Origin of the sequence: Limnohabitans sp. DM1, from assembly GCF_001269385.1 — a bacterium.
In the GTDB taxonomy this organism is placed as follows: Bacteria; Pseudomonadota; Gammaproteobacteria; order Burkholderiales; family Burkholderiaceae_C; genus Limnohabitans_A.
In genome coordinates this window covers 1-56,479 of sequence record NZ_CXOO01000062.1, presented here as the reverse complement: position 1 = coordinate 56,479, position 56,479 = coordinate 1, and the positions used below count along the sequence as shown (strand labels likewise).

The window sequence follows — 56,479 nt, the reverse complement described above, 5'->3', positions numbered from 1 at the left end:
CCTTGTTTGTACATGGCGTTCTCGATGGTGTGGATCACGCTTTGCTCGGGTGGCGCGTCCGGCACATCTTTGAGCACTTCGGCAATGGTCTGGCCGGTGATGGTGATGCAGTCGCCATGCAACAAGCCCGCGTTGAGCAAAATTTTCATGACCTGAGGAATACCGCCTGCCTTGTGCAAGTCAACGGCCAAGGCCTTGCCGCTGGGCTTGAGGTCGCACAGCACAGGGGTGCGCTGGCGGATGCGTTCGAAGTCGTCGATGGTCCACTCCACGCCTGCGCAATGCGCGATGGCCAAGAAGTGGAGGACCGCATTGGTGGAGCCCCCGGTGGCCATGATCACGGCCACGGCGTTTTCAATAGCCTTGCGGGTCACGATGTCACGCGGCTTGATGTCTTTGCGGATGGCTTCCACCAGAACGCGGGCCGACTCCTTGGCCGACTCGACTTTTTCGTCGTGCACGTTGGCCATGGTGGAGGAGTAGGGCAAAGAGATGCCCAGCGCCTCGAAAGCCGAGGACATGGTGTTGGCGGTGTACATGCCGCCGCAAGAACCCGTTCCGGGAATGGCGCGTTTTTCGATTTCTTTCAGGTCAAAGTCGCTCAACTTGCCCGCAGCGTTTTCGCCCACGGCTTCAAAAACGCTCACGATGTTCAGGTCTTTGCCTTGGTAGCGGCCCGGCAAAATGGTGCCGCCGTACACATAAATGGCGGGCACGTTGGCGCGCAGCATGCCCATCAGGCCGCCGGGCATGTTCTTGTCGCAGCCGCCGACCACCAGCACGCCGTCCATCCACTGGCCTTGCACGCAGGTTTCCACGCAATCGGCGATCACCTCGCGCGACACGAGCGAGTACTTCATGCCCTCGGTGCCCATGGCCATGCCGTCCGAAATGGTGGGGGTGCCAAACACCTGGGCGTTGCCACCGGCTTCTTCAATGCCTTGGATGGCCGCGTCGGCCAGTTTTTGCAGGCCGCTGTTGCACGGGGTGATGGTGCTGTGGCCGTTGGCCACACCCACCATGGGTTTGACGAAATCGCCCTCTTCGTAACCCATGGCGTAGTACATCGAGCGGTTCGGGGCACGGGATTTGCCCTGGGTGATGTTGGCGCTGCGGCTGTTGATGGGGGTGATCGGGATGATTTTGTCGCTCATGGTGGTGTCTCTGTAGAAGCCAAAAGAAGGTCGCAGCATTCTAACGGGCGCTTGACGGGCCTTTGTGTCCAAGAGGAGCCCTAGCCAGTGCACAATCCGGGCATGCTGATCCATCCTCAAATTGACCCCGTCGCCTTGCAACTGGGCCCCTTGGCCATTCATTGGTACGGCTTGACCTATCTGGCCGCGTTTGCCCTTTTTTACTGGCTGGGCACCCAACGTCTCCAACACATGCCCTTTGCCCGGCTGCCCGAGTGGACGCGGCGGGACATCGAAGACATCCTGTTCCTCGGTGTGCTGGGGGTGGTGCTGGGTGGGCGCATCGGCTACTGCCTGTTTTACAAACCCGGCTACTACGCAGCGCACCCGCTGGAGGTCTTTGCCATCTGGCAAGGGGGCATGAGCTTTCACGGGGGCATGCTGGGCGTGATCGCATCCATGGTCTGGTTCGCCTGGACACGCAAGCGGCCATTTTTGCAAGTCATGGACTTTGTGGCGCCTTGCGTGCCCACCGGGCTGGCCGCAGGCCGGGTCGGCAACTTCATCAATGGTGAACTCTGGGGGCGTGTGGCCGACCCTTCCTTGCCTTGGGCCATGCTGTTTCGTGGGGCGGGCGATCTGCCGCGCCACCCTTCGCAAATTTATCAATTTCTGCTTGAAGGCATTTTGCTGTTCGTGCTGCTGTGGCTTTACGCCCGCAAGCCCCGGGCGCAAGGTCAGGTGTCCGCAGCCTTTTTGTTCGGCTATGGCGTGTTCCGCTTTGTGGCCGAGTACTTCCGCGAGCCCGATGCGCATCTGGGGCTTTTGAGCCTGGGCATGAGCATGGGGCAGTGGCTGTGCGTGCCCATGATCGTCTTGGGCGCGGCCATGTGGGTCTGGTTCGGCCGGGCAACGAACAAGCCTCACTGACGCGCAGGAGTCAGGCTTTCGGCCGGGCTTGCACGACGATGTGTGCTTTGCCAAGCACACGATTGGAATGCCATGAACCTTCAGCGTCGCTCATTGGGACTTGTCTCAGCCGCCTTGCTCCTCCTGAGTGCTTGCGCAGGGCTTGCGCCCAGCACACAGGCAAAGCGAACACCGATCGTGTTTGTGCACGGCAATGGCGACTCTGCAGCCCTGTGGCAGACCACTGTCTGGCGTTTCGATTCCAACGGCTGGCCGACAGACCATTTGCACGCGATTGATGTGCCATACCCTCTGGCGCGGGATGCTGACAACAAAGCGCAAGCCGGGCGATCGTCCACCCAGGAACACATGGCCTTTTTGCGGGATGAAGTTCAGGCCGTCTTGCGCCGAACCGGGGCAAGCCAAGTGGTTTTGGTGGGCAACTCGCGTGGCGGCAATGCGATTCGCAACTTCATTTGCAACGGTGGCGGTGCCGCCGTGGTCAGTCACGCCGTGCTGGGCGGCACGCCCAACCACGGCGTGCAGGCCATTCCTGGCCTGAATGAGGCCAACGAATTTTCAGGCACAGGTCCGTTCCTCAAGCAACTCAATGCCCCCAAAAATGCCCAAGGCGATGAGGTCTGTGGCCCCACACGCTGGATGACCATCCGTTCGGACAACAACGACAAATTTGCCCAGCCCGATGGTTTGTGGCTGGGCATGAAAGGCAAGCCCACCATGGTGGGTTTTGATGGCCCCGAGCTCAAAGGGGCCACCAACGTGGTCATTCCCAAAATTGACCACCGGGAAACGTCTTACTCCCAAGCCGCCTTTGAAGCCACTTACCGATTCATCACAGGTCAAGCGCCAAGCTCGCGTTTGGTTCGGCAGACCGAGGTGGTGCTGAACGGCAAATTGGTGGGCCTGGGCCTGGACCCGATGGACGCGGGCAGCGGCAACTTCGTCAACAACCTGCCTTTGCGCGGCGCTCGTATGGAGATTTTTGCCACCGACGCGGCCACCGGCCAGCGCCAGGGGCCAGCGGTCCACGCCCAAACCACGGGAGATGATGGGCAGTGGGGGCCTTTTCGGGGGCGTGGCGACACGGCGTATGAGTTCGTGATCCAGGCGGCCGGTTACGCCACCACGCACATTTACCGCAGCCCATTGCCCAGATCGAGCCAATGGCTGAACATGCGGCCAGAGCGTGCGAATGACGCCGACCGGGCAGCGCAGGCGGTGCTCAGCTTCACGCGGCCCCGTGGGTATTTCGATCCGGGGCGCGACACCATGAGCCTGGATGGGCAAAGCAGCTTGCCCGGCGTGCCGCCTGGAGCAGGGGTCGCATCAAGTCGCTTGCGCTTGAACGACAGCACGCAGCGCAGCGTGGGCGCCAGCTTCCACGGCGAAAAAATCGTGGGTTTGACCTGGCCCATGGCCCAGGGCCACACCACCGTGCTCGAATTGAGCGATTGAGCGCAGCGCACTTCTGTAGAGGGCTTGCCGTGCCGATTGAAACCGAGTCTTTGCTTGAGCTCAGCGGTCCAGTGGCAGGACCGTGCTTTCCTTGATTTCTTCCATGACCACATAGCTGTTGGACTGTGCGGGCACCGGGATCTTGTCCAAGATGGCACCCAGCAGCTCCCGGTAGTCATTCATGGCGCGCAAACGGGCCTTGACCAGGTAATCGAAGCTGCCCGAGACCAGGTGGCATTCGAGCACGTCGGGCATCAGGCCCACCTCGCGCCGCACGGTCTCGAAGACCTGCGGCGATTTTTGTGACAGCGTGATCTCAATGAACACCAGCAGCGGCTTGCCCAGCTGAACCGCGTCCACACGGGCGTGGTAACCGGTGATCAGGCCTTGCCGTTCGAGCCGCTTGATGCGCTCCGAACAGGGCGAGGTGGACAGGCCCACCTGTTCACCCACCTCGGTGACTGACATGCGGCCGTTGCGTTGCAGTAAATCCAGAATTTTGAGGTCGATGCGGTCAGGTTCGGACATTGTGCTGTGAAGGCCTGCAATGAGGCCTTTCAATCAGAAGAAATTGTGGACATTAGACATGAATTCAGGAAAATATTCTGTCATGAATCCATAACATCACCTGATCTCAAGTCAATAGCGAGGCTGACATGAAAGTTATGGTGTTGGGTGGTGGCGTGATCGGGGTGAGTACGGCGTGGGCTTTGTTGCGCCAGGGGGCCGAAGTCACGCTGGTGGACCGCCAAAACGGGGTGGCGATGGAGACCAGCTTTGCCAATGCGGGGCAGGTGTCGCCGGGCTATTCCACGCCCTGGGCCGCACCGGGCATCCCGCTCAAAGCGCTGAAATGGCTGTTTCAGACCCATGCACCGTTGGCCATCCGAGCCGATGGTAGCTTGTTCCAATGGCGCTGGATGGCGGCCATGCTGGCCAATTGCTCAGCCGACCGCTATGCCGTCAACAAGGAGCGCATGATGCGCCTGTCCGAGTACAGCCGGGACTGCTTGCGGGCCTGGCGTGCCGAAACCGGCATTGACTACGACGCCCGCAGCCAGGGCACCTTGCAGCTGTTTCGCAGCCAGGCCCAGCTGGACGCTGCGGCCCGCGATGTGGCCGTGCTGCAAGAATGTGGCGTGCCGTTCGAGCTGCTGGATGCCGCCGGGGTGGTGGGCGCGGAACCAGCACTGGCAGTTGCCAGCGCGCCGATCTCGGGTGGCCTGCGCTTGCCCAACGATGAAACAGGCGATTGCCATGTGTTCACCCGCCGGTTGGCAGAACTCGCCTGCGCCCAGGGCATGACACTGCGCAGCGGCTGTACGGTGCAAGCGCTGCAGGGGGACGGCCAACGCGTCACGGGGGTGAGCGTGGTCAGTTCGGCGGGCGGTGAGGGCGAGTTGCTGCAAGCGGACGCGGTGGTGCTGGCCGCAGGCAGCTATTCGCGGGACTTGCTGCTGCCGTTGGGCCTGGACATTCCGGTGTACCCGGTCAAGGGCTATTCGCTCACCATGCCGCTGCGTGATGCCTCCTTGGCACCGCAGTCCACTGTGCTGGACGAGACCTACAAGATCGCGCTGACGCGTCTTGGCGATCGCCTGCGTGTGGGGGGGATGGCCGAGCTGGCCGGGTTTGATCTGCGCCTGAACCCGCGTCGCCGCGCCACGCTCGAAAAAGTGACGCGTGAACTCTTTCCGGGTGGTGACCTGACTCAGGCTCAGTTCTGGACCGGCTTGCGCCCCATGACGCCTGACGGCACGCCACTGGTGGGGGCAACGCCGCTCAACGGTCTGTACCTCAACACGGGTCACGGCACACTGGGCTGGACCATGGCCTGCGGCAGTGCACAGCTGCTGGCCGATGTGATCTCAGGTCGCCAGCCGGCCATCCGCACCGAAGGGCTCGACATAGGTCGCTACGGTGCACGGGGGGTCACAAGCCGCCCGGGTCGGCTGGCGGCAGCCTGAGATGACAGAGGCTCAAGCGGGCCGCTTTTGCAGCCAGTCGCCACGCACCGCTTCGTAGGCCGCAGCCACTTGCAGCAAAGCCAGATCGCCTTGCGGTTTGCCGATCAGCTGCACGCCCATGGGCCAGCCGTGTGTCGGGTGAAAGCCTGCGGGCAGACTGATGGCGGGCAGGCCTGCCAGGGTGGCATAGATCGTGCACTCCATCCAGCGGTGGTAGGTGTCCATGGCGCGTGCGCCGATGTGTTGTGGCCAGCGCTCTTGCAGTGCAAACGGCCAGGTCTGCGCCACGGGCAGGGCCAGCACGTCGTATTGGCCGAACAGGCCGAGCAGGTGCTGATAGAACGCGCTGCGCGTCTGGCTGGCCTGCATGAAGTCCATGTAGGAAAGCTTGACCGAGTTCTCGTGCTCCCACAGGGCCTCGGGTTTGAGTTGGTCTTGGGCTCCCGGAATTTGCAGCAAGGCCGCCACCTTGGGGCCGACCAGCGCACGGCGCCAGACCAGCCAGCAGTCCCACAGGGCTTGGGCGTCAAAGGCCAGACCGATGGCGTCCACATGGGCGCCCTGGCCCGCCATGTGCTGCAGCGCGTCTTGGCACACGTCCAGAATGCCGTCCTCCATGGCCAGGTGGCCGTTCAGGTCGCCCAGCCAGCCTATCCTCAGGCCTGGCAGGCCAGGCAAACCGCGCAGCGCATCGGTTGTGTACGTCAAGCCTGACGCATCGACGCTGCCATTGATCGACAAAGGCTGGCGGGCGTCATGCCCTGACTGCGTGGACAGCAGGCGGGCGAGGTCGCGAACGCTGCGGGCCATGGGGCCTTCGGTGCCCAGCTGGTCCACCCACACATCGACCCCGGGGCCAAAGGGCACGCGGCCTTGCGAGGGGCGCATACCGAAGATGTGGTTCCAGCCCGCTGGGTTGCGCAGGCTGCCCATGAAATCCGAGCCGTCGGCCACGGGCAGAAGACGCTGAGCCAGCGCAACGGCCGCGCCGCCGCTGCTGCCGCCCGCGCTCACCGCCGTGTCCCAGGCGTTGGGTGTCGCCCCAAACAAGGTGTTGAAGGTGTGCGAGCCCAGGCCCAGCTCGGGCATGTTGGTTTTGCCAATCACGATGGCCCCGGCCGCCTTCATGCGCTCGGTCATGATGCTGTCTTTGGTGGGCAGGGCTGCTTGCAACACGGTGCTGCCAAAGGTGGTCGGAAAGCCCATGGCGTGCCCGGTGTCCTTGATGGCCTGCGGGATGCCGTGTAGCCAGCCGCGCGACTGACCTTTGGCCAGCTCGGCATCGCACTGGCGCGCCTGTGCCAGCAGCGAATCGGTCGATGCCAGATTGACGATGGCGTTGAAGCGCGGGTTCAGCCGCTCGATGCGTTTGAGGTAAGCCTGCATCACTTCGGTGCAGGACACTTGCCGCTGGTGGATGCGCTCGGACAGTTCGCTGGCGTTGAAGTCGGTGATTTCAGTGAGGTCGGACATGTGCAGGGGGATTTCTGAGGTTCAAGCCAGGTGTGGTGGCGGCACAAAGCCGCACCATTCGGTTTCAAGCCAGCGGGCCATGTTCAGGCACAGCGGATCGGCAAAACTGTTGCCGATGATTTGTGCGCCGACGGGTAAGCCGCCAGGGCTTTGACCGATCGGGATGGCGGTGGCGGGCAAGCCCACCACGCCGGGGTAACCCGCCCAGAACAGGCTGTCGGTGTGTGGCTGGTCCTGGCCGTTGACCTGCAGCAGGCGCTCCCAGCGCTCGCCTTGCTGGTTGTGCAAAAAGGCGGGCGATGTGGCCACCGGGGTGATGAGCAGGTCCACCGACTCGAAGTAGCTTTGCCACTGCGCCCGCAGCACGGCGCGTTGCTGGTCAAACTCGACCCAGTCGCGGTGCGTGAGCGTGCTGCCGCGCCAGACGCGTTCGCGCATGGTGTCGAGCGCCGGGTCGGCTTGCTGGCCCAGGGCCTGAAAGCGGGCAAAGGTCGCGTCGTCGAGCCACGCGCCCGTGGCCGCACGAAGCAGGTACGAATACACGCGGTGCGACTGTGCGCTGTCCACCGGGCGGTGGTCGTCCAAGACGGTCACGCCCCGGGCGCGCAAAAAATCGGCGAGCGCGTGCAGCCGGTCCTGGATGCTCTGGTCTACCCGCGCCTCGAGGTCGTCGTAGACGATGGCCACTCGGCACTGCCGCAGCGGCTTGTCGTTGCGACGCCACTGCGCGGGCGTCCAGCCCAGCGTGCCAAACTGCTGCAGCGGCGTGGTCAGTACCTGCATGGCCAGCTGCAGGTCTTGCGCGCTGCGCGCCAGTGGCCCGGCCACGGCAATGTCCAGGCTGTCAATGGAGCGCACGCCCGGCAGTTGATGGCCTTGCATGGGCACCACGCCCCAGGTGGGCTTGTGCCCATACACGCCGCAGTAATGCGCAGGGTTGCGGATGGAGGCACCAATGTCGCTGCCCACCTCCAGCGGGGTCATGCCTGCGGCCAGCGCCGCGCTGGCCCCGCCCGACGATCCGCCAGGCGAGCGGCTCAGGTCCCAGGGGTTATGGGTCGTGCCATAGACCGGGTTGAACGACTGCCAGTCGCCCAAAGCCACCGGCACATTGGTCTTGCCAAACACCACAGCCCCGGCGTCCAGCAGGCGCTGCACGGCCACGGCCGGTTGTTGTGCGATGTTGTCCTTGTACTGAGGAAAGCCCCAGCAGGTGGGCGTGCCCGGCAAATCAAACGACTCTTTCACCGTCATGGGCAGTCCGTGCAGCAGCCCCCAGTCCTCGCCACGGGCACGCGCCGCGTCGGCTTGGGCAGCGCGTTCGCGGGCGGCTTCAAAGCTGCGCACCACCACCGCGTTGATCGGGCCATCGTGCTGCGCCACGCGGGCGATGTGCTGCTCCAGCAGTTGGGTGCTGGTGACTTCGCCTGCGTGCAGGCGGGCCATCATTTCGGTGGCGGTGTTGTAAGTGAAGTCGGTCATGCGGGGCAAGAGGGGCTGGAATGAAAAAACCCGGGCATGTCACGAGGGGTGAGCATGTCCCGGGTGGCGCGAGCGTCAGCGCTTGTGCGCTGCGCCCTCAGGGCTTCACTGTGGCTCGACGTTGGCGGCCTTGAACAGTGCGCGGTAGCGGCTGACTTCCTGGGTGTAGAACTTGTCCAGATCGGCCACGCTCATGCCTGCAGGCACTTGGCTGCCGGTGGTGGTCATGCCTTTGACGAAGGCCTCGGACTTGATGGCCTCGTTCATGGCCTGGTTGAGCTTCTGAACCACGGCGTCGGGTGTGTTTTTGGACACCTGCAGACCGATCCAGATGTCAAAAATGAAGTCGGACATGCCGCGTTGAGCGCTGATCGGGGCGGCTTCAGGCAGTTGTGGGTGGGGCGCGGTGGAGGTGATGCCGATGATCTTGAAGCGGTTGTCCTTGACCATGCCGATGATGGGACCTGCGACCGGCACGAAGGCCATGTCCACGTTGTTACCGCCCAGATCGGTGTAGATCTGCACGGCCGCTTTGTAGGGCACGTGCAGCAGGTCCAGGCCCGTCAGCGTCTTGAAGCGCTCGCCCATGATGTGGTACAGCGAGCCCTGACCGATGCTCGCGTAACTGACCTTTTTGCCTTTGGCCCAGGCCAGGAATTCGGTCAGGTTGTTGACGGGCAGGTCCTTGCGTACGGCCAAGCCGATCGAAGTGCGGCCCAACAAGCTGGCCAGGCGCACTTCTTCGGGTTTGAACTTGACGGCCGACAGGGCCAGCGGTGCCATCACCAGCTCCATCGGGGTGCCGAGCAACTGATAGTAGCCATCGGCCGGAGCCGCCAACACCTTCTGGATGCCCAAAGCGCCGCTCACGCCGCCCAGGTTTTCGACCATCATTTTCTGGCCCAGGCTTTTTTCGTACTCGACCTGCACCAGGCGGGCCACCGCATCCGAAGGGCCACCTGCAGGGTAGGGTACCATCACGGTGACCATCTTGTTGGGAAAGCCCTGCGCTGAGGCGCTGAGCACCACCAGGCTGCTCAGCAGGCCCGCGAGCAGGCTGGAAATCGTACGGCGTGAAATCATGGGTTCGTCCTTGTTCGTCCAGTTGAAGGTGGAGCGGTTGCCGCCCCGGGTCAGGACCACAGTCTGAACAAGATACGGGTTTGACGTTATCGAAAAATTGCAATCTCTGGGCTGGGTTTTCCCGAGAAATGCGGTTCAGCGCGGGGTGGTCAAGCCCTGTACCGCCTGTCGGGCCGCTTGCAGGCCCTGCTGCCAGACCTGTTCTTGCCACGCAGGCGAGGGCGGGTTGAAGGCCAACAACATGTCGGCTCGGATGGCGCGGTGCTGCTCGGGCGGGGCCTCGGGGTGCAGGGCCAGCCAGTGGTCAGCCCGCATGGCCTGGATCATTTGCGCCAGTGGCAAGGTGCCAAACTCCAGGCAAATGCCGGTGTATTGAGCCTGTGGGCACTCTTCGTAAATCGCCATTTGGATGGGCCCGGACAGGGGCACGCTTTGGGAGGTGCCTGTGTCAACCGATGTGATGTCTGGCCCCCACCATTGGCGGGCGCGTTCAAGTGTTTCGCCGTTGTCGGTGCAGGCAAAAATGCGCTCGCCGTGGCCGTGTGGCCCCAAGCCCGTGTGCAGGTCGATCCAGGCGATCTGGCGGGCCTGACCCAAATGGGTTCGCAGCACCTGCCGGAATGTGCGGTGACTCCAAGTGGGGGCCAGGCCTCCGAACCAGACGCCTTGGGGAAACTGGTACTGCCCGCTGGTGATGGCCCGCTGCATGCGGCGCTCTCCCCAAGCTTCGGCCTGGGCTTGCAAAGATGCGCTGGCCTCTGGGCTGGGCGGCCAGTGGGTTGGCAGCAGCAGGTCGTGAACCTGGGCGTAGTCGGCGTTGACTGGCAAGGGCTGGGCAAAGTCGATGAAGTTGCGGTTGAGGTCGACGTTGTCTTCGTTGACGCGCCGCGCATGCGAGAAGCCATGCGGGTTGACCGCATGCACATGCACCACGGCCACACCGGGCGGCAGCGAGAGGCTGCGCAGCAAACCGGTCTGGATGGCCGAGCCGCAAAAGCCTTCGATGCCGTGCACCGCGCTGGTGGTCATCAGCACCTGGGCGGCATCGGCCGGGCCGTGGACGGCCACGTCCATGGTGAGTTCTTCACCCTCTGCGCCCATCAAAGGCCATGCATAACGGTGCAGCTGCGCCCCACGGGCGTCGGCAGCCATTGCAAAACGCGCACGGGCCTCGCGATAGCTGGGGCTGAAAAGCGGTGTGCTCATGGTATGGCCTTGCGTTGGTTCAGCCAGCCAGCCGCCAGGCCAAAGCCCGCGATCATGCCCATGCCGCACAGGGCCAGAGCATCCGGCAGGTGGTCAAACATCCACCAGCCGCCCAGCGCAGAAAAACCGATGGCTGTGTACAGGTAGGGCGACAAGACCGAGGCGGGCGCTTTGGAAAACGCCAGCACCGTGAAATACTGGCCGTAAGAGCCCGCCAGCGCCACCAAGCCCAGCAGGGCCAAGTCTGGCCAGGACATCTGGTCCGGCCAGAAAAAAGGCACTGCGGCCGACATGAGCGCAAAGCCCAGCACGCTGGTGCACAGCTGAATGGTGAGTGGTGAGTCCTGCCGCGCCAGGTAGCCCGTGAGGGTCTGAAAGCCGGTGTAGCAGACCACCCCCATCAACGCCAGACTGGCGCCCATGGGGTCCACATCACCGCCCGGGCGCACCACCAACAAGGCACCTGCCATGCCGCCTGCCACGCACAGCCAGCCCAGCCAGGACACGCTTTCCTTCATCACAAATCGGGCTACAAAAGTCACGGCCAGCGGTACCAGACAATAAATGGAGGTGAACTCGGCCACGGGCATGCGCTGCAAAGCGCCATAGCCAAACACGCTGCCGCCCACGACCAGCGCGCCGCGCAGCAGTTGCAGCCGCCACTGCCGTGTGCGCCACAGTTCGGGCGAATGCCTGCGCCAGATCGTGGCGCTGACCAGCACGGTCTGCAGGGCGTAGCGCGTCCAGATGATGATGACGGGCGCCACGCTGAGCATCAGCTTTTTGCTCAGGGTGTCTTGCGTTGACAGGCAGGCCATGGCTGCGACCATGGTCAGGATGGCGGTGAGCTGGGTTTGGCGGTCGGTGCTCATCGCTTGTGCAGCGTGTCCGAAGGCAGTTCGCCAAACAGGTGACGGTAGTCCTGCGCGAACTGGCTCAGGTGCCAAAAGCCCCAGTGCGAGGCGATGTCCTGGATGGTCACGCCCGGGGCGGCTTGGCGCAGGGCGCGGCGCACGCTGTTCAGGCGCAGCGAGCGCAGGTACTTGATGGGTGTGGTGCCCAGAACGTCCTGAAAGCAATAGTTGAGCTTGCGCCGGCTGGTGCCCAAGCGGCTGCACACCTCCAGGATGGACAGGGGCTCGTCGGCATGGCCCAACATCAACTCGCAGGCGCTATCGACCAGCTTTTTGCGCCGCTCCAGGCTGGGCAGCTCGGAAGTGTCAACCTGAGCGGGCAGGGCTTCGAGCCATTCCATCAGGATCTCATCGCGCAGTTGGCGCAGGGCCTGAGGGTCGTGTTGGCGGTGCGCCAGGGCGCTGGCCTGGTCGAGAACAGTGAGTTGCAGGTCGCGCAGGTTCTGCGCCTTGATGGCGGTGGTTTGCAGCACCAGCTGCTTTTCAAGCCAGTGCGCCAGAGGCTTTTGGTACATGCGCTCCCAAAGCGGGTTGAGCAGGCTGCGGTTGACGACCACCGCAATCAGGGTGAAGTGCGGCGGGGTGGTCAGGTCGACCTCGTCGCCCTTGCCACACATGATGGCGTGGGCCGGCACCCGCTGGCCGTTGAAAAACAGATCGGCCGAGTCCTGCAGCGCCATGGCAAAGCCGTACACGCTCTCGTCGAGTCGCCCGCGCTCGCGCAGCGCGATGCTGGTGTCTTCGCGCAGCAGGGTCACTTCTGGCAGTTGCACCTGGTGGATGCGCCCCTTGAACTGGCCGGGCGAGAGTTGTTCGTACTGCAGCGCCCAGGCCTGTTGGGCCAGGGCGTGCTTGTCCATGTCCTGGGTGTCCAGCACCTGGACCCAGGGCGAATCGGGTGTGGTGGCTTGATGGAAGGATGACAAAGCGAGGGGGACTCAAAAGGAGGTCAGCGTTTGATTCTGCACGGCAGATTCGAACCCGTCATTGCAGGTTAACCCGGCACCGAATTTGCGCAAAATTGATCTATCCAGCGCGAGCGAATGCGTGGTGGTTCTCACTCAGTAGGTGAAGTTCTTGCGCCATTCCGTTGGGGACAAGCCGAATCTGGTTCTGAAATGCGGGCGCATGGCCGATGCACTGGCAAAGCCTGCAGCCAAGGCGATGTTTTCCATGGAGCAGGAGGTGGTCTCCAGCAGGCGTTGGGCATGGTTCAAGCGTTCGTTCAGAAGCCATTGCGCAGGCGATGTGCCGGTCTGCTTTGAAAAAAGACGTGAGACAGAGCGCTCGGTCGTGTTCATGCGTTGGGCCATGGTCAGCACAGTGTGTTTGTGGTCCAGTGTCTTTCGCATGTCGTCGAGCAAATTGGCAAAGGCTTGGTCACGGGGGCGCGCGGCGATGGGGGCCTCGATGAACTGAGCTTGTCCGCCTTGGCGATGGGGTGCCATGACCAGCCTGCGGGAAATGAGGTTGGTCAACTCCGCGCCAAGTGTCTTGCGCACGAAATGCAGGCAGCAGTCGATGGCAGCAGCGGTACCCGCTGAGGTGATGATGTTGCCTTCATCCACATAAAGTGCCGAGGCATTGACACGCACTTGCGGATATTGGGCGCTGAGTTCTTGGGCTGCCGTCCAGTGTGTAGTGGCCTCCCGTCCGTCAAGCAACTTGGCTTGCGCCAAGACAAATGCACCCAGGCACAGGCCCATGAGCGTGACCTTGCGCAGGTGTGCAGTTTGCAAAGCCTGGATGAGTCGCGTGGGTGCCGGCGGCAAGTGGTCTGGCCAACTCGGGATGATGATCACATCGGCCTGTTCCAGTGCTTGCCAGTCGTCAGAGGTCTGGATCGTGAAACCCACAGTGCTGCGAATGACCGGGCCATCGATGGCGCAAAAGTGCAGATCAAAAGGCGAGGGGGTTTGGTGAACATCGCCAAACACGACGCTGGGCACAGACAGGTGAAATGGACTGATGCCATCAAACGCGAGCACACAAATGTTCAAAGGAAGAGGTCTGGGGTTCACGGGCAGAGATTGTCTTGATTTTGCTGAATTTTGTCTTATGTACGGCTGTTTGCTCGAATGCGTTCCTCCGACACTTGAACGCTGTACCGGATGACCTGTCCACATGGGGTGTACAGGCTCAGGGTCAACTGGAGAGATTTTCATGAAAGCTCAATGGCTTCGCTATATGCTGGGTGTGGGTGTCGTTTATTTTTGCTTGATGGCGGCTGCCCACTTCATGGGGCTGAAATACCCGCTGTTATTTGTTTACTACGACACCCCCTTTTACGCTTACCAGGACAAGATCATTTCTTTTGCAGTGCTGGCTTATGCCAGTTTGTTTTATGCGGCAATTCGACATGTGCAGGTGGTGCCGATGGCTTTGTTTGCATTGGGCGTGACGGTTTTGGGTTTGGCCGCAGTCAATGTGTCATCGGACTTGCAGTCGGTCCTGCAGGGTCAAGGTACGCTGATGTATTGGTTCCAAACGGGCTTCTTTGCTGTGTATTTTCTGGTCTTGCTCTGGCTGTACCAAGGATCACCTAAATCTCAGTCCTGAGTGGTGATCACTGTGGGTGAATGAGCGCTGGAGCCTGTTCTCGGTTGAGGGGCCGCTGCCCAGCGTATCCAATTGAATGGAGTCAATCTTCACAGGGACTGAACTTCATGAGGCTGTCCTGGAATTAAGAACGGGAAGATCAATCGGGAGAATGACGCCAAGTCGATTCGACCCAGCTTGACACCATGGACTCTTGCCTTGAAGTTGAAAGCTTGGGCTGAAAAGAAAAACCGGACTCAAAGGTCCGGTTTTTTGATTTGCTGCCCAGTCAATTGGGCAGCTTTGATCAGGCCAATTGCTGATCAATGAAATCCGTCAGCTGTGACTTGCTCATGGCGCCCACTTTGGTGGCGGCCAGTTGGCCATTTTTGAACACCATCAGGGTGGGAATGCCACGGATGCCGAATTTGGCGGGAATGTCGCGGTTTTCATCGACATTCATTTTGGCCACTTGCAGTTTGCCGTCATAAGTGCCTGCAACTTCGTCCAGGATTGGCGCGATCATTTTGCAGGGGCCGCACCATTCGGCCCAAAAGTCGACCACCACCGGTTGGCTCGACTGGAGCACGTCGGCTTCGAAGGTGGCGTCGGTAATGTGTTTGATCAGGTCGCTGGCCATGGACTTTTCCTTGTGAATATTGAAGATGCAGCTAAAGTTGCGGCTATTTTGACAGAATCCCGCCTCTGCGGCCTGTCGCGTTCGCATTGCCAATATACAAATTCATGATTTTCTCTGCTGCCTCCCCTGCTCATCCTGATTCTGCTGTGCTTGATGTGGATGTGGCTATCGTCGGTGGCGGGCCTGCAGGCTTGATGGCGGCTGAAGTGCTGTCGCAAGCTGGCGTGTCGGTGCATCTGTTTGACGCCATGCCCTCGGTGGGGCGTAAATTCTTGCTCGCAGGCAAGGGTGGTTTGAATCTCACCCATTCAGAAGCGCCGCAGGCTTTTGTCTCGCGATACGGTGCGCGCCAGACTGAGGTCGGCCAATGGCTTGAGCACATGGATGCTCAAGGTGTGCGCGATTGGGCTCAGGGCTTGGGCGTTGAGACCTTTGTCGGCAGCTCAGGCCGCGTCTTCCCTCAGGAAATGAAGGCAGCCCCCCTGCTTCGCGCCTGGCTGCACCGCTTGCGTCATCCGGCGTCGGGTGTGCCGGTGCAGTTCCACATGCGTCACCGCTGGCAAGGCTGGGAGGGGGAGCATCTGGTGTTTGAGCGAACGGGTGCTGAAGGCGGTGCTTGCCTTGTGCGCGCACGAGCCACGGTGTTGGCCATGGGCGGTGCCAGTTGGCCACGCTTGGGCTCGGACGGGGGCTGGTTGCACACCCTGGTGCAGCAAGGTGTGGCGGTGGCACCGCTGCGTCCTGCCAATTGTGGCTTTGATGTGCTGGGGCGTGACGGACAAGGCTGGACCGAATACTTTCGCACGCGTTATGCCGGGCATCCACTCAAATCTGTGGTGCTGCGTGTGGCGGATACGGGGGGGCAGGCGGGTGCTGCGCGTTTTGAGCGACAAGGTGAGTTTGTATTCACAGAAACCGGTGTGGAGGGCAGTCTGATTTATGCCGCATCGGCCTTGCTGCGTGATGATTTGGCGCAAGGCCGTGCGCAGTTGATGCTGGACTTGCTGCCTGGAAAATCAGCCGTGCAGGTCTTGAAAGAGGTGCGTTGGTCCCGGGGCAGTCGCAGTCTTTCCAGTCATCTTAAGAGCCGTTTGGGCATTGAAGGGGTCAAAATGGGGCTGCTGCATGAGTTGTGCGCCCCGGAGGTTTTGGCCAATCCTGAGGCCTTGGCGCTTGAGCTGAAAAATCTGGCTGTTCCGCTGAAAAGCCCAAGACCTGTCGCCGAGGCGATCAGCACGGCCGGTGGTGTTGTTATGGAGGATTTGACCCCGGATTTGATGCTTTTGGCCCGTCCTGGTGTCTACTGCGCTGGAGAAATGCTCGACTGGGAGGCCCCTACGGGCGGGTATTTGCTCACGGCTTGTCTGGCCAGTGGCTGGCGGGCGGGGCAGGGTGTTTTGCTGAATTTTTAACAAATCTACACAAATGGTGTATTCCTACGGCCGGGTTCATGCGTTGTTGGAGTGTGAGTAACTTCATCCCAACAACGAGGTCGACATGAGTCCAGATACTTCTAAAGAATACCAGTGTGCCGTTGAGGAAGCGGCCAACGCTTTCATGAAAGTGATGGCGCTGCGAGGTTTCAGTGTCCGTGATTACCCGCAGAATTTTGTGGCCCAAATGGCGCAGCAAACCCGTCTGGCTTTTGAAGGCAACCGCATTGGCGCCCATGCCAACGCCAACACACTCGTGTCTGAATTGCTGCGAGCTGCACCGCCAGCGCTCAAGCAAGTGGTGCCCACCGAAGCCAAGCCCATGCCTTTCCCAGCCTTGCGTCGCCGCATGGCTTGAAGCTGGCCAGGCCTGTTCAGGCGAGTTCAACAGGGGCATCGATCTGATGCCAATAAGTGAGAGCTTTTGAATTACCCGTATGTGCGTCTTGAGAGACGGTGCGGGTTTTTGTTGTGACAGACACAGACACCATTGAGGCCTGAATCACCCGGTGCGGTTTTTAACTTGTGGGGAAGTTGACGAGCCTTGACCCCGGCACTGGCTCCACAGTTAGGGCTGCTTGGTTCCCCACCTGACCCGGTTGGCCGCTTCACCATGCGGGAAGGCCCGTCGGGGGTGATTGTAGGCGAGCTTGGGGTGATTTCTGTGCGCTGCCTCGCTTTTCCTGTTTATTCTTGGCGGTCTCTGGCTTTGATGGGGTGCCCTGTCGGAAGGTCGCTGTCGGCCCGATAGAATCAACATCATGTCTTACCTTGTTCTCGCGCGCAAATACCGCCCCCGCAATTTCACCGAAATGGTGGGGCAAGAGCATGTGGTTCAGGCGCTGACCAATGCCCTGGTGCAGCAGCGCTTGCACCATGCCTATTTGTTCACCGGCACCCGGGGCGTGGGCAAGACCACGGTGTCGCGAATTTTGGCCAAATCCCTCAATTGCCAGGGCGCAGATGGTCAAGGCGGCATCACCGCTGAACCCTGCGGCGTTTGCCAAGCTTGCCGTGACATTGATTCAGGCCGCTTTGTGGATTACACCGAGCTCGACGCCGCTTCGAACCGGGGCGTGGACGAGGTGCAGAGCTTGCTGGAGCAGGCGGTGTACAAACCGGTGCAAGGGCGCTTCAAGGTCTTCATGATCGATGAGGTGCACATGCTGACCAACACCGCCTTCAATGCGATGTTGAAAACGCTGGAAGAGCCGCCGGAATATCTGAAATTTGTGCTCGCCACCACCGATCCGCAAAAAGTGCCGGTCACGGTGCTCTCGCGTTGCCTGCAGTTCAATTTGCGCCCCATGGCGCCCGAGACGGTTTTTGAGCACCTGACGCAGGTCTTGGTTGCTGAGCAGTTGAGTGCCGAGCCACAGGCTTTGCGCCTCTTGTCGCGTGCGGCCCGTGGTTCGATGCGTGATGCGTTGAGCCTGACGGATCAGGCAATTGCCTTTGGCAATGGTCAATTGCAAGAAGCCGGTGTGCGCCAGATGCTTGGCAGTGTGGATCGCAGCCATGTGTTGCATTTGATTCGTGCACTGGCTGACGGCGACGGTGCTACCGTGGTGGCGCAGGTCAATGCCTTGCGCCTTCAGGGCGTTTCTGCGGCGGCCACTTTGGAAGACATGGCCATGCTCCTGCAGCGCATGGCGGTCATGCAGATGGTGCCTGGCATGGCGCAAGACGGCGATGACCCTGACGCGCAGGGTCTTGCCGATTTGGCGGACCTGATGCCTGCTGAAGAAACCCAGTTGCTCTACAGCCTGTGCCTGCACGGCCGCACCGAGCTGGGCCTGGCCCCTGACGAGTACGCGGCCTTGACCATGGTGTTGTTGCGCTTGCTGGCTTTCAAACCCCAGGCGGGGTCGGCTGAAAAAAAAAGTCCGCGCATCAGCCCCAAGCCGTTAGCTGAAGCAGTTTCAGCACCACCACAGGCGGTGATGCCGACACCACAGGCGGTGATGCACACACCGGACTCCAAGCGCTCAACTCCTGCACAGCAGATCACGCCAGCCGCATCCCCACCACCCAGTGACATGGTGCCGAGCATGCCCGATGTCGGGGCCGCAGGTTCAGGCGCTGTGCAGAACACACCCCCCACAGAGCTGTCCTCCTTGCCCCGCCGCCAGGCTTCGTTGGTGACACCTCCTGCTGCCTCGCACCAATTAGCGCCGCCGCCCTCTGCTGCCGGGGTTCACCACAGGCCTGCACCCGATCCCGCACCAGACGTGTCCGAACCACCACCTTGGGAAGACATGCCCGACCCTGTGGACTACGAGGTCGGCAGCGGCGATGCCGTCGATGGTTTTGTCGCGTCTATGTCCGAGCAGGAGTCCCACAAGCCAGGCCCGCAAATTCGGGTCTTGCCGGTGCGTGAGTCGTCCAGTTCGTCACGTGTGGATGTGCCCAAACCGGCCGCCGTCGTGCTGGAGCCCACACCGCAGGGCGATGCCTGGTTTGAGTTGGTTCAGGGCTTGATCACGCAAGAGGTCATTACTGCCTTGGTGCGTGAGCTGGCGCTGCAATCGCAACTGATGACGCGTGAAGGCGCGCAATGGTTGCTGCGCGTTGAGCAGAGTTCTTTGAACCACCCGGCCAGCCGCGAGCGTTTGCAAGCTGCGCTCCAGGCAGCCGGGCATGGCGATGTGCGCTTGAACATTGAACAGGGCGCTGTCACCGACAGCCCTTCTCGGCGTCTGGCCGTGGCTGCTGCTGCCAAGATGGTGGCGGCCACAGCCTTGATCGAAAACGACCCGCTCGTGCAGGCCATGGTGCGAGACTTTGGCGCGAAAATCGTGCCCGGCAGCATCAAGTTGATCTGACACCGAGCGCTTTTATTTCTCTCCACAACAAAGGAAACAACATGTTCAACAAAGGACAACTGGCCGGCTTGATGAAACAAGCCCAAGCCATGCAGGACAACTTGAAAAAAGCCCAGGATGAGCTGGCTTTTGTCGAGGTCGAAGGCCAATCGGGCTCGGGCATGGTCAAGGTGCTCATGACCTGCAAGCACAATGTGCGCCGCGTGACCATCGACCCCAGCTTGCTGGCCGATGACAAAGACATGCTCGAAGACTTGGTGGCCGCCGCCTTCAACGACGCTGTGCGCCAGGCTGAAGAGGTTTCTCAGCAAAAAATGGGCAAACTCACCGCCGGTCTGCCCCCCGGCATGAAACTGCCTTTTTGATGGATTGACCTCAGCGTATGGCCGATACCCACGCCTTAGCCACTTTGGTCCAAGCCCTCAAGGGCTTGCCGGGGGTGGGCATCAAATCGGCCCAGCGCATGGCCTTTCAGCTGCTTCAAAACGACCGGGCCACGGCACGGCAATTGGCCGCTGCCTTGCAAAACGCGGTGGACAACGTACGCCACTGCGAGTGCTGTCACACCTTCACCGAAGCGCCCTTGTGCGACACCTGCCAGGACGCCATGCGCGATCGTTCCCAGCTGTGCGTGATTGAAACTCCTGCCGACCAGTCGGCCATTGAGCGCACGGGCACTTACCGGGGCTTGTATTTCGTACTCATGGGCAAGCTCAGTCCACTCGATGGCATCGGCCCGCACGACATTGGCCTGGCCAAGCTCAAGCAACGTGTCTCGGACGGGGTGGTGAGCGAGGTGATACTGGCGACCAACTTCACCGCTGAAGGCGAGGCCACAGCCCATGTGATCTCGGAGATGATTCGCCAGCAAGGCTTGCGGGTCACGCGCCTGGCGCGCGGGGTGCCTGCGGGCAGCGAGCTGGAGTATGTGGATCTGGGCACCATCGCCCATGCCCTTGTCGATCGGCGCTGAGCGCTCCCACTTTTCACCTGTAGATTCGGCCCGCTGAAGTCTGAGCCGTGTGTTGCCCGTTGGGCGGATTTTGTGGGAGCTTGCCAGCCAAGCGAAAAGCCGGTGGTCCACAAGCGTCAGATCGCCAGCAGGGCTGGCTCCCACAAGGTGCAAGATTGAAGTCAGCCTGCAATCTTCACAGGGCCGGATCAATCATTGCAATCCATTACGTGGAAACCCGCTTGGGATCATTCCCGATGCGCAATCTGGTGGCTTTTCGTATGCTGAGGCATCGAATGTTCGATGTTCCTCGGGAGCGGGTTTTTGTCTGTAGTTGCTGGTCGTCGTCGCGTGATGTTGCTGGGGGCTTTGGGCACCTTGTTGGGCGCCCGTCCAGGCTTGGCAGCCATGGAGCAGAGCCGCCAGCCGCTGCGCGTGACCGTGGCCTTGGTGGCCAGGCAGAGTCTCTACCAATTGCCGCTGACCCTGGCGGAGCAATTGGGCTATTTCAAACAGGCTGGCCTGACGGTGGAGTGGCAGTCGCATGAGGCGGGTGCCAAGGCTGTGAACAGTGCACTTCATGGGCAGGCCGATGTGGTAAGTGGGGCCTTTGAGCACCTGTTTGGGTTGCACGGCAAAGGGCTCAACTACCTGGCCTTTGTCTTGTTGGGCAGAACCCCGCAAGTCAGTTTTGGTGTGTCGGCCCACAAAGACTTGCGCTCTTTCATGGCGCTCAAAGGTGCTCGTGTCGGGGTCTCGGCATTGGATTCCAGTACCCATTGGATGGCTTGTCAGTGGCTGCTGCAAAACGGTCTCTTGCCGGAGGACGTGACATTTGTGGAGGTGGGCTCCTCATGGGGTGCGGTGGAGTCCTTGCGCAGTGGTGCCATTGATGCCTTGTGCAACCCTGATCCGGTCATGCATGGACTGGAGCAGAGAAACGAAATCCGTTTGCTGGGCGAGGCCAGAACGCTGATGTCCACTCGCAAAGTGATGGGTGGGGCCGTGCCCGGTGCCTGTTTGTTTGCCAAGGCGGATTTTTTACAAAAGCAGCCCGCAGTGGCTCAGGCCTTGGCTGACGGCGTGGTGCATGCCCTCAAATGGATGCAAACGGCGGGGCCGACGGACTTGCTCAAAGCCGTGCCCTCGCACCACTGGATGGGGGACAGGGCGTTGTACCTGGGTGCATTTGAAAAACTGCGCGAATCTTATGCCATGGATGGCCTGATTCCGCAGGAATCGGTGTTCAACGCTTGGCGTGCGCATTCACGTTTGCCGGGTTTGGTCCATACCATCCGATTGCCACAGGCCCACACCAATCTCTTTGCCATCAAGGCCAAAGGCAGATTTGCGGCCTGATTGGTGCCAGAGCGATGCATCCTAGGAGGCTGCAAAGGGCTTCAGCGTTTGGCTTTGACGGGCGGTTTATGTTGCGCAGCAACGGCCTGGCGCTGAGGAGATTTGCCGGGCGCTTTGGTGACACGACGGGGTGCCTGAGAGGGCACCAAGATGTCCAGTGCCTGGCCTGCAGACAGGGGGCTGTTGATTTTCAGCTTGTTCCATGAGGCCATGTTGGCGGCTGTGGCGCCATGCCTTGCGGCCAGGCTGGCCAGTGAATCTCCTTTGCGCGCTTTAACAGAGATGCGTTTGAGCACGATTTCAGGCGCCAAAGACAGATGTCCGTTGTCCGCCAAGTGCCCTGTCACATCGTTGTCAAGTTGACCTTTTCGGTGCACCAGCAGCGTGGAGCCTGCCTTGACCATCATCTTGGGCGGAATGCCATTGACCGAGCGCAGCTGATCGACGGGCATGTTCAGTTGTTGCGCCACTTCTTCGGGCTTCATGGTGCGCGGGGCCTGCCAGGCGGTCCAGGTGGCCAAGGGCAAGTTGGCGTGGGCTTGCAGGTTGTTTTCAAAGACAGTGGCGTTGTCCCATGGCAGCAATATTTGCGGCGTGCCAGCGGCCAGGATGACGGGGCGCTTCATGGACGGGTTCAGTGCCTTGAAGTCTTCGAGGCTGACATTGGCCAGTTTGACGGCCACCGCCACATCAATGTCCCTCTCGATGGGTATGCTTTTGAAGTAGGGGTGGTTTTGAATCAATGGCAGCTGCGTGTTGAAGGCTTCGGGCTGTGCCACGATGTTTTTTACGGCCTGAAGTTTAGGCACATAAAAGCGTGTCTCGTTGGGCATGTTCAAGTCGCTGTAGTTCAAGGGTTTGCCTAGCGACTTGTTGCGGGCCAGGGCGCGGCCCACGCTGCCTTCGCCCCAGTTGTAGGCGGCAAGGGCCAGGTGCCAGTCGCCAAACATGTTGTAGAGCTTTTGCAGGTAGTCGAGCGCCGCGCGGGTGGATTCGAGGACGTCGCGTCGGTCGTCCCTGAACAGGTTTTGTTTCAGGTCGAAATACTTGCCAGTAGCCGGCATGAACTGCCACATGCCTGCCGCATTGGCGCTGGAGACGGCCTGGGGATTGAAGGCCGATTCGATGAACGGCAAAAGAGCCAACTCGGTGGGCATTTTGCGCCGCTCCAGCTCCTCGACGATGTGAAACAAATAAGGGCGTGAGCGCTCGGTCATGCGTAGCATGTAGTCCGGTCGGCTGGCATACCACTGCTCGCGGTTGCGCACCAGCTCATTGTCCAGGTCGGGCATGGCAAAGCCACGCCGAATTCGCTCCCAAACATCCATGGATGGTGTCAAGCCCAGGCTGCTTTGAGGCTTGAGTAACACGGGCCGCTCGGTAGCGACTGGATCGAGCGCAACTGGTGTCTCAATCGGTGTTACTGCTGGCGAGTTTGCAATGGCTACTGTGGCCGTTGGCGCAGCAGGCACGCCGGCGGGGGTGGCGCAACCGGCCAGCCACAGTGTCAGGCACAGCCCCAGTCCCATCAGCAGTGGCCTGCCCACTGTGCTGCATACGCGAGTAGACAAGCGAGAGATCATCGGAATTCGTTCTTCCAGGCACGCAGTGCGGCAAAAGTGGCGATGTCATCCAGCGCCTGTGCATCGCGGTTTTTGACCGCTGTAGCAACACTGGGGCTGCGGCTGCGCAAAAAGGGGTTGATGGCCTGCTCGGTGGACAGCGCCACGGGCAGGGTGGGCAGGCCTTGGTCACGCAGGGCATGACAGGACCGGGCGTAGGCTTGCAAAGCGGTGTTGTCCGGATCGACCGCCAGGGCAAATTTCAGGTTGGACAATGTGTATTCGTGGGCGCAGCACACCCGGGTGTCGCCGGGCAGGGCCGCCAAGCGGTCCAATGAGTCGAGCATCTGTGCAGGCGTGCCCTCAAAAAGCCGCCCGCATCCCCCAGAAAACAAGGTGTCGCCACAAAAAAGGACAGGGTCTTGCCCTGCCGGTTGGCCCCAAAAAGCCACATGACCGGCCGTGTGCCCGGGAACATCCAGAACTTTCAGGTTCAGGCCGTGCCAGTCGATGAGATCGCCTTCTTGAACGCCGGTGCTTGCCAGGGGCAAGGGCTCCATGGCCGGGGCCAACACTCGGGCCTGGGTGGCCGAGACCAGGTCGGCCACGCCGCCCGTGTGATCGGCGTGGTGGTGCGTGACTAGAATCGTGTCCAACTGCACATGGGGGTGTTGTTGCAACCACTGCCGCACTGGCGCACCCTCCCCGGGATCGACCACCAGGGCATGGTGGTCATCGTGCAGCAACCAGATGTAGTTGTCTGAGAACGCGGGCAAGGCAATGAGTTTCATGGAGCATCAGATTATAGAAAGTAAGCATTCATCAGCAGATTGGCTGGCCGGTTTGGGCCAGCCAGTGGCCTCACGCTTGCTGGCCTGGGAGCAACAACAGGCCGATGAATTGCTGGCCGATGTGTTTGGCTACCATGCCGTGCAATTGGGCTGGCCCGATCTGCAGGCTTTGCGCACCAACCGCATGCCCCACCGTTGGGTGGCGCAACCCGAATTCGAATCGGCCCCCTTGTTGTGGCGCCAGGCTGGCATTGTCCCCGATTTGGGGCTGGACAGCCGTGCCTGGCCCTGGCCTGCAGACAGCCTGGACTTGGTGGTCTTGCCCCACACCCTGGAGCGTTCCATGGACCCCCATGCCTGTTTGCGAGAAGTAGCGCGGGTCTTGATTCCTGAAGGCCAACTGCTCATCACCGGAATCAATCCACTGAGTGCTTGGGGGTGGCAGCAAGCGCACAGCGAACGCAGGCGCCATCCGGCTGAGCCGGCCTTGACCTCGTTGCTGGGCTATCGGCGGTTGCGCGATTGGTTGCGTTTGCTGGGGTTTGAGGTGCATGTCAGCCGATTTGGCGGCTGGACGCCCGCTTTGGGCAGTGAGCGCTGGATGCAGCGCCTGGACTGGATGGATGCCATGGGGCAGCGCTGGTGTCCGATTTTGGGCGGGGTCTATCTGCTCTTGGCTACCAAAAGGGTGCCCGGCGGACTCTTGCTCAATGGCAGGCGTTGGCGCACGGTACGATCGCCCGCTGCAGCGACCGTGCCCGTGGCCCGGTCAGACACTTCCATTGGACGACAGACGGCCTCGAAAGACACATGTTGAACCACGTTGAAATCCATACCGATGGGGCTTGCAAAGGCAACCCCGGACCCGGCGGCTGGGGCGTTCGCCTGCAGTCGGGCAAGCATGTGCACGAACTTTTTGGCGGCGAGCTGGGCACCACCAACAACCGCATGGAGATGACCGCTGTCATTGAAGGCCTGTCGGCGCTCAAGCGTCCCTGTCAGGTTACCCTGTATCTGGACAGCGAATATGTGCGCAAAGGCATCACCGAGTGGATTCACGGCTGGAAAGCCCGGGGCTGGCGCACCGCTGCCAAGCAGCCGGTCAAAAACGCCGACTTGTGGCAAAAATTGGACGCTGTGGTGTCCACTTCGGGACACCAAATCGACTGGCGGTGGGTCAAGGGGCATGCCGGTGATCCGGGCAATGAGCGTGCTGATGCGTTGGCCAATCAAGGCGTAGAACAGGTCCTGAGGCGTTGATGGGCTGAATCTCAACGCACTGTAAAGTTGACTGATTGCCGTTGTCGCCAGGCCATAGATGGCAGTTTTCCCCATGTGGAAGCACCCACAAGACTGTTACATTGCAAAACTGTTTGCGTTTTGATTGTGTCGGGACTTCTTTAATGGCTTACAACAAAAAATATACCCTGATGGCCTTGATCGGGGTGGGCGTCGTGTCCGGTGTGGCTTGGTGGGCGCAGCGTCAGCCGCCCACAACGACACCGTCTTCTGCAACAACAACAACACCCGCCGCTGCAGGCACCAAGGCGCCCGCTGTGGAAGTGGCCAAGGTGGAAAGCATCACCTTGGTCGACGAAACCCAAGCGGTGGGCAGTTTGCGCTCCCGTCAGGGCGTGGTGCTGCGTCCCGAAGTGGCCGGTCGGGTCAAGCAGATTTTTTTCAACGATGGACAACGCGTGCGCAAGGGCCAGGTCCTGGTGCAGTTTGAAGACCAACTGCAGCAGGCACAGGTGTTGCAAGCCCGGGCCGAGCTGTCGATTGCCGAGTCCAACCATAAACGCAACCAAGAGCTGGTGGGGCAAAACTTCATCAGCAAGCGATCGCTCGATGAAAGCGGGGCGGCGCTGGAGGTTGCACGCGCCAAGCTGTCCTTGGCCGATGCCAGCTTGCAGCGCTTGAAGGTGCTGGCGCCGTTTGACGGCATCACTGGCCTCAAGCAATTCAATGTGGGCGATTACCTGAAAGACGGCGCGGACATGGTCAACATCGAAGACTTGGACGCGGTGCTGCTGGATTTCCGCTTGCCCGAGCGCTTTCAGGCCAAGATTCGTGCCGGCCAAAAAGCCCTGTTGACGGTGGATGCTTTGCCCGGTCTGCCCTTCACGGCCATCGTGCAGGCGGTGGACCCCTTGATTGAGGCCAATGGCCGGTCGGTCGGGGTGCGCGGCTGCATCGACAACCGCCAACAGTCATTGCGCCCCGGCATGTTTGCGCGGGTCAATGCGGTGTTTGGCTCGCGTGAGAACGCCTTGGTCATTCCCGAGGAGGCCATCATTCCTCAGGGTGGGCGCAGCTTTGTGGTCAAGGTGGTGGCGGGTGAAAAGCCTGACACGCTGGTCTCCCAGCGCGTGGCGGTGAAAGTGGGTTTGCGCCAGCCGGGTAAGGTCGAGATTTTGGAAGGGCTGGCCGCAGGCGACACCGTGGTCACGGCGGGTCACCAGCGATTGCAAAAAGACGCTACGGCCGTGCGCGTGGTGGACTTGTCGCAGCCCTCAGGCGCTAAAGTGGCTGCCGGTGCCGGTGCCGGGCCTTCCGGGGCAGCGGGTGCTGCCCCTGCCGCTGGCAATGCGCCGAGTGGTGCAAACAGCGCGGCATCGCCCGCTGCAGGGGGGGCTACTGGGGCACCGGCTTCCGGCGCGGCACCAACGGGTGCACCCGCCCCGGCTTCGCAAGGCTCCGGACCGGCTGCTGCGGCTAAGCCGGGACAGTCCGCCGCCCGAAACCTGGTCCTTTCTGGCCCTAATCCATGCCTGAGGGGCGCCGATGCAGCTCGCTGAAGTCTCCATCCGGCGGCCCGTGTTAGCCGTGGTCATGTCCTTGTTGATCGTGCTCATCGGTGCAGTCAGCTTCAAGAGCCTGTCGCTGCGCGAATACCCCAAGATCGATGAGCCCACCGTCACCGTGACCACCCGCTACGTGGGGGCGTCGGCCGAGGTGATCGAGTCGCAGGTCACCAAGCCGCTGGAAGACTCTATCGCGGGCATCGATGCGGTGGATGTCATCACCTCCATCAGCCGCGCCGAGCAGTCGCAAATCACGGTGCGCTTTCGCCTTGAAAAGGACGCCGACACCGCCGCTGCCGAGGTGCGTGACCGCACGTCGCGTGTGCGCAACCGTTTGCCGCAGACGATTGAAGAGCCTGTGATCGCCAAGGTCGAAGCCGATGCCTTTCCGGTGATCTGGCTGGCTTTTTCCAGCGACACACTCAACGCCTTGCAGATCAACGATTTGGTCAACCGCGTGGTCAAGCCGCGCCTGCAAACTGTGACCGGTGTGGCCGATGTGCGCATTTTTGGTGAGCGCAAATACGCCATGCTGGTGTCGCTCGACCACGCCCGCTTGTCTTCTTACAAGCTCACGCCGCAAGACGTGGAAGACGCCATTCGCCGCAACAACCTGGAGCTGCCGGCCGGGCGCATCGAGTCGACCAACCGCGAATTCAGCGTGTCTTCTCAAACCGATCTGAACCGCCCTGGTCAGTTTGGCGAGATCGTGATCCGCAGTGTCAATGGCTTTCCGGTCAAGTTGCGCGATGTGGCGCAAATCCGGGAAGGCGCGGCCAACGACCGCAGCTTGGTGCGCCTGAACGGCCAATCGGCCATCTCGGCTGGCGTGATCCGCCAGGCCACGGCCAACCCGCTGGACTTGTCGGCTGGGGTGCGGGAGATGATCCCCCGCCTGAAGGCCGATTTGCCGGAGGACATCACCATCGACATCGCCAACGACAACTCGGTGTTCATTGACCGCTCCATCAAGAGCGTGTTCAGCACGATCGTCGAAGCCGTGGTGCTGGTGGCCTTGGTGATTTTTGTCTTTTTGCGCACCGTGCGTGCGTCCATCATCCCGATCATCACCATCCCCGTCAGCTTGATTGGCGCGTTCGCCATGATGGCCTTGGCGGGTTTCACCATCAATACCCTGACCCTGCTGGCGCTGGTGCTGGCCATTGGTTTGGTGGTGGACGATGCGATCGTGGTGCTGGAGAACATTTACCGGCACATCGAAGAGGGGCTGGACCCGTTTTCTGCGGCCATCAAGGGTGTTCGCGAGATCAGTTTTGCGGTCATCGCTATGACCATGACGCTGGCGGCCGTTTTCGCGCCCCTGGCTTTTACGCCCGGGCGAACTGGCAAGTTGTTTGGCGAATTTGCGCTGGCGCTGGCCGGTCCGGTGATCGTCTCTGGTTTTGTGGCCTTGACCTTGGCACCCATGCTCAGCAGCAAACTGCTGCGCCACAACCCGAACCCCAGTTGGTTTGACTGCAGCATGGAGCGCTGGTTGACGGCTTTGTCAAACGGCTATGAAAACCTGTTGCGCTTGATCTTGACCCGTGCCCGCTGGGTGGTGCTGCTGGTCATGTTGGCTTGTGGTGCGGGCATTGCCTACATCTACCCCACCATGAAGCAAGAGCTCGCGCCGCTGGAGGACCGGGGCACGATCTTGGCAACCATCAACGCGCCCGATGGCTCGACCCTGGAGTTCACCGACCGCTACGCGCGTGCGCTGGAAAAAATTGGTCAAGCCTATCCTGAATTCGACCGTATTTTTGCCAGCATGGGCAACCCCACGGTGGGTCAGGGCTCGGTGATTTACCGGGCCGTTGACTGGGACGAGCGCCAGCGCACCACACTGGAAATCGCCCGGGAAATGGGGCCGAAATTCGGTGCCTTGTCCGGTGTCAATGCCTTCCCGATCACCCCACCATCGCTGGGTCAGGGTTTCCGTGAGCGGCCTTTGAACTTCGTGATCCAGACCTCGGACAGCTACCAAAACCTGAGCGCGGTGGCTCGCCAAATGATGGACGAGGTGGCTAAAAATCCGGGCATTTTGCAGCCCGATGTGGACCTGCGCTTGAACAAACCCGAGCTGCGCATCGAGGTCGATCGTGTGAAAGCCGCCGAACTTGGCGTGAGCATCGATGTGGTGGCCCGCACCATCGAGACCATGTTGGGCGGCCGGGTGGTGACACGCTACAAACGCGATGCCGAGCAGTACGACGTGATTGTGCAAACCCTGCCTTCGGCCCGCAACACGCCCGACGACATCGACGTGATCCAGGTGCGTGGCCGCAACGACACCATGATTCCCTTGTCGAGTCTGGTGAAAGTGCGCGAGAGCGTGTCACCGCGCGAGTTGAACCACTTTGGTCAGCGCCGCTCGGTGTCCATTACCGCCAACCTGGCCCCCGATTACTCATTGGGTCAAGCCATCCAATTCATGGATGAAACGGCGGCCAAGGTGCTCAAGCCTGGCTACACCACCGAACTCAACGGCACCTCGCGGGAGTTCAAAAGCTCGCAGGGGGCTTTGGTGCTTGTCTTTGTGCTGGCGCTGCTGTTCATCTTTTTGGTGTTGTCCGCCCAGTTTGAGAGCTTCATCGACCCCTTTGTGATCATGCTGTCGGTGCCGCTGTCCATGATCGGGGCGCTCTTGGCGCTCAAGTTCACGGGCGGATCGCTCAACGTGTATTCGCAAATTGGACTGATCACCTTGGTGGGCTTGATCACCAAGCACGGCATTCTGATTGTCGAATTCACCAACCAGTTGCGCGAGCAGGGCATGGCCATGCAAGAGGCGCTGATCAAGGCTTCTGCACAGCGCCTGCGCCCGATCTTGATGACCACCGGGGCCATGGTGCTGGGCGCTGTCCCTCTGGCCCTGGCCACGGGTGCGGGCGCTGAGAGCCGCACGCAAATCGGCTGGGTGATTGTGGGTGGCATGAGCTTGGGCACGGTGCTGGCTGTTTTCGTCGTGCCTACCATGTACTCGTTGCTGGCTCGCCGATCGGTGCCAGGGCCGAACAAGGCGGTGGCGCATGAGGCACCGCCCGAGTCGGCGGTGCACTGACCGCCAGACGCTGCACGCGGTGTGCAGCGCCAGAGGCATGAAAAAAGCGGCCAAGGCCGCTTTTTTCATGCGTGCCTGGCTCCCGGGTTCAGAGGTGCCCGTCAAACATCATCACATCCACCTCGTCGCCCACGGCCACGTTGCCTTGGGCATGTCCCAGCACGATCAGGCCATTGGCTTGCACCATGGAGCTGAGCACGCCCGAGCCTTGGTTGCCGGTGATGCTGACCTGCAATTGGCCCGCCGCGTTGGTGCTGACCACGCCGCGCTGGTATTCGGTGCGGCCCGGTTTCTTGCGCAGCGCCTCGGTACTTTGGGCTTTGAGCAGTGGCAAGGGCGGCGCTTGCCAGCCCATGAGCTGCTGCAGAGCGGGGCGCACAAAAGCGGCAAAAGTCACCATCACCGCCACCGGGTTGCCGGGCAGTCCAAACAACACGGCCGAGCGCTCGCTGCGTTGAATACGGCCCACCGCCATGGGGCGGCCGGGGCGCATGGCGATGCGCCAAAACGCCACATCGCCCAGTTTTTTCATCATGGCCTTGGTGTGGTCCGCCTCGCCCACACTCACGCCGCCGCTGGTGATGATGGCGTCGGCCTGTGCAGCCGCGTCCACAAAAGCTTGTTCCAGCGCCGCAGGCTCGTCGCGCACCACGCCCATGTCGATCAATTCACACCCCAGGGCCTGCACCATGCCGGCGACGGTGTAGCGGTTGCTGTCGTACACCGCGCCTTCGCGTGGGGCTTCGCCCAGGCTCAGGATTTCGTCACCGGTCGAAAAATAGGCCACTTTGGGTCTGCGCCACACGCTGACGCTGGGCAAGCCCAGGCTGGCCAGCAAGCCGCAGGCGGCGGGGGCCAGGCGCGTGCCTGCACGCAAGGCGGGCTGCCCGGCCATGAGGTCTTCGCCCAAAAGACGGCGGTTGTCGCCCGCTTGCAGCAGGCCGGGAGGGATATGCACGGTGTCGCCGTCCACCTTCACCAATTCTTGGGGGGCTACGGTGTCCAGCCCTGCGGGCATGATGGCCCCGGTCATGATGCGCACGCACTCGCCCGCATTCACGTTGCCTTGCCAAGCGGCACCGGCAAAAGCGGTGCCGACCACCTTAAAAGGGGTGGGGTGGTCACTCAAAAGTTCTGTACCGCGCAGGGCGTAGCCGTCCATGGCCGAGTTGTCGTGCGGCGGCACACTGATGGGCGAGACCACGTCTTGCGCCAGGATGCGGCCGTGCGCCTGCATCAGGGCCACGGTTTCTTGTTCGCGCACGGGCTGCACCAGTTGGGCCAAAAAGTCGTTCACATGGCGGGCCGACAGGGCCTGCGGGTCGTAGCCTTGCAGGCGTTCGGCGATCTCGCTCAAGGACAGTGCGGGTGACTGGGCGGTTGAAAGCGCAAAGGAGTTGGGCGTGGTCATGGTCTGCACGGCCAGGGCATGGCCAAGGAATTCAGAGGGCTTCGAGTTGCTGCAGCTCGGCCAACGTGTTGGCGTTGGCAAAGGCTTGCGGGTTGTCGCCGGGCAGGTCAAAGGGGACGATGGCGCAGCGGTGCTGGCTGGTCCAGGCGTCGATTTTGCGGCCACCGCCTTGGGTGAACTTGACCAGGCTTTCGAGCAGATCGATTTTGAGCAGGCAAAACACGGGCTGTGGGCGCACCGCGCCGTCAAGCTCGGGCGCGGCGGCCATGGCCATGTCGGCGTCTTGCGTGTCCATGGCTTGGACCAAGCGCTCCACCAGATCGAGCGGAAACAAAGGCGTGTCGCAAGGCACGGTGAGCAAGAGCGGGGTTTCGCAGCGCTCCAGTCCGGTAAGGAAGCCTGCCAGCGGCCCGGCAAAGCCGTCGATGCTGTCGGGCCAGACCGGCACGCCCAAGGATTCGTAGGCCGAGAGGTTGCGGTTGGCGTTGATCAGCACTTCTTGCAGCGGCATGCTTTGCACTTGCAGTCGCATCAGGGTTTGCAGGGCCAAGGGCAAGCCACGAAAGTTTTGCAGGCCTTTGTCGATGCCGCCCATGCGCGAACCGCGCCCGCCTGCGAGGATGAGGCCGGTGATGCCGGGTGCGTTGTGGTTCATGGCTTTCAGCCTCCGATGTAGCTCATCTCCACCCGACGGCCGGGGCCGCTGGTGGTGTCCGGCCCGCGCAGGCTGCGCAGGCGCGAGTATTGGTCGGTGCGCCCGCGCCAGATGGCATCGACCGTGGCGGCCAGTGTGGTGTCGCTTTGTGTGGGGTCGCGCAAGAGCTGACGCAGGTCGTAGCCTTGGCTGGCAAACAGGCACAGGTACAAACGGCCTTCGGTGGACAGGCGGGCGCGGTTGCAGTCACCACAAAAGGCCTGCGTCACGCTGCTGATCACACCCACCTCGCCCAAAGTCGGGTCGTACTCGCCTTGGGCGTTGGCATAACCCCAGCGCTCGGCGGTTTCGCCCGGGACTGAGGGGTCGAGTTGCACCAGCGGCAGCTCGGTTTGCAGCAGGCGGATCACTTCGGCGCTGGGCAGCACCTCGTCCATGCACCAGCCGTTGGTCGCGCCCACGTCCATGTATTCAATGAATCTCAGCACGATGCCCGTGCCCCGGAAATGCCGCGCCATAGGCAAAATTTCGTGCTCGTTGGTGCCGCGCTTGACCACCATGTTGACCTTGATCGGCCCCAAGCCCGCCGCCCGCGCCGCTTCGATGCCGGCCAGCACATCGGCCACCGGAAAGTCCACATCGTTCATCTGGCGAAAGACGGCGTCGTCCAGCCCGTCCAGGCTCACCGTGACGCGTTGCAGACCCGCGTCTTTCAGGCTTTGGGCTTTGCGCGCCAAGAGGGAGCCGTTGGTGGTCAGTGTCAAATCGAGCGGCTGGCCGTCTGGCGTGCGCAACGCGGCCAGTTGTTCGATCAGGATCTCGATGTTTTTGCGCAGAAGGGGCTCACCACCCGTCAGCCGGATTTTGCGCACGCCACGGCCTACAAACACGCTGGCGATGCGGGTGATTTCCTCAAAACTCAGCAGCTGGCTGTGCGGCAGGTAGGCATAGTCCTTGTCAAAGACTTCCTTGGGCATGCAGTAGCTGCACCTGAAGTTGCAGCGGTCGGTCACGCTGATGCGCAAATCGGTCAAGGGGCGGCGCAGGCCGTCCAGGGACAATGAGCTCAAGTCGTGGCTGTGCTCGGCGGCGGGCAAAGGCAGGCTGGGATGGCGCTGGTCAACCAGCGGAATGACGCGTTCAGACATAGCCAGCGATTGTGCCCGAGCCGCCACGCCCCTGAGACGGCATGGTCAAGGATGAAAGGCCGTCACGACAATCCCTCTGTTTCATCGCAAGTCCAATTTTTCCCGTCATTGCGAGCGAAGCGTGGCAATCCAGTCTTTGCGAATCAAATGTCGTTGAAGAGAACCAAGTCCAGTTGGCCACTCGGACGGCCTCAACCATGCTGAATAGCCACGGTTTTTAGGGTGGTGAAGCCCAGCAGCGCTTCCAGGCCTTTTTCGCGGCCGTAACCCGACGACTTGACGCCGCCAAAGGGCAGCTCCACCCCGCCAGCCGCGCCGTAGTTGTTGATGAACACCTGGCCGCTGCGCACGCGTTTGGCCATGCGAAACTGGCGACCGCCGTCGCGCGTCCAGATGCCCGCGACGAGGCCAAACTCGGTGGCATTGGCCAACTCGACGGCATGGTCTTCGTCTTGGAAGGCCATGGCCGAGAGCACTGGGCCAAAGACTTCTTCCTGCGCCAAGCGGTGCATCACCGGCACGTCGCGCAAGAGCACCGGGGCTTGGTAGAAACCACCTGCGGGCACGCCGGGCGCGATCTGGCCTTGCGCCACGGTGGCGATGCCGTCTGCGCGGGCCTGGTCCAGAAAACCGGTCACGCGCTCCAGCTGGCTGGCGCGGATCAGGGGCCCCAGGTCCAGGTTCATGGCGGCCGAGCCCACTTGCAAGCGGCTAAAAGCCTCGCCCAGGCGTTTGAGCAGTGGCTCGTAAATGCCTTGCTGGATCAGCACCCGCGAGCCCGCGCTGCAGGTCTGGCCCGAGTTCTGCACGATGGCGTTGACGATCACCGGAATGGCCGCGTCCAGGTCGGCGTCGTCAAAAATGATTTGGGGGCTTTTGCCGCCCAGCTCCAGGGTGACCGGGCAATGCCGCTCGGCGGCCACTTGCTGGATCAGTGTGCCCACGCGGGGGCTGCCGGTGAAACTGATGTGGTCGATGCCGGGGTGGCGGGCCAGCGCGTCGCCCACCTCGTGGCCGTAACCGGTGACGATGTTCAAGGCCCCGGCCGGAAAGCCGACCTCGGCCGCCAACTGCGCCACGCGGATCAAGCTCAGGCACGCGTCCTCGGCAGGCTTGACCACGCAGGCGTTGCCCGCCGCCAATGCGCCGCCCACGCTGCGGCCAAAAATCTGCATGGGGTAATTCCAGGGGATCACATGGCCCGTCACGCCATGCGGCTCGTGCCAAGTCAAGACGCTGTAGCCGTTTTGGTAGGGCAGGGTGTCGCCGTGCAGCTTGTCACAAGAGCCGGCATAAAACTCGAAATACCGGGCCAAAGCCACCGCGTCGGCCGCAGCCTGTTTGGTGGGTTTGCCGCAGTCGCGCTGCTCCAGTGCCGCCAATTCGCCCGCGTGTTCGGCCACTTTGCGCGACAGCGCCATCAGCAATCGCCCGCGCTCCACCCCAGTCAGTTTCCCCCAAGGACCATTAATTGCGGCCCGCGCCGCTTGCACCGCCTGGTCGATGTCGGCCGCCTGGCTGCGCGGGATCTGCTCGAACACCTGCCCGTCAGAGGGGTCCAGCACGTCGATGGTTTGGCCGGCCAGGGCGGGGGTGGATTGGTTGGCGATGAAGTTTTGTTTCATGGCTTCGATTGTGAACGGGTGGTGGATTTTGAAAATCACCGATGGGACATGGCGCAAGAACGATGGCCGGGGCATGGCCCATGAAGAAGGCTCGCCAAAAGCGAGCCTTCTTCATGAGGTCAAAGGGCCGGTCTCATCAAGTGCCGTGAAACCGCATCACCAGCGGCACGATCAACAGAGCCACGATGTTGATGATCTTGATCAGAGGGTTGATGGCAGGGCCCGCGGTGTCCTTGTAGGGGTCGCCAACGGTATCGCCCGTGACGGCAGCTTTATGGGCCTCTGAGCCCTTGCCGCCGTGGTGGCCGTCTTCGATGTATTTTTTGGCGTTGTCCCAGGCACCGCCGCCGGTACACATGGAAATCGCCACAAACAAGCCAGTAATGATAGTGCCCATCAGCAAACCGCCCAGCGCCTTGGGGCCTAGGATTAAACCGACGAGCACGGGTACCACCACGGGCAACAGGCTTGGGATGATCATCTCTTTGATGGCGGCGGTGGTCAGCATGTCCACAGCCTTGCCGTATTCGGGTTTGGCCGTGCCTTCCATGATGCCGGGGATTTCCTTGAACTGACGGCGCACTTCGACTACCACGCTGCCTGCGGCGCGGCCCACGGCCTCCATGGCCATGGCGCCGAACAGGTAGGGAATCAGGCCGCCAATGAACAGGCCAATGATCACCAGTGGGTCGGACAGGTCAAAGCTGATCGCTTTGCCGTAGGCCTCGAGTTTGTGGGTGTAGTCGGCAAACAGCACCAGCGAGGCCAGACCCGCCGAGCCGATGGCGTAGCCCTTGGTCACGGCCTTGGTTGTGTTGCCCACGGCGTCCAGCGGGTCGGTGATGTCACGCACGCTGCTGGGCAGCTCGGCCATTTCGGCAATGCCGCCTGCGTTGTCGGTGATGGGACCATAAGCGTCCAGCGCCACCACAATGCCCGCCATGCTCAGCATGGACATGGCCGCCACGGCAATTCCGTACAGGCCACCCAGGGCATACGCCGTCCAGATGGCCAGACAGACGAACATCACCGGCCATGCGGTGGAGCGCATGGAGACGCCCAGGCCCGCAATGATGTTGGTGCCGTGGCCGGTGGTCGAAGCTTGCGCGATGTGCCGCACCGGGGCGTATTGCGTGCCGGTATAGAACTCGGTGATCCAGACCAAGGCGGCTGTCAGCAACAGGCCCACGGTGCAGGCGCCAAACAGTTTCATTTGTCCGCCCGTTCCGCCCAGTGCGTTGTCGGGTATGAGCCAGGTGGTGACAAAGTAAAAGGCAATCAAGGACAGCACGCCCGAGATGGCCAGGCCTTTGTAGAGCGCGGGCATCACATTGGTCATGCCCGGTGAGGCTTTGACGAAGAAGCAGCCAATGATCGAGGCGATGATGGACACCGCACCGAGGGCCAGTGGGTACAGCACCGCTTGACCGGGCGCTGCAGAGATCAGCAGTGCGCCCAGCACCATGGTGGCGATCAGCGTGACCGCATAGGTCTCGAACAGGTCGGCGGCCATGCCAGCGCAGTCGCCCACGTTGTCGCCCACGTTGTCGGCGATCACGGCAGGGTTGCGCGGGTCGTCTTCAGGGATGCCCGCTTCCACCTTGCCCACCAAATCGGCGCCCACGTCAGCGCCCTTGGTGAAGATGCCGCCGCCCAGGCGCGCGAAGATGGAGATCAGCGAGGAGCCGAAGGCAAAGCCGATCAGGGGATTGAGCAAGGTCGCCAGATTCTTGTCGGGCGTCAGGTTGCCATTGCCCGTCAGGAACCAGAAAAAGCCGGTGACGCCCAGAAGGCCCAAGCCCACCACCAGCATGCCGGTGATGGCGCCACCCCGAAATGCCACGTCCAGCGCCGGGCCGATGCCTTTGGTCGCAGCCTGAGCGGTGCGCACATTGGCCCGAACGGACACGTTCATGCCGATGAAGCCGCAGGCGCCCGAAAGCACTGCGCCAATCACAAAACCGATGGCGGTGACGCCATCCAGAAACACGCCCATCAAGATGGCCAGCAAGACGCCGACGATGGCGATGGTCTTGTATTGGCGTGCCAAATAGGCCGCGGCACCGGACTGAATGGCCGCTGAAATTTCCTGCATCCGGGCATTGCCGGCATCTTGAGAAAGGATCCACCCTCGGGCCCAAATGCCGTAAGCCACGGCAATCAGACCACAGACGAGCGCCAAAATGAGCGCTGAATTACCTGTCATCGTTTTCTCCTCGATAGTTGTCGCTGAACAGAGGTGCAACGCGCTGGAGGCACCTCCATGGCGTTGCTTCCTCGGTCCCCGAAACCGGAGCACGATTGGCCAACAGTTCATTAAAGAGGCAGAGTCGGCCCGTGCGCAAGGCCTGTGAAAGTAAAATCGGGGTTAATCCCTAGCGATTCCGATTTTTCTTAACTTTTCACAAAGAGACCTGAAAGATGTCCCTCGACAATGTCACCCCCGGCAGCAAAGTGCCCGAAGCCTTCAATGTGATCATCGAAATCCCGATGAACGCCGATCCGATCAAGTACGAGGTTGACAAGGAAACTGGCGCCTTGTTTGTGGACCGTTTCATGACGACCTCCATGCACTACCCGACCAACTATGGTTACGTGCCCCAGACCCTGTCGGGTGATGGTGATCCGGTGGATGTGTTGGTGATCACGCCTTATGCCTTGCACCCCGGTGTTGTGGTGCCCTGCCGCGCACTGGGTATTTTGATGATGGAAGACGAGGCTGGTGTGGATGGCAAAGTGATTGCTGTGCCCACCAGTAAAATTTTGCCGATGTATGACCACTGGCAAGACATTGAAGATGTCAACGCCATGCGACGTAACGCTATTGCACACTTTTTTGAGCACTACAAGGACCTTGAAAAAGGCAAGTGGGTCAAGGTGCTGGGCTGGGAAGGTAAGGAATCTGCCCACAAGGAGATCTTGGACGGCATCGCGGCCTACAACAAGGCTTGATGCCTGATAGGTCGGTGTGCCGACCTGTGGGGGCCTTAGCCCCGTCAACGCCTGCCCGGTTTGCGCCGAGCAGGCTTTTTTCATGGGGTCTTTTTGCGGTGGATCGGTAGCTTCATCCAACATAGGGCCTGTGCGAAGCGGATCGCTGTCAGACCGGAAGGTGTCGCCCTACAAAAGACTTTTCTGTGTTGCCGGTCCAGGCGGTATGTGTTTTTTCAGCGGCGAGTGCTGTTGCAGCGCCTCCTTGTAGTTGTCAATGCCCGCTTTTTCGCGCTCCAGATACCGCGCCACCGCTTCTGAAAACGCCGGGTGCGCCAGCCAGTGGGCGCTGTGTGTGGGCGTGGGCAGCAGGGCGCGGGCCATTTTGTGCTCGCCTTGGGCGCCGCCTTCAAACCGGTTGACGCCATTCTGAATGCACCATTCGATGGGCTGGTAATAGCAAGCCTCAAAGTGCAGGCAGTCCACCCGGACCAGCGCTCCCCAGTAGCGCCCATAAGCCACTTCGGGCTGGCCAGCGGCGTTCAGGTGCAGGCCGATCAGGCTGATGCCCATGGCTTGTCCCTCGTGCTCGGCCACAAAGAGCAGCCAATTGGCGGCCATGTCACGGCGCATGGCGTCGAAAAACTCAGGCTTCAAATAGGGCGCGTTGCCGTGCTCCCAATAGGTTTGCTGGTAGCAGCGCAGCAGCAAGGCCCAGTCATCGCCCGTCATGTCGGGGCCACGCACGGCGCGAAACGTCACGCCCGCCTCCGCCACTTTGCGGCGCTCTTGCCGGATTTTTTTGCGCTTTTCCTGGTTCAGGCTGCTCAAAAAGTCATCGAAGTCGCGCCAGCCCTGGTTTTGCCAATGGAATTGCACCTGGCTGCGCTGCAGCAAACCTGCCGTCTCGCAAGCCTTCAAGTCTTGTGGGCTGCCAAACAGGATGTGCAGCGAGGGGATCTCGTTGGTTTGGCACAAATCCAGCAAGGCGGCCAGCAGGGCTTGGTGGGCGGCATCCGACTCGGCCAGCAAACGGCTGCCAGGCACGGGTGTGAAGGGCGACGCGACCAGGGCCTTGGGGTAGTAGTTCAGGCCATGGCGCTCGTAGGCGTCGGCCCAGGCGTGGTCAAAGACATATTCGCCGCGTGAATGGGTCTTGAGGTAGAGCGGGCAGGCGGCGGCAAGTCTTGGGCCCGTGGGGGTGTCTCGCCACAGACTGAGCACTTGCAGCGTCCAGCCCGTCTCGGGCACGGCCGAGCCGCTGGTGTGCAGGGCTGACAAATAGGCATGCCGCATGAAGGGCGATGGCGCATCCTGCTGGGCGAGCAAGCCGTCCCAGGCTTCAGGCGCGATGCCGCTCAGGTCATCCTCTACCCGGGTGACATAATTCAAGCTCAAATTTTCCAGCACCTGTATGACTCTCCAAATTCGTGTGGCCCAGCTCAACTTTGTCGTCGGTGACATGCCGGGCAATGCCCGCAAAATCATCGACGCCGCCACCTCGGCTTATGCCCAGGGGGCCAGGCTGTTGATCACGCCCGAGTTGTCGATTTGCGGCTATGCGGCCGAAGACCTGCTGCTGCGCCCGGCCTTCATTGACGCCTGTGATGATGCCCTGAAAACGGTGGCCCGCGAACTGGCTGGGTTAAAGGGCCTGCATGTGGTGGTGGGTCACCCCGAAGGTGGTGGCATGCGCACCCGCAGCGTGGCCGTGACGCGCCGCCACAACCGCGCGAGCGTCTTGTGCGAGGGCAAAGTCGTCTGCGCTTACGACAAGCGCGAGCTGCCCAACTACCAGGTGTTTGACGAGCGCCGCTATTTCACACCCGGCAACGGGGTGGGGGTGTTCGAGGTCGAGGGCGTGCGGGTGGGTTTGCTCATTTGCGAAGACGCCTGGTTCGACGAGCCGGCCCGCTTGGCGCGTGACGCTGGGGCGCAGGTGCTGGCGGTGTTGAACGCTTCGCCTTTTCATGCGGGCAAAGGCCCGGAGCGCGAGCAGCGCATGCGCGAGCGCGTGGCTGACAGCGGTTTGCCCCTGGTTTACGCGCACCTGGTCGGTGGGCAAGACGAGGTGATTTTTGAAGGCCGCTCTTTTGCGCTCAATGCCCAAGGCGAAACCGTGGCGCGGGCCGAGGGCTTTCGCGAGGCCGACTTGGCGGTGCAGGCAGCGTTTGGCCAGCAGGGTGTGGACCTGAGCGCTGCACCCGAGTCCTTGGTGCCCATGGCCGGAGCCGACGCCGAGTTGTGGGACGCGCTGGTGTTGGGTGTGCGCGACTACCTGGGCAAGAACGGTTTCAAGGGCGCGATTTTGGGTCTGTCGGGCGGCATCGATTCGGCGCTGGTGCTGGCCATCGCAGTGGATGCCATTGGCGCCGACAAGATCCACGCGGTGATGATGCCCTCACCCTACACGGCCGACATCAGCTGGATCGATTCGCGCGACATGGTCAAGCGCCTGAACGTGCGCTATGACGAAATCTCGATTGCGCCTTTGTTTGATGGCTTCAAGCTGGCGCTGTCGGCGCAGTTCGAGGGTTTGAAAGAAGACACCACCGAGGAAAACATCCAGGCCCGCATCCGCGGCACGCTGCTCATGGCGCTGTCCAACAAGACCGGGGCGATTGTGCTGACCACCGGCAACAAAAGCGAAATGGCCACGGGCTACTGCACGCTGTATGGCGACATGGCGGGCGGTTTTGCGGTCATCAAGGACGTGGTCAAGACCCGCGTGTTCGACCTGGCCCGCTGGCGCAACCTGAATGACCCCTACGGCACGGGCAGCCAGCCGATCCCCGAGCGCATCATCACCCGCCCGCCCAGCGCCGAGCTGCGCCCCGACCAGAAAGACCAGGACAGCTTGCCAGCTTACGAGGTGCTGGACGCGATCATCCAGCGCTATATGGAAAACGACGAGGGTGTGGAAGCTTTGATTGCCGATGGCTTTGAGCGTGCTGATGTGGAAAAAGTCACGCGGCTCATCAAGCTCAACGAGTACAAACGCCGCCAGTCACCTGTGGGCATTCGCGTGACGCACCGCAGTTTTGGCAAGGATTGGCGTTATCCTATGACCAACAAATTCCGCGCCTGAATTCGGGTGCTTTCCATTTTTTGAGGATTTTTTTCATGAAACAGATCACCGCCGTCATCAAACCCTTCAAACTGGAAGAAGTGCGTGAAGCACTGGCCGAATGCGGCGTGACGGGGCTGACGGTGACCGAAGTCAAGGGTTTTGGCCGTCAAAAAGGCCATACTGAGCTTTACCGCGGTGCCGAGTATGTGGTCGACTTTTTGCCCAAGGTGAAGGTCGAGGTGGTCGTCAAGGACGAAGACGTGGACAGCTGTGTGGACGCCATCGTCAAAGCCGCCCGCACCGGCAAGATCGGCGACGGCAAGATTTTTGTGACTTCGGTAGAGCGCGTGGTGCGCATCCGCACGGGCGAGCAGGACGAAACGGCCATCTGATCAGACGGTAAGTGCATGGCCTTGAATGGCCACACGGAAATCTATGAGGATGTAAAGAAGGGTGCGCTGACTGCTGTCTGGCCCTCAAAGTCGATCAGAGCAATTCGACTTTTGCCCGTGGAGAAAAGCCCGCTTTTTGCACCAAACTTTGCAGCAGCAGTCCGGCCTCGGTGCCCACGGACACCAGCTCGGTCTGCCAATGCCCCATGAAGCCTTGCTCGACCACTTGGCCAATGAAAGCCATCAAACCGTCGTAGTAACCGTTGCTGTTGAGGATGCCCACGGGTTTGTCGTGGTAACCCAGCTGGCGCCAGGTCCAGACTTCAAACAGCTCTTCAAACGTGCCGATGCCACCGGGCAGCGCCAAGAAGGCATCGGCTTTCTCGGCCATGAGTCGTTTGCGCTCGTGCATGGTGTCCACAACATGCAGTTCGGTGCAGCCGTGGTGCGCCCATTCCTTTTCGACCAGGGCCGTAGGGATGATGCCTACCACGGTGCCGCCTGCGGCGAGGGTGGCTTCGGCGACCAGGCCCATCAGGCCATTGCGGCCGCCGCCATAGACCAGTTGGCCGTCATGCTGGCCAATCCAGGTGCCCACTTGGACGGCGATTTGGGCAAATTCAGGCGAGTTGCCGGGTTTGGAGCCGCAGTAAACGCAGACCGAAAAGGCCGGCGATGTGCCCCGGGTGTAGTTCCCGGTCATGACAAGCGCTGCCAAAGCGCAGCCATCCAAACGCCAGCGCACATCAGCAAGCTGAGCAGCACCGCAGCACTGCCCATGTCTTTGGCACGTTTGGACAGGTCGTGCCATTCCGGGCCGATGCGGTCGATGGCCGATTCGACGCTGGTGTTGAGCAACTCGACGATCAGGACCAGCATGACCGTACCGGCCAGCAAGGCCCTTTCTACCCAGTTTTGCCCCAGCCAAAAAGCCAAGGGCACCAGCCCCATGGCCATGATGGCTTCTTGGCGAAAAGCGGTTTCTTCCCAGCCTGCACGCAGGCCCTGGATGGAGTAACCACCGGCATGCAGGATGCGAGTCATGCCTTTGCGCGCTTTTTGCGGGTTGACGACGTTGGTCGATGGCGATGTGGACTCTTGCATATCGGTGGCAATAAAAAGCGGGTCAAGGTGCAGCGGTGATCAGGCGCGTGCCCGCGAAAACGTCGTGCCAAAACTGACCTTGGGGGTGAAAGCGGCTGAGTACGCACCAAATGGCCACCCAGCCGAGCGTCAAGACCATCAGCTCAATCACGGAAAAACCCAGCGCATAAGAAACAGCAAGAGGGGGGATAAACCAAAGCCAACTGGCCAGGTAGCGTTTGAATGCGGTTTTACGGCTGATTTTTCGACCGGCTTTGTCCACGATTTGAATCCGCCAGGTTTTCATGGCCAGGGTCTGCCCACGTCGCCACATCCAGATGAAATACAAGGCCAGCACCAAAAAGCTGCTGGCCTGAAAGCCAGACTTGAATTGGGGATGAAGGTTCATGTCACCGGGCGCCAGTCCTGTCAGCCAATAAGCGGCCACAAAATACACCAGGCCCGAGGAGACGAGAACACCAAACAGCAACATGCCCTCATACAGCCAACAAGCCATGCGGCGGGACAATGAAGGCGCGATAAAAGGACAGATGGGTGATAAGGCGTCAGTGGCGTTGGGCGTCATGAAGGCGATGTTTCTGTGTGAGGGCGCACGCTGTCCAAAGGCGTCTCGGAAGAGGAGGGCGTTGGCGCCTGAGGGGGTATCGTCAACGCTGGCGGCAGGGGTAAAAGTGTTTTTCGATCAATGCTGGTGGAAGTCGCAGCTCGGGACGAGTCCAGGGGCGTGACGCGGGTTTGCACCACGCGATGTGGCTCGGGAGGTTTGGCCGTGCGGGCCGCACTTTTTCCTGGCGAAGTAGATGCGGTTGAGAGTTGACGTTTTTCGTCAGCAGACAGTGCCTGATAGGCTTCCCATTTGGCTTTTTTGTCTTCTTTTGGAAGGTTTTGCAAGCTGTTGAAGTTAAAACGGGCCACATTGCGCTGCTCTGGACTCAGTGCCACCCAGTCAGCCATTCTGGCGTGCATGGTGGATTGTTCGGCCGCCGACAGTTGGAAAAAATTGTGGGAGATCGTCAGCCATTTACTCTGTTGTTGGGCGGTCAGGGTGCCCCATTGCACCCCCAAAGGAGCCAGTGCTTGTTTTTGTCGCGGTGTTAATTGCTGCCAGCTGGCGGAGGGTGTTTGAGCTCCGTTTGGGGTGCTGTTGATGCCTAGCTTTTGGGGTGCTGGATAAGTTTGTGCCGTGGCTGCGGCCATGCTGGCCACAAGACACAAAGCACTGCCCAAGCGACAAAGAGAGCCAAAGGTATGGACAAAACAGTTGTGCATCTCAATCATGTGAGGCGCCGGAGTGGAGCCCTTGTTTGAGGAATTGAATAAAACCTGTGTCCGTATAGGCGTCCGGTGGAAGATCATCAGTGAGAAGCGCTGAGTCGATGGCTGCAATTTCAGAAGTGAGATTGTCTTGTTGTATCCATTGAATGGCCATCAATCCGAGCAGTAAAGCCAGCAAGGGCAGGGCCGAGGCCAGAATGCTCCAGAGGTTAAGTCCTTCGTCAGGCGACGCCGTCAAAGTGCTGTTGCTGTTGATTTGCTGGGCTTTGATCAGTCGTGTTTGGAGCTGGGGTTTGCGTTGCGCCAGGGCGCTTAAACGTGCCACCCGCAAGCGCTCGCTGATTTCATGGGGGAGTCCGGGTGTGGCCAGCGTCAGTTGGGCAGAGAAATGTCGGCCCAAAATGTCCAGTTCCAGTTCGTTCAATGTATTTTGGGTTTTCATGGTCGGATGCCTTGGGTTGCCAAGGTTTTACTCAATGCGTGAATGGCGCGAGAACAATGGGTTTTGACACTGCCTTCAGAGCAGCCCATCATGGCGGCTGTTTCAGCAAGGTCCATCTCCTCCCAATAACGCAGCAGGAAGGCTTCCCGTTGACGTGCAGGTAGGCTCATGATGGCTGTTTCGATGTGTTCAAGGGTCTGAAATCTGCCAATCCAATCTTCGGCGCTCTCGGCTAAGCCGTGTTCCGTTGCGTTGGAAGTGACCTCCAAAAGATCAAAGTTGCCATCCGCATCATCCGAGCCAAATTCACTGAGGTTGCTGAATATGGCTTTGCGGGTTTTTTGTCGTCGGAACCAATCCAACACGGTGTTGGACAAAATTCTCTGAAACAACATCGGCAGTTCTGAAATAGGCTTGTCCCCATAACTGCTGCACAGCTTGATCATGCTGTCTTGCAAGATATCCAAGGCAGCATCTTCGTCCCGAACATGGTAAAGGGCGCGCTTGAACGCCTTTTTTTCCACGTTTTTTAGAAAATCTGAGAGTTCAGAGTCGGATGCCAACTTGGTTTGGAGCAGTCGCGCCAGCGGTGCTTTTTCTATGTATACAAAAAATGCCAGGAACTTCGGGGTAATCCCTGATCACAGACCTTGAATTATGGCATTGCCCATGGTTTGTCTCCACCAGCTTGAAAAATGACGAAAGACAAGTGCGATAATGTGGGATTGCAATTGAAAAAAAGCAAACGGATCACCGTCCGGCACTTTTACAGTTTGGTGCCCATGTCTGTGGTCTTAAGTCCCAAAGCCACTTCACAAGAGTCGAGCCCAGGGGCACCCAAGGTTTTTCGTTAGAGAAATTCACAAAGGTTGAATATGGAAATGAACAAGGCTGATGCAGCCAATACTCCTGTGGGCGCTCAAGAATTGCGCGGTGCAGAAATCCTCGTCAAAGCGCTCCAAGCTGAAAACGTGCAGTACGTCTGGGGTTACCCTGGTGGTGCCGTGCTTCACATTTACGACGCTTTCTATAAGCAAGACACCATTCAGCATGTCCTGGTGCGTCACGAGCAAGCAGCCGTGCACGCGGCTGACGGCTTCGCCCGTGCCACGGGCGAGGTGGGTGTGGCGCTGGTCACTTCGGGCCCCGGTCTGACCAATGCCGTGACCGGCATCGCCACCGCTTACATGGACAGCATTCCCATGGTCATCATCAGTGGCCAAGTGCCTACTGCGGCCATTGGCCTCGATGCTTTCCAGGAATGCGACACCGTGGGCATCACCCGCCCGATCGTGAAGCACAACTTCCTGGTCAAAGACGCCAAGGACATGGCCGAGGTCATGAAAAAAGCCTTCCACATTGCCCGCAGCGGCCGTCCTGGCCCTGTGGTGGTGGATGTTCCTAAGGATGTGTCTTTCAACAAGACGCTTTTCACCGGCTACCCCGAGTCGGTGGAGATGCGTTCTTACAACCCGGTGCGCAAGGGTCACGGCGGTCAGATCCGCAAGGCTTTGCAGTTGTTGATGTCGGCCAAGCGCCCATACATCTACACAGGCGGTGGCGTTTTGCTGAGCAATGCCAGCGCAGAGCTGCGCGCCCTGGTGGACATGCTCAACGTACCGGTCACCAACACTTTGATGGGCTTGGGCGCTTTCCCGGCCACCGACCGCCGTTTCCTGGGCATGCTGGGCATGCACGGCACGCTCGAAGCCAACAACGCCATGCAAAACTGCGATGTGTTGTTGGCCGTGGGCGCGCGGTTTGACGACCGGGTTATCGGCAACCCCAAGCACTTCGCTTCGGTGGACCGTAAGATCATCCACATCGACATCGATCCGTCCAGCATCTCCAAGCGCGTCAAAGTCGACGTGCCAATTGTGGGCGACGTGAAAGACGTGCTGACCGAACTCATGGGCATGATCCGCGAGTCTGGCCAAAAGCCCGATCCACAGGCCTTGGCCCAGTGGTGGGAAACGGTTGAAGGCTGGCGCAAACGCGATTGCATGAAGTACGACAACAGCAATACCCAAGTGATCAAGCCCCAAAAAGTCATCGAGACCTTGTGGGACATGACCAAGGATGCCGACGCGTACATCACATCCGATGTGGGTCAGCACCAGATGTGGGCCGCTCAGTACTACAAGTTCAACGAACCACGCCGCTGGATCAATTCGGGCGGTTTGGGCACCATGGGCGTGGGCATTCCTTACGCCATGGGCATCAAGTTGGCCAAGCCGGACAGCGAAGTGTTCTGCGTCACGGGTGAAGGCTCGGTGCAGATGTGCATTCAGGAACTCTCGACCTGCCTGCAGTACAACACGCCCATCAAAGTGGTTGCCCTGAACAACGGTTATTTGGGCATGGTGCGTCAGTGGCAGGAGATTGATTACTCCGGTCGTTACAGCCACAGCTACATGGATGCATTGCCCAACTTCGTGAAGTTGGCAGAAGCCTATGGACACGTCGGCATCTTGGTTGAAAAACCAGAAGATGTGGAGCCTGCCTTGCGCGAAGCCCGCAGACTCAAGGACCGCACGGTTTTCCTGGACATTCGCACGGACCCGACTGAAAACGTGTTCCCGATGGTGCAGGCTGGCAAGGGCATCACCGAGATGCTCATGGGCGTGGAGGACCTGTAATCATGAAACACATCATTGCTGTACTGATTGAAAACGAAGCGGGTGCTTTGTCCCGCGTGGTGGGCCTGTTTTCGGCCCGTGGCTACAACATCGAGTCCTTGACCGTGGCCCCGACCGAAGACCCCAGCCTGTCGCGCATGACCATCCAGACCACGGGGTCGGACGACGTGATTGAGCAAATCACCAAACACTTGAACCGCCTGATTGAGGTGGTCAAGGTCGTGGACCTGACCGAAGGCGCTTACACCGAGCGCGAGCTGATGCTCGTCAAAGTGCGTGCTGTGGGCAAGGAACGCGAAGAAATGAAACGCATGGCCGATATCTTTCGCGGCCGCGTGATTGACGTCACCGACAAGAGCTACACCATTGAGCTCACCGGTGACCAGTCCAAGAACGACGCCTTTTTGGAGGCGATCGACCGCAGCGCCATTTTGGAGACCGTGCGCACGGGTGCGTGCGGTATCGGGCGCGGCGAGCGCATCCTGCGCGTCTAAACCCACTCATTGAACCTGTTTATTCCTAAGGAGAACCCTGTGAAAGTTTTTTACGACAAAGATTGTGATCTGAGCGTCATCAAGGGCAAGACCGTTGCCATCATTGGTTACGGCTCGCAAGGCCACGCACACGCCCAGAACCTGAACGACAGCGGCGTCAAAGTGGTCGTGGGTTTGCGCAAAGGCGGCGCATCGTGGGACAAAGTCGGCAAAGCCGGCTTGACCGTGATGGAAGTCAACGACGCTGTCAAGGCTGCTGACGTGGTCATGATCTTGTTGCCCGACGAGCAAATCGCCGACGTGTACAACAACAACGTGGCCCCCAACATCAAGGCTGGCGCTTCTTTGGCGTTTGCCCACGGCTTCAACGTGCACTACAACCAGGTCGTTCCCCGCGAAGACCTGGACGTGTGGATGGTCGCACCCAAGGCCCCCGGTCACACCGTGCGCAACACCTACACCCAAGGCGGCGGCGTGCCCCACCTGGTGGCGATTCACCAGGACAAGAGCGGCAAGGCCCGCGCTTTGGCCCTGAGCTACGCCATGGCCAACGGTGGCGGCAAGGCCGGCATCATCGAGACCAACTTCAAGGAAGAGACCGAGACCGACTTGTTCGGCGAACAAGCTGTTCTGTGCGGTGGCGCTGTTGAGCTGATCAAGATGGGCTACGAGACCTTGGTGGAAGCCGGTTACGCCCCTGAGATGGCTTACTTCGAGTGCTTGCACGAGTTGAAGCTGATCGTGGACCTGATCTACGAAGGCGGCATCGGCAACATGAACTACTCGATCTCGAACAACGCTGAATACGGCGAGTACGTGACAGGTCCAGAGGTCATCAACGAGCAGTCGCGCGAAGCCATGCGCAACGCCTTGAAGCGCATCCAGACTGGCGAATACGCCAAGATGTTTATCCTGGAAGGTCGCACCAACTACCCCAGCATGACGGCTCGCCGTCGCTTGACTTCCGAGCACTCCATTGAAGTCGTGGGCGCACAATTGCGCGCCATGATGCCTTGGATCGCCAAGAACAAGCTGGTTGACAAGACCCGCAACTGATCTGGCCCTTGGGCAAGATGGGAAAAGGCCACTCAGGTGGCCTTTTTCTTGGGCGCTGGGTCTGCCTTAAACTCGGCTGACATGGGATGGATCCAAAAAACCGCAACAGGAATGGACGATGAGCAAAACCAACAACACCGCTGAAGACGCAGACGGCCCAGCGCCGGTGCGCAAGCCCTCCAAGGGCATTTACATGCTGCCCAATATGATCACTTTGGCAGCATTGTTTGCGGGTTTTTATGCCATCGTCATGGCCATCAATGGCCGTTTTGACTTGGCCACCGTGGGCATCTTCAGTGCTATGGTGCTCGACAGCCTGGACGGCCGCGTGGCCCGCATGACCAATACACAAAGTGCTTTTGGCGAGCAGATGGATTCGCTGTCGGACATGGTGTCTTTCGGCGCTGCGCCTGCCTTGATCGCCTACGTTTGGACCCTGAAGGAGCTGGGACGCTGGGGCTGGATTGCGGCTTTTGTCTACTGCGCTTGCGCGGCCCTGCGCCTGGCCCGTTTCAACGTCAACACGGGCGTGGTGGACAAGCGTTATTTCCAGGGCCTGCCTTCGCCAGCGGCAGCGGCTTTGGTCATGGGTTTTGTGTGGATCATGTTTGAAAATGCCGTGCCCGCCAAAGCCGTGTCCTGGGGCATGTTTGCCGTGTGCCTGTTTGCGGGCCTGACCATGGTGACCAATGTGCCGTTTTACAGTTTCAAGGACATGCACATGAAAAAGAGCGTGCCGTTTGCCACGCTGGTGCTGGTGGCTTTGGGCATTGCGGCCGTCAACATCGACCCCCCCACCGTGTTGTTCGGCTCGTTTGTGGCTTACGGTTTGAGTGGTTACGTGATTTACGTCTGGCGCAAGGCCAAAGGCCAGCCCACCAGCATGATCAGCACCTCCACCGACGAGCCCGATGAACGGGGCCTGCACCAGTGATGTCCACTGCACGACAGTTCGGGTTTTGAACTGTGCTACAGTGTTTGTATGAAATTTTCTTTGTTTGCACTACTGCTAGCGCCCCTCGGGCGGGATGTGTAGCGCACGCAAACATTTTCCCAAAAGGCCCGAATGCCATCCGCATCGGGCCTTTTGCATTTTTGCTTGGACTTGCGGGTTTTTGACCAGGAGTGAACATGACTGACAAACTGATTATTTTCGACACCACATTGCGTGACGGCGAGCAGTCGCCCGGCGCTTCCATGACCCGCGACGAGAAGCTGCGCATTGCCCGCCAGCTGGAGCGTCTGCGCGTGGACGTGATCGAAGCCGGTTTTGCCGCCAGCTCCAATGGTGATTTTGAGGCCGTCAAAAGCATTGCCGACGCGATCAAGGACTCCACCATTTGCTCCTTGTCGCGTGCCAACGACCGCGACATCTCGCGTGCGGCCGAGGCCCTCAAAGGCGCCAACAGCGGCCGCATTCACACCTTCATTGCCACCTCGCCCCTGCACATGGAAAAGAAGCTGCGCATGACACCTGACCAGGTGTTTGAGCAAGCCAAGCAGTCGGTGCGTTTTGCTCGCAATCTGGTGGGTGATGTCGAGTTCAGCCCGGAAGACGGCTACCGCAGCGACATGGACTTTTTGTGCCGTGTGCTCGAAGCGGTGATTGCCGAGGGTGCCACCACCATCAACGTGCCCGACACCGTGGGTTATGCGGTGCCTGAGCTGTATGGCGAGTTCATCCGCACCCTGCGTGAGCGCATCCCCAACTCCGACAAAGCGATTTGGTCCGTTCATTGCCACAACGATCTGGGCATGGCCGTGGCCAACTCCTTGGCGGGCGTGAAGATCGGCGGCGCACGCCAGGTCGAGTGCACCATCAACGGTTTGGGTGAACGTGCGGGCAATTGCTCGCTCGAAGAAGTGGTCATGGCCGTCAAGACGCGGCGCGACTATTTTGGCCTCGACATCGGCATTGACACCAGCCACATCGTGGCCGCCAGCCGCATGGTCAGCCAGACCACCGGTTTTGTGGTTCAGCCCAACAAGGCGGTGGTGGGGGCCAACGCCTTTGCCCACGCCTCAGGCATTCACCAGGATGGCGTGCTCAAGGCGCGTGACACCTACGAAATCATGCGTGCCGAGGACGTGGGCTGGACCACCAACAAGATCGTGCTGGGCAAGCTGAGCGGCCGCAACGCATTCAAACAGCGTTTGCAGGACTTGGGCGTCACTTTGGACAGCGAGACCGAAATCAACAACGCCTTTGCCAAGTTCAAGGAACTGGCCGACCGCAAGAGCGAGATCTTTGACGAAGACATCCTGGCCCTGGTCAGCGACGAGAGCGTGACGGCTGAAAAAGAGCAATACGGCTTTGTCTCCATGTCTCAGCACAGTGAGACCGGCGAGCGGCCCCACGCTTCGGTGGTGTTCACGGTGGCCGGCAAAGAGGTGCAAACCCATTCCGATGGCAATGGGCCGGTGGACGCCTCACTCAAAGCCATTGAGTCGCACATCAAGAGCGGCGCAGAGATGGTGCTGTATTCGGTCAACGCGATCAGCGGCTCCACCGAGAGCCAGGGCGAAGTGACCGTGCGGTTGCAAAACAGTGGGCGCGTGGTCAACGGGGTCGGTTCTGACCCCGACATTGTCGTGGCCTCGGCCAAGGCGTATCTCAGTGCACTCAATAAACTTCACAGTAAGGCAGACAGGGTGGCAGCACAGGGGTAATTGAATTCTTTTTGGGTAATTATTGACTTCAATAAAGTCGCGCAAGTTATTGTTCTTGCGCGACTTTTTTATTTGAGTAAACTCTGGGGCACAATCGCCATATTCATATTTCAGACAATGCTGCCCATGTTGTTCAAATCAGCTTTTTTTGTTTTTTTGCCAATACGAGGTTTTTCCGCGCTGGCCGCAAGTTGTTTGAGTTTGGCCATGATTTCGCCTTTGATGTCTCAGGCCCAAACTCAACAAAAAACATTCAAAAAACAGGCAGTCACTGCTAAAAAGGCAGCGGTCAAACCGGTTAAAAAGCTCAAGTTCAATGGTGCCACTCGCAAGAGCTTGGTATCTGCTCGTGTTGCAGCTGCGCCTTTGAAAGTGTCGTATGGGCAAATGGCAGGTTTGCACAGCACTGCTGACCCGTTGGACTTGCGTTCCAGTGTGGCGTTGGTCATTGATCAGGACACTCAGGAAGTGTTGTTCCGCAAAAATGATCAAGCAGTTTTACCCATTGCGTCCCTGACCAAATTGATGACAGGTTTGGTGATCTCTGACGCCGATTTGTCGATGTCAGAGATGATCACGATCACCCAGGACGATGTCGATACCGAAAAAGGCAGCTCCTCACGTTTGGCCGTTGGTACCTTGCTCAGCCGTGGTGATTTGTTGCATTTGGCCTTGATGTCCAGTGAAAACAGGGCGGCTCACGCCTTGGGGCGCACTTTTCCGGGAGGCATGGATGCCTTTGTGGCACGCATGAATGCACGGGCCAGAACCTTGGGCATGTTCGATACACGTTATGTAGAGCCCACGGGCTTGTCCAGCCGAAACCAATCCAGTGCCAAAGACCTCGCTGCCTTGGTGGCTGCGGCTTACAAGGAGCCTGTACTGCGTGAGTTGTCGACCTCGCACGGTCGAGAAATTGAGGTGGGTCGTCGCACACTGCAGTACAACAACACCAACCGATTGGTCAAAAACCCCGAGTGGGATATTGGCTTACAGAAGACAGGCTACATCTCCGAGGCAGGGCAATGCCTGGTCATGCAGGCACAAGTGGCCGGGCGCAAATTGATCATGGTGTTTCTCGATTCCGCAGGAAAGCTCAGTCGCATAGGCGATGCTGAGCGCGTACGCCGATGGGTTGAACGCTCACCCGGCCTGTCGCCAATCAAGCATTCAGCCTTGGACAACCGTTTGCCAGGCTAGTTTTTTTTAGGTTGGAATGTCAAAAAGGCCCTTTGGGGCCTTTTTGAATGGGGAGTTCAAGTCTCAACGATTGGCGTCATAGCCCAAAGTGGCAGAAATCTCACGGGCGGTGGCTTGCAGTTTGGGTAGCCAGCCTTCGTCCAGACGGTCAGCGGGCGCAGAAATCGACAGGCCGGCCAGCAACTTGCCTTGGTCGTCATAGATGCCAGCGGCAATGCATCGCACACCCAGTTCGAGTTCTTCATTGTCACGCGCAATGCTGTATTGCTTGACCCGTGCCAACTCGCGTTCAAGCACCGGCAATTGCGTGATGCTGTTGCGTGTTTGGCCGGAAAGGCCCGTTCTTGTGGCGTAAGAGCGAACGCGAATGGGGTCGTCTGCCGCTAAAAACAGTTTGCCCACTGATGTCAGATGCAACGGCGCCCGTCCACCAATGGCGCGAACAACCTGCATGCCTGATCGTTCGCTGTAGGCGCGCTCGATGTAGACGATTTCATCGCCTTGGCGCATGCTCAGATTGACGGGTTGCTGGATCAATTTATGCAATTCGCGCATGGGCGTAAGCGCTGCATCACGAACGTTCAAGCGGCCTTTGACCAGATTGCCCAACTCCAGCAGACGCATTCCTAGTCGATAGTTGCCCGCTTCCGGGCGGTCCACAAACCGTCCGGTGGCCAAATCATTGAGTATGCGGTGTGCGGTGGACGGATGAAGGCCCGTTTTCTCGCTGATCTCTTTGAGTGAAATGGCTTCTTCGCGGGAGGCCAACACATCAATCAGACAGAAAATGCGTTCTACCACTTGAATCGTGGGCGTCTGAGTCAGGGTGGTGTCTTTTTTCATCATGTGAGCAGAGTACAACATCCATTTTACACTGTGAAAAATGGACTCAAAACATGGCTTGCCATGTGCCTTCGAGCCGGATTTCGCAGGGCCTGAAGCGTGATTTGTAATTCATTTTGGGGCTTTTTTCGATCCAGTACCCCAGATAGACATAGGGCAAGCCCAGCTGCGCGGCTTGCTGGATTTGCCAGAGTACGCCATAGGTGCCATAACTGGCTTGATCACCGGGCTCATAAAACGTGTAGACCGCAGACAAACCATGGTCCAGGATGTCCACGATGCTGACCATTTTCAGTGCGCCCCATGTTCCATCCAGGGTCGGTTCACGAAATTCGACCAAGCGCGTATTGATGCGACTTTGCAGCAAAAACTGGCTGTACTGATCGACGTTGTCCTGGTCCATGCCCCCGCCCACATGGCGGGCGTTTTGATAGTTCAGGTACAGGGCATAGTGCTCGGGGTCAAACTGCAAATCCCGAACGCGAACTTGTAAATCAGCATGGGCTTTTGCTGCGCGTCGCTGGCTTTTGTCGGGTTTGAAAGCTTGCACATTCACCCGCAATGGCAAGCAGGCCTGGCAGCCGTCGCAATAGGGTCTGTAAGTGAACATGCCGCTTCGACGAAATCCTTGCGCCACCAAATCCGAATACACCTCGGTGTGAATCAGGTGACTGGGTGTCGCTACTTGGGAACGGGCAGAGCGGTCCGCCAGATAACTGCACGCATAGGGCGCGGTGGCATAAAACTGCAAGGCTTGCAAAGGCAGGTCTTTGAGATGGGTCACCGCGTCTTCTCCAGTGCCATCAAGGCAGACCATTGGAGCGTTTGCGTCGCCCAGTCAATGTTGGGTTTGTGCTGTTCTTGGGTGATCAAACGGATGAATTCTGCGCGTGGAATTTCCCTGCCTCCCACGGATGCCAGGTGCCGGGTGTTTTGCTGGCAGTCAATGGCAGGCAAGCCATGTTGCAGGCACACGCTGACCAAGGTGGCCAGTGCCATCTTGGATCCATCGGTCACCGTGGTGAACATGGATTCACCAAACACGGCATGGCCAAGCGCCACGAAATACAAGCCTGCAACCAACTCGCCATGCAGCCACACCTCTGCGCTGTGTGCATGACCGAGCTCGTGAAATTCCTCGTAAGCGGAAATCATGGCCGGCAAAATCCAGGTGCCTTTTTGGCCGCTCCGAGGCGCTTGGCTACAGCGGCGAATGACTTGTCCAAAATCCCGGTCAAAGCTCAGTTCGAACCCCGGTAGCCGCCACCAATGCTGGAGGGTTTTTCGTAAGGATCGGTGGCATCTGAATTCGCGTGTATGCAAGACCATGCGCGGGTTCGGACTCCACCAAAGCACAGGCTGGCCCTGGCTGAACCAAGGAAAAATGCCTTGGCTATAAGCTTCGTGCAGGCGTGATGGGCTTAAGTCTTTGCTGGCGGCCAAGAGTCCGGGTGCTGGTGACTCGGGCCCCCATGCACAAGCAGCCCAAGGTAGAGCTTGGTTGGGCTCGATCCAAGGCAATTCGGGGGCGTGGGCATCTGTGTCCATGTTCGGGATTACACAATAAAAGTGGACGGGTGAATGTTCAGTGAGTATGCGTGCGTATTTTTCGGCTTATGCTTTTCATACTCCGGGTCTTGCGGAGTTTTCTGGACATTCCATGGTGCGCACTCATTTTGATTCTCACATTCCGCCCAGCTGGTTGAGACCGCAGTGGCCTGCACCTCCCAACGTGAAGGCCATCATGACCGATCGCCATGGAGGGGTCTCTGCCGCACCATGGGACAGCATGAATTTGGGCGACCACGTCGCTGACTCATTGGATGATGTGGCGCAAAATCGAGCGCTTTTGACCCAGGCCATAGGCCTTGAGCCTGTTTTTTTGAAACAAGTGCATGGCGTAGATGTGGTTTGGCTGGATGGCGAAAACCCCCAAGGCCAACAGGCTGACGCGTGCATCACCGATCGCACGGATGTGGCTTGCACCATCATGGTTGCTGATTGTTTGCCAGTGCTCATGTGTGATGCCGCTGGTCAGTGGGTGGCCGGCGCACATGCCGGCTGGCGAAGTCTTGCAGGGGAGAGCGGCGATGGCATTTTGGAGCGTGTGCTGCAATCCGTCCGGCCACGTCGTCCGGCGGATATTTTGGCCTGGCTTGGGCCGTGCATCGGGCCGCAGGCATTTGAAGTGGGCGCAGAAGTGATGGCGGCATTTTGCAAAAACGATGACAGCGCTCAAGCTTGTTTTCGTGCCCACGGGCAGGGCAAGTTCTTGGCTGATTTGGCGGGTTTGGCCAAAAGGCGCCTTCAGCGCATGGGCATCACGCAAATTTTCGGTAACAACAGCCTGCCAGACTGGTGCACGGTGTCGCAAGCATCACGTTTCTTTTCTCACAGAAGGGACAGTCGGCTCTTGGGGCAAACCGGTCGAATGGCTGCCTGCATTTGGCTGGACCGGTGATGCCGCGGCTTCGCCAGGTGTGGCGTCCCGCAATTCTTGCCGCTGGATTGCCTTGCGCCGCAAGGGCGTTCCAGCCAAATAAACCACCAGTGACATGGGCAGCAGGCCGTACAACAAGAAAGTCACAATGGCACCCAGCACGGTTCCCTGTGTACTAAAAGCCTCAGCCAAGCTCATCAGCAAGGTGACGTAAAGCCACGCAATCACGATCAAATACATTTTGTTTGCAACTTGTAATTTAGGCGACATCAAATTGAAAGATACTCGATTCATCGGAAGCCAAAAATTCGTGAATTTCAGGAGACATCCCATGAACGCATCTTCCCCCGAATTCTGGACCCAAATGAGTCAAGGGTTTCAGCAAAACCTCAGCAAAAGCTGGGGTCAAGCCATGCAGCATTTTCAGACCATGGATTTGGGTGGGCTGCCAGCCGGCACGTCTGAGGGCGCTGCGCAACTGAAATTTTCTCCCGAAAAGCTCAAGGATTTACAAGGTCAGTACTTCAAAGATGCCACTGATTTGTGGAATCAAAGCCTGAGCAACAGTTTGCAAGTCAAAGACCGTCGTTTTTCGGGTGATGCGTGGACCTCCAACCCTGTGGCGGCGTTCAATGCGGCCACTTACCTGCTCAATGCCCGCACCCTGATGGGCCTGGCCGATGCGGTGGACGCCGATGCCAAAACACGCTCACGCATCCGCTTTGCCATTGAGCAGTGGGTGGCCGCTGCATCGCCCAGCAACTTTTTGGCCTTCAATGCAGAAGCGCAAAAGAAAGCAGTTGAAACAAAAGGTGGTTCTCTTGAAATTTGAGTGGGTAAGCTTCTGCCATATTGATCAACTTTTGAGCGTGAATTGATGACTGCCAAGCTGTTTGAATCTGCCCTGGGCATCACTGACCCGTGGTGCGTTGCCTCGGTTGAGTTCGACGAAGGTGCCAAGACCTTGACGATATTGATTGACTTCAAAGTCGGCAGTCGCTTTGCAGTCTCGGGTCACGATGGGCTGCATGGTGTGCACGACACGGTGGCCAAGACGTATCGGCACCTGAACTTCTTTCAACACGAGTGCCATCTGCAAGTTCGCACGCCTCGCGTGAAACTTCCCAACGGTTCGGTGCGGTTGGTCGAGCCTGATTTTGCCGGGCGACTTAATGGCTTCACCTTGCTGTTTGAAGCCTTCATTCTGATGCTGTCTGGCCAGATGCCATTTGCCGCCGTCTCGCGTCTTGTCGGGGAGTCGCCGCACAAGGTTCTGGCCGTGTGCGAAAAGTATGTTGAGATGGCCTGTGGCTTGGCAGATCACTCGGATGTCACGGCACTGGCGATTGATGAGACTTCGCGTGCCAGGGGACACAGCTACGTCACGCTGGCCGCTGATGCCGTTGCCAGGCGCGTGTTGTTTGTAACCGAAGGGCGCGATGCTAAAACCATCAAGGAACTGGCGTCCTACCT

General features: G+C 59.9%; 54 protein-coding genes and 1 other RNA gene (1 of these 55 cut by a window edge). 26 read left to right on the top strand and 29 right to left on the bottom strand.

Going from position 1 to position 56,479, the window contains the following annotated elements:
• Positions 1–1,154, bottom strand: partial view of a dihydroxy-acid dehydratase gene (gene ilvD, locus AMM33_RS20135; RefSeq protein WP_090143045.1) — the 5' portion only. It extends 547 nt beyond the left edge of the window; 1,154 of the gene's 1,701 nt are visible here — the first part of the coding sequence; the start codon lies at positions 1,152–1,154; its stop codon lies off the left edge, out of view.
• A gap of 102 nt (positions 1,155–1,256) precedes the next feature.
• Here ilvD and lgt point away from each other — a divergent pair, with 102 nt between their 5' ends.
• Positions 1,257–2,063, top strand: coding sequence for a prolipoprotein diacylglyceryl transferase (lgt, locus tag AMM33_RS20130; RefSeq protein WP_090143044.1), 807 nt, complete (start codon positions 1,257–1,259; stop codon positions 2,061–2,063).
• A 72-nt stretch (positions 2,064–2,135) separates the two neighbouring features.
• On the top strand, positions 2,136–3,518 hold the full coding sequence (locus AMM33_RS20125; RefSeq protein WP_090143022.1) for an alpha/beta fold hydrolase: 1,383 nt from the start codon (positions 2,136–2,138) through the stop codon (positions 3,516–3,518).
• A 60-nt stretch (positions 3,519–3,578) separates the two neighbouring features.
• Here AMM33_RS20125 and AMM33_RS20120 read toward each other — a convergent pair whose 3' ends face one another.
• On the bottom strand, positions 3,579–4,046 hold the full coding sequence (locus AMM33_RS20120; protein WP_090143043.1) for a winged helix-turn-helix transcriptional regulator: 468 nt from the start codon (positions 4,044–4,046) through the stop codon (positions 3,579–3,581).
• A 128-nt stretch (positions 4,047–4,174) separates the two neighbouring features.
• On the opposite strand from AMM33_RS20120, the gene AMM33_RS20115 reads away from it, so the two are divergent.
• A complete protein-coding gene (locus AMM33_RS20115) occupies positions 4,175–5,485 on the top strand; it encodes a D-amino acid dehydrogenase (protein WP_090143021.1) in 1,311 nt (436 codons plus the stop codon).
• A 12-nt stretch (positions 5,486–5,497) separates the two neighbouring features.
• On the opposite strand, the gene AMM33_RS20110 is transcribed toward AMM33_RS20115, so the two are convergent.
• From AMM33_RS20110 to AMM33_RS20080, 7 genes are all read right to left on the bottom strand, one after another.
• Entirely contained in the window at positions 5,498–6,958 is a 1,461-nt protein-coding gene (locus AMM33_RS20110) for an amidase (RefSeq protein ID WP_090143020.1), read from the bottom strand.
• A 21-nt stretch (positions 6,959–6,979) separates the two neighbouring features.
• Positions 6,980–8,440: an amidase gene (locus AMM33_RS20105; RefSeq protein ID WP_090143019.1), complete on the bottom strand. Its 1,461-nt coding sequence runs from the start codon at positions 8,438–8,440 to the stop codon at positions 6,980–6,982.
• Positions 8,441–8,545: 105 nt separating this feature from the next.
• On the bottom strand, positions 8,546–9,523 hold the full coding sequence (locus AMM33_RS20100; protein WP_194945607.1) for a Bug family tripartite tricarboxylate transporter substrate binding protein: 978 nt from the start codon (positions 9,521–9,523) through the stop codon (positions 8,546–8,548).
• A gap of 135 nt (positions 9,524–9,658) precedes the next feature.
• Complete coding sequence (locus AMM33_RS20095) at positions 9,659–10,729, bottom strand: M14 family metallopeptidase (RefSeq protein ID WP_090143017.1); 1,071 nt, start codon at positions 10,727–10,729, stop codon at positions 9,659–9,661.
• Complete coding sequence (locus AMM33_RS20090) at positions 10,726–11,601, bottom strand: DMT family transporter (RefSeq protein ID WP_090143016.1); 876 nt, start codon at positions 11,599–11,601, stop codon at positions 10,726–10,728. The genes AMM33_RS20095 and AMM33_RS20090 overlap by 4 nt, the downstream gene beginning before the upstream one ends.
• Entirely contained in the window at positions 11,598–12,569 is a 972-nt protein-coding gene (locus AMM33_RS20085) for a helix-turn-helix domain-containing protein (RefSeq protein ID WP_090143015.1), read from the bottom strand. The genes AMM33_RS20090 and AMM33_RS20085 overlap by 4 nt, the downstream gene beginning before the upstream one ends.
• Before the next feature lie 135 nt (positions 12,570–12,704).
• Complete coding sequence (locus AMM33_RS20080) at positions 12,705–13,631, bottom strand: GlxA family transcriptional regulator (RefSeq protein WP_228768272.1); 927 nt, start codon at positions 13,629–13,631, stop codon at positions 12,705–12,707.
• Positions 13,632–13,806: 175 nt separating this feature from the next.
• Here AMM33_RS20080 and AMM33_RS20075 point away from each other — a divergent pair, with 175 nt between their 5' ends.
• A complete protein-coding gene (locus AMM33_RS20075; protein ID WP_194945606.1) occupies positions 13,807–14,202 on the top strand; it encodes a hypothetical protein in 396 nt (131 codons plus the stop codon).
• Between the two features lie 286 nt (positions 14,203–14,488).
• Here AMM33_RS20075 and trxA read toward each other — a convergent pair whose 3' ends face one another.
• Positions 14,489–14,821: a thioredoxin TrxA gene (trxA, locus tag AMM33_RS20070; protein WP_053175325.1), complete on the bottom strand. Its 333-nt coding sequence runs from the start codon at positions 14,819–14,821 to the stop codon at positions 14,489–14,491.
• A 104-nt stretch (positions 14,822–14,925) separates the two neighbouring features.
• Here trxA and AMM33_RS20065 point away from each other — a divergent pair, with 104 nt between their 5' ends.
• Both AMM33_RS20065 and AMM33_RS20060 read left to right on the top strand, forming a co-directional pair.
• Entirely contained in the window at positions 14,926–16,233 is a 1,308-nt protein-coding gene (locus AMM33_RS20065) for a BaiN/RdsA family NAD(P)/FAD-dependent oxidoreductase (protein ID WP_090143012.1), read from the top strand.
• An 85-nt stretch (positions 16,234–16,318) separates the two neighbouring features.
• On the top strand, positions 16,319–16,612 hold the full coding sequence (locus AMM33_RS20060; RefSeq protein ID WP_090143011.1) for a hypothetical protein: 294 nt from the start codon (positions 16,319–16,321) through the stop codon (positions 16,610–16,612).
• Positions 16,613–16,787: 175 nt separating this feature from the next.
• On the opposite strand, the gene ffs is transcribed toward AMM33_RS20060, so the two are convergent.
• An RNA gene (gene ffs, locus AMM33_RS20055) (signal recognition particle sRNA small type) lies at positions 16,788–16,884 on the bottom strand.
• Between the two features lie 131 nt (positions 16,885–17,015).
• Between ffs and dnaX the strand changes: the two genes are divergently transcribed.
• The 4 genes from dnaX to AMM33_RS20035 all read left to right on the top strand — a co-directional run bounded on the left by dnaX (position 17,016) and on the right by AMM33_RS20035 (position 21,390).
• Positions 17,016–19,079: a DNA polymerase III subunit gamma/tau gene (dnaX, locus tag AMM33_RS20050; RefSeq protein ID WP_090143010.1), complete on the top strand. Its 2,064-nt coding sequence runs from the start codon at positions 17,016–17,018 to the stop codon at positions 19,077–19,079.
• Positions 19,080–19,120: 41 nt separating this feature from the next.
• Positions 19,121–19,444, top strand: a complete 324-nt coding sequence (locus AMM33_RS20045) for a YbaB/EbfC family nucleoid-associated protein (RefSeq protein WP_090143009.1) — start codon at positions 19,121–19,123, stop codon at positions 19,442–19,444.
• Between the two features lie 17 nt (positions 19,445–19,461).
• Positions 19,462–20,052 carry a recombination mediator RecR gene (gene recR, locus AMM33_RS20040; protein ID WP_090143008.1) on the top strand — a complete coding sequence of 197 codons (591 nt, stop codon included), beginning with the start codon at positions 19,462–19,464 and terminating at the stop codon, positions 20,050–20,052.
• Between the two features lie 303 nt (positions 20,053–20,355).
• Positions 20,356–21,390, top strand: a complete 1,035-nt coding sequence (locus tag AMM33_RS20035) for an ABC transporter substrate-binding protein (protein ID WP_228768271.1) — start codon at positions 20,356–20,358, stop codon at positions 21,388–21,390.
• A gap of 41 nt (positions 21,391–21,431) precedes the next feature.
• Here the strand turns inward: AMM33_RS20035 and AMM33_RS20030 are convergent, their stop codons facing one another.
• Together AMM33_RS20030 and gloB are read right to left on the bottom strand one after the other, a co-directional pair.
• Complete coding sequence (locus AMM33_RS20030; RefSeq protein WP_090143042.1) at positions 21,432–22,919, bottom strand: transglycosylase SLT domain-containing protein; 1,488 nt, start codon at positions 22,917–22,919, stop codon at positions 21,432–21,434.
• 50 nt (positions 22,920–22,969) lie between these two features.
• On the bottom strand, positions 22,970–23,743 hold the full coding sequence (gene gloB, locus AMM33_RS20025) for a hydroxyacylglutathione hydrolase (protein WP_090143006.1): 774 nt from the start codon (positions 23,741–23,743) through the stop codon (positions 22,970–22,972).
• Here gloB and AMM33_RS20020 point away from each other — a divergent pair.
• The 4 genes from AMM33_RS20020 to AMM33_RS20005 all read left to right on the top strand — a co-directional run bounded on the left by AMM33_RS20020 (position 23,742) and on the right by AMM33_RS20005 (position 29,611).
• Complete coding sequence (locus AMM33_RS20020) at positions 23,742–24,560, top strand: class I SAM-dependent methyltransferase (RefSeq protein WP_090143005.1); 819 nt, start codon at positions 23,742–23,744, stop codon at positions 24,558–24,560. The genes gloB and AMM33_RS20020 overlap by 2 nt on opposite strands.
• Positions 24,557–25,003, top strand: a complete 447-nt coding sequence (rnhA, locus tag AMM33_RS20015) for a ribonuclease HI (protein WP_090143041.1) — start codon at positions 24,557–24,559, stop codon at positions 25,001–25,003. Before AMM33_RS20020 ends, rnhA begins: the two co-directional genes overlap by 4 nt.
• 143 nt (positions 25,004–25,146) lie before the next feature.
• Entirely contained in the window at positions 25,147–26,541 is a 1,395-nt protein-coding gene (locus AMM33_RS20010) for an efflux RND transporter periplasmic adaptor subunit (protein WP_090143004.1), read from the top strand.
• Positions 26,528–29,611, top strand: coding sequence for an efflux RND transporter permease subunit (locus AMM33_RS20005; RefSeq protein WP_090143003.1), 3,084 nt, complete (start codon positions 26,528–26,530; stop codon positions 29,609–29,611). The genes AMM33_RS20010 and AMM33_RS20005 overlap by 14 nt, the downstream gene beginning before the upstream one ends.
• 88 nt (positions 29,612–29,699) lie before the next feature.
• Here AMM33_RS20005 and glp read toward each other — a convergent pair whose 3' ends face one another.
• From glp to AMM33_RS19980, 5 genes are all read right to left on the bottom strand, one after another.
• Positions 29,700–31,022, bottom strand: a complete 1,323-nt coding sequence (gene glp / locus AMM33_RS20000) for a molybdopterin molybdotransferase MoeA (RefSeq protein WP_090143002.1) — start codon at positions 31,020–31,022, stop codon at positions 29,700–29,702.
• A 31-nt stretch (positions 31,023–31,053) separates the two neighbouring features.
• Positions 31,054–31,677 (bottom strand): molybdenum cofactor guanylyltransferase MobA, encoded by a 624-nt coding sequence (gene mobA / locus AMM33_RS19995; RefSeq protein ID WP_090143001.1) that lies wholly within the window; start codon positions 31,675–31,677, stop codon positions 31,054–31,056.
• Between the two features lie 5 nt (positions 31,678–31,682).
• Entirely contained in the window at positions 31,683–32,825 is a 1,143-nt protein-coding gene (gene moaA / locus AMM33_RS19990; RefSeq protein ID WP_090143000.1) for a GTP 3',8-cyclase MoaA, read from the bottom strand.
• Positions 32,826–33,016: 191 nt separating this feature from the next.
• Positions 33,017–34,450, bottom strand: coding sequence for an aldehyde dehydrogenase family protein (locus tag AMM33_RS19985; RefSeq protein ID WP_090142999.1), 1,434 nt, complete (start codon positions 34,448–34,450; stop codon positions 33,017–33,019).
• A gap of 136 nt (positions 34,451–34,586) precedes the next feature.
• A complete protein-coding gene (locus AMM33_RS19980) occupies positions 34,587–36,656 on the bottom strand; it encodes a sodium-translocating pyrophosphatase (RefSeq protein ID WP_090142998.1) in 2,070 nt (689 codons plus the stop codon).
• Positions 36,657–36,871: 215 nt separating this feature from the next.
• On the opposite strand from AMM33_RS19980, the gene ppa reads away from it, so the two are divergent.
• Entirely contained in the window at positions 36,872–37,402 is a 531-nt protein-coding gene (ppa, locus tag AMM33_RS19975; RefSeq protein WP_090142997.1) for an inorganic diphosphatase, read from the top strand.
• A gap of 168 nt (positions 37,403–37,570) precedes the next feature.
• On the opposite strand, the gene AMM33_RS19970 is transcribed toward ppa, so the two are convergent.
• On the bottom strand, positions 37,571–38,791 hold the full coding sequence (locus tag AMM33_RS19970) for a GNAT family N-acetyltransferase (protein WP_228768270.1): 1,221 nt from the start codon (positions 38,789–38,791) through the stop codon (positions 37,571–37,573).
• Between the two features lie 4 nt (positions 38,792–38,795).
• Here AMM33_RS19970 and AMM33_RS19965 point away from each other — a divergent pair, with 4 nt between their 5' ends.
• Together AMM33_RS19965 and AMM33_RS19960 are read left to right on the top strand one after the other, a co-directional pair.
• A complete protein-coding gene (locus tag AMM33_RS19965; RefSeq protein WP_090142996.1) occupies positions 38,796–40,469 on the top strand; it encodes an NAD+ synthase in 1,674 nt (557 codons plus the stop codon).
• Between the two features lie 35 nt (positions 40,470–40,504).
• The gene (locus AMM33_RS19960) at positions 40,505–40,843 is read left to right on the top strand and encodes a P-II family nitrogen regulator (RefSeq protein WP_053175377.1); all 339 of its coding nucleotides are present in this window, start codon (positions 40,505–40,507) and stop codon (positions 40,841–40,843) included.
• A gap of 94 nt (positions 40,844–40,937) precedes the next feature.
• Here the strand turns inward: AMM33_RS19960 and AMM33_RS19955 are convergent, their stop codons facing one another.
• From AMM33_RS19955 to AMM33_RS19930, 6 genes are read right to left on the bottom strand one after another with little or no spacing between them, the layout of a single operon-like run.
• Complete coding sequence (locus tag AMM33_RS19955; RefSeq protein ID WP_090142995.1) at positions 40,938–41,546, bottom strand: LOG family protein; 609 nt, start codon at positions 41,544–41,546, stop codon at positions 40,938–40,940.
• Positions 41,543–41,947: a diacylglycerol kinase gene (locus AMM33_RS19950; protein WP_090142994.1), complete on the bottom strand. Its 405-nt coding sequence runs from the start codon at positions 41,945–41,947 to the stop codon at positions 41,543–41,545. Before AMM33_RS19950 ends, AMM33_RS19955 begins: the two co-directional genes overlap by 4 nt.
• Positions 41,948–41,969: 22 nt before the next feature.
• Positions 41,970–42,512, bottom strand: coding sequence for an RDD family protein (locus tag AMM33_RS19945; protein WP_090142993.1), 543 nt, complete (start codon positions 42,510–42,512; stop codon positions 41,970–41,972).
• Entirely contained in the window at positions 42,509–43,303 is a 795-nt protein-coding gene (locus AMM33_RS19940; RefSeq protein WP_090142992.1) for a DUF3106 domain-containing protein, read from the bottom strand. The genes AMM33_RS19945 and AMM33_RS19940 overlap by 4 nt, the downstream gene beginning before the upstream one ends.
• Entirely contained in the window at positions 43,218–43,664 is a 447-nt protein-coding gene (locus tag AMM33_RS19935) for a DUF3619 family protein (protein WP_090142991.1), read from the bottom strand. Before AMM33_RS19935 ends, AMM33_RS19940 begins: the two co-directional genes overlap by 86 nt.
• Positions 43,661–44,227 carry an RNA polymerase sigma factor gene (locus AMM33_RS19930; RefSeq protein ID WP_090142990.1) on the bottom strand — a complete coding sequence of 189 codons (567 nt, stop codon included), beginning with the start codon at positions 44,225–44,227 and terminating at the stop codon, positions 43,661–43,663. The genes AMM33_RS19935 and AMM33_RS19930 overlap by 4 nt, the downstream gene beginning before the upstream one ends.
• Before the next feature lie 312 nt (positions 44,228–44,539).
• Here AMM33_RS19930 and AMM33_RS19925 point away from each other — a divergent pair, with 312 nt between their 5' ends.
• The 6 genes from AMM33_RS19925 to AMM33_RS19900 all read left to right on the top strand — a co-directional run bounded on the left by AMM33_RS19925 (position 44,540) and on the right by AMM33_RS19900 (position 51,723).
• Entirely contained in the window at positions 44,540–46,303 is a 1,764-nt protein-coding gene (locus AMM33_RS19925; RefSeq protein ID WP_090142989.1) for an acetolactate synthase 3 catalytic subunit, read from the top strand.
• Between the two features lie 2 nt (positions 46,304–46,305).
• Positions 46,306–46,797 carry an acetolactate synthase small subunit gene (ilvN, locus tag AMM33_RS19920; protein WP_089953931.1) on the top strand — a complete coding sequence of 164 codons (492 nt, stop codon included), beginning with the start codon at positions 46,306–46,308 and terminating at the stop codon, positions 46,795–46,797.
• A 39-nt stretch (positions 46,798–46,836) separates the two neighbouring features.
• Positions 46,837–47,853, top strand: a complete 1,017-nt coding sequence (ilvC, locus tag AMM33_RS19915; RefSeq protein ID WP_090142988.1) for a ketol-acid reductoisomerase — start codon at positions 46,837–46,839, stop codon at positions 47,851–47,853.
• 118 nt (positions 47,854–47,971) lie between these two features.
• The gene (gene pssA / locus AMM33_RS19910) at positions 47,972–48,787 is read left to right on the top strand and encodes a CDP-diacylglycerol--serine O-phosphatidyltransferase (protein ID WP_090142987.1); all 816 of its coding nucleotides are present in this window, start codon (positions 47,972–47,974) and stop codon (positions 48,785–48,787) included.
• A 197-nt stretch (positions 48,788–48,984) separates the two neighbouring features.
• Positions 48,985–50,523, top strand: coding sequence for a 2-isopropylmalate synthase (locus AMM33_RS19905; RefSeq protein WP_090142986.1), 1,539 nt, complete (start codon positions 48,985–48,987; stop codon positions 50,521–50,523).
• Positions 50,524–50,643: 120 nt separating this feature from the next.
• The gene (locus AMM33_RS19900) at positions 50,644–51,723 is read left to right on the top strand and encodes a serine hydrolase (RefSeq protein ID WP_369802482.1); all 1,080 of its coding nucleotides are present in this window, start codon (positions 50,644–50,646) and stop codon (positions 51,721–51,723) included.
• A gap of 63 nt (positions 51,724–51,786) precedes the next feature.
• Here AMM33_RS19900 and AMM33_RS19895 read toward each other — a convergent pair whose 3' ends face one another.
• Genes AMM33_RS19895 through aat form a run of 3 tightly spaced genes read right to left on the bottom strand, consistent with a single transcriptional unit; the run spans position 51,787 to position 54,114 of the window.
• Positions 51,787–52,569 (bottom strand): IclR family transcriptional regulator, encoded by a 783-nt coding sequence (locus tag AMM33_RS19895; protein WP_090142984.1) that lies wholly within the window; start codon positions 52,567–52,569, stop codon positions 51,787–51,789.
• A 43-nt stretch (positions 52,570–52,612) separates the two neighbouring features.
• A complete protein-coding gene (locus tag AMM33_RS19890) occupies positions 52,613–53,350 on the bottom strand; it encodes an arginyltransferase (protein WP_090142983.1) in 738 nt (245 codons plus the stop codon).
• Positions 53,347–54,114, bottom strand: a complete 768-nt coding sequence (aat, locus tag AMM33_RS19885; RefSeq protein ID WP_090142982.1) for a leucyl/phenylalanyl-tRNA--protein transferase — start codon at positions 54,112–54,114, stop codon at positions 53,347–53,349. The genes AMM33_RS19890 and aat overlap by 4 nt, the downstream gene beginning before the upstream one ends.
• 46 nt (positions 54,115–54,160) lie before the next feature.
• On the opposite strand from aat, the gene pgeF reads away from it, so the two are divergent.
• Positions 54,161–55,027: a peptidoglycan editing factor PgeF gene (gene pgeF / locus AMM33_RS19880; RefSeq protein WP_369802481.1), complete on the top strand. Its 867-nt coding sequence runs from the start codon at positions 54,161–54,163 to the stop codon at positions 55,025–55,027.
• Here pgeF and AMM33_RS19875 read toward each other — a convergent pair.
• Positions 54,944–55,339 carry a hypothetical protein gene (locus AMM33_RS19875; protein ID WP_369802480.1) on the bottom strand — a complete coding sequence of 132 codons (396 nt, stop codon included), beginning with the start codon at positions 55,337–55,339 and terminating at the stop codon, positions 54,944–54,946. The genes pgeF and AMM33_RS19875 overlap by 84 nt on opposite strands.
• Here AMM33_RS19875 and AMM33_RS19870 point away from each other — a divergent pair.
• Both AMM33_RS19870 and AMM33_RS19865 read left to right on the top strand, forming a co-directional pair.
• Positions 55,338–55,838 (top strand): hypothetical protein, encoded by a 501-nt coding sequence (locus tag AMM33_RS19870; protein WP_090142979.1) that lies wholly within the window; start codon positions 55,338–55,340, stop codon positions 55,836–55,838. The two genes, AMM33_RS19875 and AMM33_RS19870, sit on opposite strands and share 2 nt — an antisense overlap.
• 45 nt (positions 55,839–55,883) lie before the next feature.
• A partial coding sequence (locus AMM33_RS19865) for a helix-turn-helix domain-containing protein (RefSeq protein ID WP_194945605.1) occupies positions 55,884–56,479 on the top strand: 596 nt, incomplete at its 3' end.

Bases quoted from the DNA above. Each gene is read 5' to 3' on its own strand.
- lgt (WP_090143044.1), top strand. From the start codon at position 1,257: ATGCTGATCCATCCTCAAATTGACCCCGTCGCCTTGCAACTGGGCCCC.
- AMM33_RS20125 (WP_090143022.1), top strand. From the start codon at position 2,136: ATGAACCTTCAGCGTCGCTCATTGGGACTTGTCTCAGCCGCCTTGCTC.
- AMM33_RS20120 (WP_090143043.1), bottom strand. From the start codon at position 4,046: ATGTCCGAACCTGACCGCATCGACCTCAAAATTCTGGATTTACTGCAA.
- AMM33_RS20115 (WP_090143021.1), top strand. From the start codon at position 4,175: ATGAAAGTTATGGTGTTGGGTGGTGGCGTGATCGGGGTGAGTACGGCG.
- AMM33_RS20110 (WP_090143020.1), bottom strand. From the start codon at position 6,958: ATGTCCGACCTCACTGAAATCACCGACTTCAACGCCAGCGAACTGTCC.
- AMM33_RS20105 (WP_090143019.1), bottom strand. From the start codon at position 8,440: ATGACCGACTTCACTTACAACACCGCCACCGAAATGATGGCCCGCCTG.
- AMM33_RS20100 (WP_194945607.1), bottom strand. From the start codon at position 9,523: ATGATTTCACGCCGTACGATTTCCAGCCTGCTCGCGGGCCTGCTGAGC.
- AMM33_RS20095 (WP_090143017.1), bottom strand. From the start codon at position 10,729: ATGAGCACACCGCTTTTCAGCCCCAGCTATCGCGAGGCCCGTGCGCGT.
- AMM33_RS20090 (WP_090143016.1), bottom strand. From the start codon at position 11,601: ATGAGCACCGACCGCCAAACCCAGCTCACCGCCATCCTGACCATGGTC.
- AMM33_RS20075 (WP_194945606.1), top strand. From the start codon at position 13,807: ATGAAAGCTCAATGGCTTCGCTATATGCTGGGTGTGGGTGTCGTTTAT.
- trxA (WP_053175325.1), bottom strand. From the start codon at position 14,821: ATGGCCAGCGACCTGATCAAACACATTACCGACGCCACCTTCGAAGCC.
- AMM33_RS20065 (WP_090143012.1), top strand. From the start codon at position 14,926: ATGATTTTCTCTGCTGCCTCCCCTGCTCATCCTGATTCTGCTGTGCTT.
- AMM33_RS20060 (WP_090143011.1), top strand. From the start codon at position 16,319: ATGAGTCCAGATACTTCTAAAGAATACCAGTGTGCCGTTGAGGAAGCG.
- dnaX (WP_090143010.1), top strand. From the start codon at position 17,016: ATGTCTTACCTTGTTCTCGCGCGCAAATACCGCCCCCGCAATTTCACC.
- AMM33_RS20045 (WP_090143009.1), top strand. From the start codon at position 19,121: ATGTTCAACAAAGGACAACTGGCCGGCTTGATGAAACAAGCCCAAGCC.
- recR (WP_090143008.1), top strand. From the start codon at position 19,462: ATGGCCGATACCCACGCCTTAGCCACTTTGGTCCAAGCCCTCAAGGGC.
- AMM33_RS20030 (WP_090143042.1), bottom strand. From the start codon at position 22,919: ATGGGACTGGGGCTGTGCCTGACACTGTGGCTGGCCGGTTGCGCCACC.
- AMM33_RS20020 (WP_090143005.1), top strand. From the start codon at position 23,742: ATGGAGCATCAGATTATAGAAAGTAAGCATTCATCAGCAGATTGGCTG.
- gloB (WP_090143006.1), bottom strand. From the start codon at position 23,743: ATGAAACTCATTGCCTTGCCCGCGTTCTCAGACAACTACATCTGGTTG.
- AMM33_RS20010 (WP_090143004.1), top strand. From the start codon at position 25,147: ATGGCTTACAACAAAAAATATACCCTGATGGCCTTGATCGGGGTGGGC.
- AMM33_RS20005 (WP_090143003.1), top strand. From the start codon at position 26,528: ATGCAGCTCGCTGAAGTCTCCATCCGGCGGCCCGTGTTAGCCGTGGTC.
- glp (WP_090143002.1), bottom strand. From the start codon at position 31,022: ATGACCACGCCCAACTCCTTTGCGCTTTCAACCGCCCAGTCACCCGCA.
- mobA (WP_090143001.1), bottom strand. From the start codon at position 31,677: ATGAACCACAACGCACCCGGCATCACCGGCCTCATCCTCGCAGGCGGG.
- moaA (WP_090143000.1), bottom strand. From the start codon at position 32,825: ATGTCTGAACGCGTCATTCCGCTGGTTGACCAGCGCCATCCCAGCCTG.
- AMM33_RS19985 (WP_090142999.1), bottom strand. From the start codon at position 34,450: ATGAAACAAAACTTCATCGCCAACCAATCCACCCCCGCCCTGGCCGGC.
- AMM33_RS19980 (WP_090142998.1), bottom strand. From the start codon at position 36,656: ATGACAGGTAATTCAGCGCTCATTTTGGCGCTCGTCTGTGGTCTGATT.
- ppa (WP_090142997.1), top strand. From the start codon at position 36,872: ATGTCCCTCGACAATGTCACCCCCGGCAGCAAAGTGCCCGAAGCCTTC.
- AMM33_RS19965 (WP_090142996.1), top strand. From the start codon at position 38,796: ATGACTCTCCAAATTCGTGTGGCCCAGCTCAACTTTGTCGTCGGTGAC.
- AMM33_RS19960 (WP_053175377.1), top strand. From the start codon at position 40,505: ATGAAACAGATCACCGCCGTCATCAAACCCTTCAAACTGGAAGAAGTG.
- AMM33_RS19955 (WP_090142995.1), bottom strand. From the start codon at position 41,546: ATGACCGGGAACTACACCCGGGGCACATCGCCGGCCTTTTCGGTCTGC.
- AMM33_RS19950 (WP_090142994.1), bottom strand. From the start codon at position 41,947: ATGCAAGAGTCCACATCGCCATCGACCAACGTCGTCAACCCGCAAAAA.
- AMM33_RS19945 (WP_090142993.1), bottom strand. From the start codon at position 42,512: ATGACGCCCAACGCCACTGACGCCTTATCACCCATCTGTCCTTTTATC.
- AMM33_RS19940 (WP_090142992.1), bottom strand. From the start codon at position 43,303: ATGATCTTCCACCGGACGCCTATACGGACACAGGTTTTATTCAATTCC.
- AMM33_RS19935 (WP_090142991.1), bottom strand. From the start codon at position 43,664: ATGAAAACCCAAAATACATTGAACGAACTGGAACTGGACATTTTGGGC.
- AMM33_RS19925 (WP_090142989.1), top strand. From the start codon at position 44,540: ATGGAAATGAACAAGGCTGATGCAGCCAATACTCCTGTGGGCGCTCAA.
- ilvN (WP_089953931.1), top strand. From the start codon at position 46,306: ATGAAACACATCATTGCTGTACTGATTGAAAACGAAGCGGGTGCTTTG.
- pssA (WP_090142987.1), top strand. From the start codon at position 47,972: ATGAGCAAAACCAACAACACCGCTGAAGACGCAGACGGCCCAGCGCCG.
- AMM33_RS19905 (WP_090142986.1), top strand. From the start codon at position 48,985: ATGACTGACAAACTGATTATTTTCGACACCACATTGCGTGACGGCGAG.
- AMM33_RS19895 (WP_090142984.1), bottom strand. From the start codon at position 52,569: ATGATGAAAAAAGACACCACCCTGACTCAGACGCCCACGATTCAAGTG.
- aat (WP_090142982.1), bottom strand. From the start codon at position 54,114: ATGGACACAGATGCCCACGCCCCCGAATTGCCTTGGATCGAGCCCAAC.
- pgeF (WP_369802481.1), top strand. From the start codon at position 54,161: ATGCGTGCGTATTTTTCGGCTTATGCTTTTCATACTCCGGGTCTTGCG.
- AMM33_RS19870 (WP_090142979.1), top strand. From the start codon at position 55,338: ATGAACGCATCTTCCCCCGAATTCTGGACCCAAATGAGTCAAGGGTTT.
- AMM33_RS19875 (WP_369802480.1), bottom strand. From the start codon at position 55,339: ATGGGATGTCTCCTGAAATTCACGAATTTTTGGCTTCCGATGAATCGA.